52 protein-coding genes and 1 tRNA gene (2 of these 53 only partly in view) are annotated in these 56992 nt (G+C 62.7%); 27 read left to right on the top strand and 26 right to left on the bottom strand.

All coding sequences use genetic code 11. The annotated features are described in order from the left end of the window. Together ACIPY3_RS14925 and ACIPY3_RS14920 are read right to left on the bottom strand one after the other, a co-directional pair. Window positions 1-1093, bottom strand: partial view of an alpha-N-arabinofuranosidase gene (locus ACIPY3_RS14925; RefSeq protein ID WP_400335235.1) — the 5' portion only. Its footprint begins 431 nt before the window's first position; 1093 of the gene's 1524 nt are visible here — the first part of the coding sequence; it begins with the start codon at window positions 1091-1093; its stop codon lies off the left edge, out of view. Window positions 1094-1247: 154 nt separating this feature from the next. Further along, window positions 1248-1320 (bottom strand) — tRNA-Lys (locus tag ACIPY3_RS14920). A 359-nt stretch (window positions 1321-1679) separates the two neighbouring features. Between ACIPY3_RS14920 and ACIPY3_RS14915 the strand changes: the two genes are divergently transcribed. Beyond that, window positions 1680-2339, top strand: a complete 660-nt coding sequence (locus ACIPY3_RS14915; RefSeq protein WP_400269924.1) for a hypothetical protein — start codon at window positions 1680-1682, stop codon at window positions 2337-2339. Between the two features lie 189 nt (window positions 2340-2528). On the opposite strand, the gene ACIPY3_RS14910 is transcribed toward ACIPY3_RS14915, so the two are convergent. After that, entirely contained in the window at window positions 2529-3245 is a 717-nt protein-coding gene (locus ACIPY3_RS14910) for a hypothetical protein (RefSeq protein ID WP_400335233.1), read from the bottom strand. 209 nt (window positions 3246-3454) lie between these two features. Here ACIPY3_RS14910 and ACIPY3_RS14905 point away from each other — a divergent pair, with 209 nt between their 5' ends. Both ACIPY3_RS14905 and ACIPY3_RS14900 read left to right on the top strand, forming a co-directional pair. After that, entirely contained in the window at window positions 3455-4072 is a 618-nt protein-coding gene (locus ACIPY3_RS14905) for a DUF47 domain-containing protein (RefSeq protein ID WP_400335232.1), read from the top strand. A 1-nt stretch (window position 4073) separates the two neighbouring features. After that, window positions 4074-5090 carry an anion permease gene (locus ACIPY3_RS14900; RefSeq protein WP_400335230.1) on the top strand — a complete coding sequence of 339 codons (1017 nt, stop codon included), beginning with the start codon at window positions 4074-4076 and terminating at the stop codon, window positions 5088-5090. Window positions 5091-5257: 167 nt separating this feature from the next. Here the strand turns inward: ACIPY3_RS14900 and pstB are convergent, their stop codons facing one another. From pstB to pstS, 4 genes are all read right to left on the bottom strand, one after another. Then, a complete protein-coding gene (gene pstB / locus ACIPY3_RS14895) occupies window positions 5258-6037 on the bottom strand; it encodes a phosphate ABC transporter ATP-binding protein PstB (RefSeq protein WP_387438981.1) in 780 nt (259 codons plus the stop codon). 67 nt (window positions 6038-6104) lie between these two features. Then, window positions 6105-7208 carry a phosphate ABC transporter permease PstA gene (pstA, locus tag ACIPY3_RS14890; protein ID WP_400335228.1) on the bottom strand — a complete coding sequence of 368 codons (1104 nt, stop codon included), beginning with the start codon at window positions 7206-7208 and terminating at the stop codon, window positions 6105-6107. After that, a complete protein-coding gene (gene pstC / locus ACIPY3_RS14885; RefSeq protein WP_397325382.1) occupies window positions 7209-8141 on the bottom strand; it encodes a phosphate ABC transporter permease subunit PstC in 933 nt (310 codons plus the stop codon). A 139-nt stretch (window positions 8142-8280) separates the two neighbouring features. Further along, window positions 8281-9402 (bottom strand): phosphate ABC transporter substrate-binding protein PstS, encoded by a 1122-nt coding sequence (pstS, locus tag ACIPY3_RS14880; RefSeq protein WP_400335225.1) that lies wholly within the window; start codon window positions 9400-9402, stop codon window positions 8281-8283. Window positions 9403-9680: 278 nt separating this feature from the next. Here pstS and ACIPY3_RS14875 point away from each other — a divergent pair, with 278 nt between their 5' ends. The 7 genes from ACIPY3_RS14875 to disA all read left to right on the top strand — a co-directional run bounded on the left by ACIPY3_RS14875 (window position 9681) and on the right by disA (window position 17783). Continuing rightward, complete coding sequence (locus tag ACIPY3_RS14875) at window positions 9681-10808, top strand: aromatic acid exporter family protein (protein ID WP_400335223.1); 1128 nt, start codon at window positions 9681-9683, stop codon at window positions 10806-10808. A gap of 44 nt (window positions 10809-10852) precedes the next feature. Beyond that, the gene (locus ACIPY3_RS14870; protein WP_400335221.1) at window positions 10853-11560 is read left to right on the top strand and encodes a phosphatase PAP2 family protein; all 708 of its coding nucleotides are present in this window, start codon (window positions 10853-10855) and stop codon (window positions 11558-11560) included. Window positions 11561-11685: 125 nt separating this feature from the next. After that, window positions 11686-12948 carry a choice-of-anchor P family protein gene (locus ACIPY3_RS14865; RefSeq protein WP_400335218.1) on the top strand — a complete coding sequence of 421 codons (1263 nt, stop codon included), beginning with the start codon at window positions 11686-11688 and terminating at the stop codon, window positions 12946-12948. A 90-nt stretch (window positions 12949-13038) separates the two neighbouring features. Next, window positions 13039-14412, top strand: coding sequence for a DNA repair protein RadA (gene radA, locus ACIPY3_RS14860; protein ID WP_400269913.1), 1374 nt, complete (start codon window positions 13039-13041; stop codon window positions 14410-14412). A 69-nt stretch (window positions 14413-14481) separates the two neighbouring features. Further along, the gene (locus tag ACIPY3_RS14855; RefSeq protein ID WP_400335216.1) at window positions 14482-15738 is read left to right on the top strand and encodes a glycoside hydrolase family 26 protein; all 1257 of its coding nucleotides are present in this window, start codon (window positions 14482-14484) and stop codon (window positions 15736-15738) included. Between the two features lie 55 nt (window positions 15739-15793). Beyond that, complete coding sequence (locus tag ACIPY3_RS14850) at window positions 15794-16417, top strand: Pr6Pr family membrane protein (RefSeq protein WP_400335214.1); 624 nt, start codon at window positions 15794-15796, stop codon at window positions 16415-16417. Between the two features lie 289 nt (window positions 16418-16706). Continuing rightward, window positions 16707-17783: a DNA integrity scanning diadenylate cyclase DisA gene (disA, locus tag ACIPY3_RS14845; RefSeq protein ID WP_400335212.1), complete on the top strand. Its 1077-nt coding sequence runs from the start codon at window positions 16707-16709 to the stop codon at window positions 17781-17783. A gap of 37 nt (window positions 17784-17820) precedes the next feature. On the opposite strand, the gene ACIPY3_RS14840 is transcribed toward disA, so the two are convergent. Continuing rightward, the gene (locus tag ACIPY3_RS14840) at window positions 17821-18489 is read right to left on the bottom strand and encodes a hypothetical protein (protein WP_400335210.1); all 669 of its coding nucleotides are present in this window, start codon (window positions 18487-18489) and stop codon (window positions 17821-17823) included. 127 nt (window positions 18490-18616) lie between these two features. Between ACIPY3_RS14840 and ACIPY3_RS14835 the strand changes: the two genes are divergently transcribed. The 3 genes from ACIPY3_RS14835 to ACIPY3_RS14825 all read left to right on the top strand — a co-directional run bounded on the left by ACIPY3_RS14835 (window position 18617) and on the right by ACIPY3_RS14825 (window position 20675). Further along, window positions 18617-19567: an A/G-specific adenine glycosylase gene (locus ACIPY3_RS14835; protein WP_400335208.1), complete on the top strand. Its 951-nt coding sequence runs from the start codon at window positions 18617-18619 to the stop codon at window positions 19565-19567. Between the two features lie 129 nt (window positions 19568-19696). Then, complete coding sequence (locus ACIPY3_RS14830; RefSeq protein ID WP_400335206.1) at window positions 19697-20074, top strand: hypothetical protein; 378 nt, start codon at window positions 19697-19699, stop codon at window positions 20072-20074. A 76-nt stretch (window positions 20075-20150) separates the two neighbouring features. Beyond that, window positions 20151-20675: a hypothetical protein gene (locus tag ACIPY3_RS14825; protein ID WP_400335204.1), complete on the top strand. Its 525-nt coding sequence runs from the start codon at window positions 20151-20153 to the stop codon at window positions 20673-20675. 163 nt (window positions 20676-20838) lie between these two features. On the opposite strand, the gene ACIPY3_RS14820 is transcribed toward ACIPY3_RS14825, so the two are convergent. Together ACIPY3_RS14820 and ACIPY3_RS14815 are read right to left on the bottom strand one after the other, a co-directional pair. After that, window positions 20839-21270, bottom strand: a complete 432-nt coding sequence (locus ACIPY3_RS14820) for a ChaB family protein (protein ID WP_400335202.1) — start codon at window positions 21268-21270, stop codon at window positions 20839-20841. A gap of 173 nt (window positions 21271-21443) precedes the next feature. Continuing rightward, entirely contained in the window at window positions 21444-22112 is a 669-nt protein-coding gene (locus ACIPY3_RS14815) for a FadR/GntR family transcriptional regulator (protein WP_400335201.1), read from the bottom strand. Between the two features lie 173 nt (window positions 22113-22285). Here ACIPY3_RS14815 and ACIPY3_RS14810 point away from each other — a divergent pair, with 173 nt between their 5' ends. Continuing rightward, on the top strand, window positions 22286-24151 hold the full coding sequence (locus ACIPY3_RS14810) for a 2-isopropylmalate synthase (RefSeq protein WP_400335199.1): 1866 nt from the start codon (window positions 22286-22288) through the stop codon (window positions 24149-24151). Here the strand turns inward: ACIPY3_RS14810 and ACIPY3_RS14805 are convergent. The 6 genes from ACIPY3_RS14805 to ACIPY3_RS14780 all read right to left on the bottom strand — a co-directional run bounded on the left by ACIPY3_RS14805 (window position 24037) and on the right by ACIPY3_RS14780 (window position 29289). Continuing rightward, window positions 24037-25587, bottom strand: a complete 1551-nt coding sequence (locus tag ACIPY3_RS14805) for a molybdopterin-dependent oxidoreductase (RefSeq protein WP_400335197.1) — start codon at window positions 25585-25587, stop codon at window positions 24037-24039. The two genes, ACIPY3_RS14810 and ACIPY3_RS14805, sit on opposite strands and share 115 nt — an antisense overlap. Window positions 25588-25683: 96 nt before the next feature. Further along, window positions 25684-26637, bottom strand: coding sequence for a DUF808 domain-containing protein (locus ACIPY3_RS14800; protein ID WP_400335195.1), 954 nt, complete (start codon window positions 26635-26637; stop codon window positions 25684-25686). Between the two features lie 222 nt (window positions 26638-26859). Beyond that, window positions 26860-27336 carry a hypothetical protein gene (locus ACIPY3_RS14795; protein ID WP_400335193.1) on the bottom strand — a complete coding sequence of 159 codons (477 nt, stop codon included), beginning with the start codon at window positions 27334-27336 and terminating at the stop codon, window positions 26860-26862. A gap of 10 nt (window positions 27337-27346) precedes the next feature. After that, complete coding sequence (locus ACIPY3_RS14790) at window positions 27347-27769, bottom strand: hypothetical protein (protein WP_400335191.1); 423 nt, start codon at window positions 27767-27769, stop codon at window positions 27347-27349. A gap of 186 nt (window positions 27770-27955) precedes the next feature. Beyond that, window positions 27956-28696 (bottom strand): hypothetical protein, encoded by a 741-nt coding sequence (locus ACIPY3_RS14785; protein ID WP_400335189.1) that lies wholly within the window; start codon window positions 28694-28696, stop codon window positions 27956-27958. After that, the gene (locus ACIPY3_RS14780; RefSeq protein ID WP_400335187.1) at window positions 28693-29289 is read right to left on the bottom strand and encodes an RNA polymerase sigma factor; all 597 of its coding nucleotides are present in this window, start codon (window positions 29287-29289) and stop codon (window positions 28693-28695) included. The genes ACIPY3_RS14785 and ACIPY3_RS14780 overlap by 4 nt, the downstream gene beginning before the upstream one ends. 307 nt (window positions 29290-29596) lie before the next feature. Between ACIPY3_RS14780 and ACIPY3_RS14775 the strand changes: the two genes are divergently transcribed. The 4 genes from ACIPY3_RS14775 (at window position 29597) to ACIPY3_RS14760 (ending at window position 32033) form a co-directional block, all read left to right on the top strand. After that, window positions 29597-30202 (top strand): TasA family protein, encoded by a 606-nt coding sequence (locus ACIPY3_RS14775; protein WP_400335186.1) that lies wholly within the window; start codon window positions 29597-29599, stop codon window positions 30200-30202. Window positions 30203-30480: 278 nt separating this feature from the next. Continuing rightward, window positions 30481-30735 carry a hypothetical protein gene (locus ACIPY3_RS14770; protein ID WP_400335183.1) on the top strand — a complete coding sequence of 85 codons (255 nt, stop codon included), beginning with the start codon at window positions 30481-30483 and terminating at the stop codon, window positions 30733-30735. Window positions 30736-30924: 189 nt separating this feature from the next. Continuing rightward, complete coding sequence (locus ACIPY3_RS14765; RefSeq protein ID WP_400335182.1) at window positions 30925-31392, top strand: hypothetical protein; 468 nt, start codon at window positions 30925-30927, stop codon at window positions 31390-31392. 230 nt (window positions 31393-31622) lie between these two features. Then, window positions 31623-32033, top strand: coding sequence for a hypothetical protein (locus ACIPY3_RS14760; protein WP_400335180.1), 411 nt, complete (start codon window positions 31623-31625; stop codon window positions 32031-32033). A 302-nt stretch (window positions 32034-32335) separates the two neighbouring features. Here ACIPY3_RS14760 and ACIPY3_RS14755 read toward each other — a convergent pair whose 3' ends face one another. Beyond that, window positions 32336-33541 (bottom strand): MFS transporter, encoded by a 1206-nt coding sequence (locus tag ACIPY3_RS14755; RefSeq protein WP_400335179.1) that lies wholly within the window; start codon window positions 33539-33541, stop codon window positions 32336-32338. Between the two features lie 54 nt (window positions 33542-33595). On the opposite strand from ACIPY3_RS14755, the gene ACIPY3_RS14750 reads away from it, so the two are divergent. Then, window positions 33596-34348: an AraC family transcriptional regulator gene (locus tag ACIPY3_RS14750; protein ID WP_400335178.1), complete on the top strand. Its 753-nt coding sequence runs from the start codon at window positions 33596-33598 to the stop codon at window positions 34346-34348. 171 nt (window positions 34349-34519) lie between these two features. Here ACIPY3_RS14750 and ACIPY3_RS14745 read toward each other — a convergent pair whose 3' ends face one another. Beyond that, window positions 34520-35977 (bottom strand): GntR family transcriptional regulator, encoded by a 1458-nt coding sequence (locus tag ACIPY3_RS14745; protein WP_400335176.1) that lies wholly within the window; start codon window positions 35975-35977, stop codon window positions 34520-34522. Between the two features lie 158 nt (window positions 35978-36135). Here ACIPY3_RS14745 and ACIPY3_RS14740 point away from each other — a divergent pair, with 158 nt between their 5' ends. The 3 genes from ACIPY3_RS14740 (at window position 36136) to ACIPY3_RS14730 (ending at window position 39309) form a co-directional block, all read left to right on the top strand. Then, window positions 36136-36513, top strand: coding sequence for a hypothetical protein (locus ACIPY3_RS14740; protein WP_400335174.1), 378 nt, complete (start codon window positions 36136-36138; stop codon window positions 36511-36513). Between the two features lie 767 nt (window positions 36514-37280). Further along, entirely contained in the window at window positions 37281-38285 is a 1005-nt protein-coding gene (locus ACIPY3_RS14735; RefSeq protein ID WP_400335172.1) for an aldo/keto reductase, read from the top strand. A gap of 328 nt (window positions 38286-38613) precedes the next feature. Then, a complete protein-coding gene (locus ACIPY3_RS14730; protein WP_400335170.1) occupies window positions 38614-39309 on the top strand; it encodes an aspartate/glutamate racemase family protein in 696 nt (231 codons plus the stop codon). Window positions 39310-39731: 422 nt separating this feature from the next. On the opposite strand, the gene ACIPY3_RS14725 is transcribed toward ACIPY3_RS14730, so the two are convergent. Further along, window positions 39732-40487, bottom strand: a complete 756-nt coding sequence (locus tag ACIPY3_RS14725; RefSeq protein WP_400335169.1) for an SDR family NAD(P)-dependent oxidoreductase — start codon at window positions 40485-40487, stop codon at window positions 39732-39734. Window positions 40488-40808: 321 nt separating this feature from the next. Here ACIPY3_RS14725 and ACIPY3_RS14720 point away from each other — a divergent pair, with 321 nt between their 5' ends. Next, window positions 40809-41372 carry an Lrp/AsnC family transcriptional regulator gene (locus tag ACIPY3_RS14720; protein ID WP_400335168.1) on the top strand — a complete coding sequence of 188 codons (564 nt, stop codon included), beginning with the start codon at window positions 40809-40811 and terminating at the stop codon, window positions 41370-41372. Window positions 41373-41768: 396 nt separating this feature from the next. On the opposite strand, the gene acs is transcribed toward ACIPY3_RS14720, so the two are convergent. Further along, window positions 41769-43736 carry an acetate--CoA ligase gene (gene acs / locus ACIPY3_RS14715; protein WP_400335407.1) on the bottom strand — a complete coding sequence of 656 codons (1968 nt, stop codon included), beginning with the start codon at window positions 43734-43736 and terminating at the stop codon, window positions 41769-41771. Window positions 43737-44246: 510 nt separating this feature from the next. Between acs and ACIPY3_RS14710 the strand changes: the two genes are divergently transcribed. After that, entirely contained in the window at window positions 44247-45425 is a 1179-nt protein-coding gene (locus ACIPY3_RS14710; protein WP_400335166.1) for a M24 family metallopeptidase, read from the top strand. A 128-nt stretch (window positions 45426-45553) separates the two neighbouring features. Here the strand turns inward: ACIPY3_RS14710 and ACIPY3_RS14705 are convergent, their stop codons facing one another. From ACIPY3_RS14705 to ACIPY3_RS14695, 3 genes are all read right to left on the bottom strand, one after another. Beyond that, window positions 45554-46546, bottom strand: a complete 993-nt coding sequence (locus ACIPY3_RS14705; protein WP_400335165.1) for a D-2-hydroxyacid dehydrogenase — start codon at window positions 46544-46546, stop codon at window positions 45554-45556. 384 nt (window positions 46547-46930) lie between these two features. Next, entirely contained in the window at window positions 46931-48430 is a 1500-nt protein-coding gene (locus ACIPY3_RS14700; protein WP_400335163.1) for an MFS transporter, read from the bottom strand. A gap of 175 nt (window positions 48431-48605) precedes the next feature. After that, window positions 48606-49814 carry a M24 family metallopeptidase gene (locus ACIPY3_RS14695; protein ID WP_400335161.1) on the bottom strand — a complete coding sequence of 403 codons (1209 nt, stop codon included), beginning with the start codon at window positions 49812-49814 and terminating at the stop codon, window positions 48606-48608. A gap of 361 nt (window positions 49815-50175) precedes the next feature. Here ACIPY3_RS14695 and ectB point away from each other — a divergent pair, with 361 nt between their 5' ends. From ectB to ACIPY3_RS14680, 3 genes are read left to right on the top strand one after another with little or no spacing between them, the layout of a single operon-like run. Continuing rightward, window positions 50176-51438 carry a diaminobutyrate--2-oxoglutarate transaminase gene (gene ectB, locus ACIPY3_RS14690; RefSeq protein WP_400335160.1) on the top strand — a complete coding sequence of 421 codons (1263 nt, stop codon included), beginning with the start codon at window positions 50176-50178 and terminating at the stop codon, window positions 51436-51438. A gap of 11 nt (window positions 51439-51449) precedes the next feature. Then, window positions 51450-52727 (top strand): Glu/Leu/Phe/Val dehydrogenase, encoded by a 1278-nt coding sequence (locus tag ACIPY3_RS14685; RefSeq protein ID WP_400335405.1) that lies wholly within the window; start codon window positions 51450-51452, stop codon window positions 52725-52727. Window positions 52728-52760: 33 nt separating this feature from the next. Beyond that, window positions 52761-54086, top strand: a complete 1326-nt coding sequence (locus ACIPY3_RS14680) for a M20/M25/M40 family metallo-hydrolase (protein ID WP_400335158.1) — start codon at window positions 52761-52763, stop codon at window positions 54084-54086. A gap of 515 nt (window positions 54087-54601) precedes the next feature. Here ACIPY3_RS14680 and ACIPY3_RS14675 read toward each other — a convergent pair. The 3 genes in view from ACIPY3_RS14675 to ACIPY3_RS14665 are tightly spaced (at most 29 nt apart) and all read right to left on the bottom strand, a layout consistent with a single transcriptional unit that may run on beyond the window. After that, complete coding sequence (locus tag ACIPY3_RS14675) at window positions 54602-54904, bottom strand: hypothetical protein (RefSeq protein WP_400335157.1); 303 nt, start codon at window positions 54902-54904, stop codon at window positions 54602-54604. 29 nt (window positions 54905-54933) lie between these two features. After that, a complete protein-coding gene (locus ACIPY3_RS14670) occupies window positions 54934-55761 on the bottom strand; it encodes an HpcH/HpaI aldolase/citrate lyase family protein (protein WP_400335155.1) in 828 nt (275 codons plus the stop codon). After that, on the bottom strand, window positions 55758-56992 hold the 3' portion of the coding sequence (locus ACIPY3_RS14665; RefSeq protein WP_400335153.1) for a methylaspartate ammonia-lyase. 49 nt of this gene lie beyond the right edge of the window; 1235 of the gene's 1284 nt are visible here — the last part of the coding sequence; its start codon lies off the right edge, out of view — the gene reads right to left on this strand; the stop codon is at window positions 55758-55760. Before ACIPY3_RS14665 ends, ACIPY3_RS14670 begins: the two co-directional genes overlap by 4 nt.

Genomic DNA, 56992 nt, shown 5'->3' with positions numbered 1-56992 from the left:
TCATGATCGGGGCGATGACGTTGACCAACTGCGCGAGGCTGGCCGCGTGGACGCGGTCCGTGTTGCGCAGGAGGGTGATGAGGAGGTCGCCCACCACCACGGCATCGGCAACGGTGTAGCGGTCCTCCAGCAGCACGGGAGCCACGGGCCAGTCATCTCCGGTGGGCGCCTTCGATTCGTCACGGGACATGTGCCACACGTTCCACTCGTCGAACGAGATGTTGACCTGCTTTTCGGACTTCAGGACCGACTTCACGTGGTCGATGTGGGACGTGAGGTCCTTGATGAAGGCTTCCATCCGGTGGCCCGCCGAGAGGTGTTCCTGGAGGTCCCCGAAGTCCTCGAAATACTGGTGCGCGGAGATAAGGTCCACCAGCTCGTAGGTCTCATTGAGGACCACGCGCTCCCATTCACCGAAGGTGGGCATGCTCGGGGCAGAACTGCCGCAGGCCACGAGTTCCAGGTCCGGGTTGACCATGCGCATGGCCCGCGCCGTTTCGGCGGCCACCCGCGCGTACTCCCCCGCCTTCTTGTGGCCGATCTGCCAGAAGCCGTCCATCTCGTTGCCCAAGCACCACATGGTGATGTTGTGGGGCTCGACGGCGCCATTGGCCTTGCGCTGTTCGGAGAGGGCCGTTTCACCCTTGATGTTGGAGTACTCCAGGAGATCCAAGGCTTCCTGGGTTCCCCGCGTGCCGAGGTTGACGGCCATCATGGGCTCGACGCCGGCCTTCGCTGACCACTTTGCGAACTCATCCACGCCCACCAAGTTGGGGTCCGTGGAGTGCCAGGCGAGGTCCAACCGTGCGGGGCGCTGGTCCTTGGGGCCGACGCCGTCCTCCCAGCGGTAGCCGGAGACGAAGTTGCCACCCGGGTAGCGCACGGTTGAGACGCCGAGTTCCTTGGTGAGTTCCAGGACGTCCGTGCGGAATCCGTCTTCATCTGCGGTGGGATGCTCCGGCTCGAAGATTCCGGTGTACACGCAGCGGCCCAGGTGCTCAACGAAGGCCCCGAAGGTCTTCCTGCGAACGGGGCCTACGACGAACGCGGGGTCAACGGTGATTTTGGCAGTGGGGTTTTCTGGGGTTTCCAAGCGGGGTGTCCTTTTGAGTTCTGGTCTGCTGTTTGCTGGTTTACAACGTTGTAGAAACTATGCTGAGGGTGTTTTGGGGTTCGCGTCAAGGGTTTGGTCTCCTGCGAGGGAAAAGAAAACCCCGGGACCACGTGGTCCCGGGGTTTTCGGAGGGTGGGCCCTGTGGGGATCGAACCCACGACCCACGGATTAAAAGTCCGATGCTCTACCAACTGAGCTAAAGGCCCTCCAGCTGTCTAAACAGCCATGAATACTGTACATCACAGCCAGCGGCGCGACAGAACCGTGCCGCCGCCACCCACTTTGGTTAGCGCACGACGGCGGCGCGCGGCCAGGGCGGCGTGTCGGCCCACCATCGGCGGCAAAGCAGGTCGCAGCGGCACACCCCCTCGACTGCGGAACCTCGCGTGCCGCCGCCACCCACTTTGGGCAGCGCACGACGGCGGTGCGCGGCCAGGGCGGCGTGTCGGCCCACCGCCGGCGGCAAAGCAGATCGCAGCGGCACACCCAGGCAGCCCCACGCAGCCCAGGCAGCCCCACCCAACCGTTACTCGACCGCGTCAGGGCACAGGAGTACGGTGAACTCATGAGCGAACAGCCAGGACCACGCGCATACGGCGGAGCCAACAGGCACCACAAACCCAAGCCCTTCGCGCCCATAGATTTCGAACCGTTCGCCGGTGGCGCCGACCCCGCCCGCGTCTCGGAAGCCGCCCACCTCGCGGCCCAAGCGCTGGTCAGGCGTGGCCGCGACAGCGACGACCCCAAAGTCACGCGCAGGCTGGTCAAACTCGCCGACGAACAGGGCCTCGACGCCATCGCCGAGATGTGGGCCGAAAGCCCGGCACGCTCGCTGCCCGGCGCACTCTGGCGGCTCTACGCACTCCGGGCCGCGACCATCCAGAACCCCGAACGCATCTCCGTCTACTTCCGGGCCGGCCGGGACACGGCGCAGGTATCCAACGTTGTGGCAGGCGCAGCCGAACCACCAGGCGCCGATGAAATGAAGACCATGGCGGACGCCATTCTGTCCGGAGCGTTCGACGGCGATTTCGACGTCGCGCTGGAACGTTCCGCCGCGTTTTGCCGGGTGGTGGCACTCGGCCAGGCGACGCTTGCCGATGGTGCCGAGCACAGCAACGAGGGTCACGCCAGCAAGCTGACCCGCAATTCCCATCAACTCGTGAAGACCGCGGAAGACCTGGAACACGCAGCAAATGCATGGCGTTTGGGCGAACTCGATTAGCGATGGAACAGCCAACACAGGGGCCGGAAGTTACCCACTTCCGGCCCCTGCTGTCAATGTTGACTTAGCTCCGGCTACGTAGAAAACTGAAGTTGGTGTCGAACCGCGAAACCCCCGGGCTTCAACTTATAGCCGCTTCGAGCGGCCTACCGCCGAGAGGCGTATCCGGTTCGGCACCATTTTTATGCCCTACTTCAGGGTGATCTTCGTTTCCGCTTGTTCTTTCTTGTCGTGATCCAGCTTCCCGTCAGCACCCGCCGGCGTCATGGTTGCTGAGACCTCGGCTTCCTTGCCCGCCGTGTAGGCGAAGTTCTCGGCAATGTTGAAGGACTCCCCCGGGGCCAACTTGAATGGAGCCTCTTCCTTCAGCTTGATGCCCGAGCTGGTCAGCCCATGCTTCTTGAACTGGTCGCTGCTGGAATCCGAGGGCATGCCACCCAGGTACTTCCAGTCCGTGTACTTGGCGTTCGGCGTGATGAGCGAGTGGCTCAGGGGAATCTCCGCCGAGGAAGTGTTGGTCACTACGTAGTTCACGTAAACCACGGGAGCGCCCTTCTTGAGCAGGTTCTCCTTGGTGTCCTTGTCCACGAACATGCTGTCCTTGGAGGCAACGTCCGTGGCCACCTGGTAGATGTCCACGCTGAAGCTCTCGCCCTTAATGCTGCCGAGCTTGTCTCCCGCGTCCGAAATCGGGAGTGCCCAGGAAGCGGCTTTGTAGGCGCCCGAAGAGGCACCATCAGCGGAGGCAGAGGCAGACGGTGAGGCAGACGCAGAAGCCGACGACGAGGAGGACGACGACGGTTCGGAACCTGCCGCCGTCGTGCCTGTACCGCCGCCGCAGGCACTCAAGGCCAGCATTCCGGCAAAGGCGATGCCGGTGATCTTCACTACATTGTTGATACGCACAATTCCCCCATTGAGTTGATTAATTCGGTAACGTCACTAGATTTCCATAAAACGCAAGGGAGTTGCCATGGGGAGAAGTGCCCGCGTGTCGGCAATCCGGGAAAGCCACATAACACGGCGGCGCCCTGCGTACAGGTAAAGTTATGACCGAAACGGGAAGCGTCAAGTCAAGCTGCCCGCCGCCCATCCGACCCCCGACCGGAAGCGACATGAAGCTGCGCCTTTTCCCCCAGGAGCCTGCCGGGCTGGTACTTCTCGCGCAGATGGCCGGTGTCATTGTGACGGCAACGGGTACGCTCTCGGAGATCCTCGGCGCGCCCGCCAGCGAGCACGAGCGGCTCAGCGAGGAACTGCACGAGCACGAGTCCAAGTCGTTGGACCTGCACTTTGCGCTCCTGACGCACATGCGCACCAGCTTTGTGAACCCGCTCCCCCGCGAGGACATGTACACACTGTCCCGCCACCTCAACGAGGCCATGGAAAAGCTTGACGCTGTCGGTGAACTCGTGGCGCTGTACAAACTGGACCGCCTGCCCAAGCGGGCCGCCGACCAGCTGGAAATCATCAGCCGGCAGGCCGAGCTCACCGTTGATGCCATGCGCAAGCTCGAGGACCTGGACGAACTCGAGGACTACTGGATCGAAATCCTGCGGCTTGCCAAGCGGGCCGAGCGGACGCACCGGACCTGGGTAGCCGAGATGCTCAAGGACATGAAGTCCACCCAGTACGCCCGGCACCGGGACATCGCCAACGAACTGGTGGAAGTCACCAAGGACATGCGGAAGATCGCTACGCAGGTAGGCAGCATCATCGTCAAGGAATCATGACGTGACCACTGCCATCCTGGTCCTCGTGGTGGGCTTGGCCGCAGGATTCGCGTTCCTGAACGGCTTCCGTGACGTCTCGAACGCCGTAGCGCTTTCCACCAGGACGCGCGCCCTCACGCCGTCCATTGCCGTGCTCCTGGCGGTCATTTTCAACTTCGTAGGAGCCATGCTGAGCGGCAGCTTCGTGCTCTCGTTTACCCAGGACTGGATCACCCTGCCGTCCGGCACCAGTGGTTTGACCATGCTCGCTTCCGCCCTGGCCGCAGCAATCCTCTGGGGCGTCTATGCCTGGTGGCGGGGCATTCCCCTGTCTTCCACGAACTCGCTCATGGGCGGCTTGATTGGGGCCGGGGCCGCGAGTGTCCTGGTGGGCGGCAACTTCATCGACGGCGTGGACTCCGTACTCATCACACAGGTAGTGCTCCCGCTGCTGGTGTCCCCCGTGATCGCGTTCGTTGCCGCTTACCTGCTGGTGTGGCCGGTGACGTGGGCCGCCCGTTACGCCCAGCCCAATGTCATCAACCGGCGGTTCCGCCGGGCACAGGCTGTCTCCTCAGCGGCGGTTGCGTTCGGCCACGGCCTGCAGGACGGACAACGCACGACGGCGGTGCTCCTCCTGGCGCTGGTGGCGGCGGGACTCGAATCCGGCGCGGGAGTACCCTTCTGGATCCTCTTCGTCACGGCCCTCATGCTGACAGCCGGAACACTGTTCGGGGGCTGGCGGATCTCGCACAACCTCGGGTACAGGATGATCCGGATCGACCCGCTGCGGGGCTTCGTCGCGCAAACCCTGACGTCGGTGATGCTGTTTGTCGGCGCGATCGGCCTGCACTTCCCGTTGTCCACCACGCACACCCTTACGGCCTCGGCCCTGGGTGCGGGAACCAACCAGCGCTTCCACGTGACCAACCGCCGGCTGGTGCGCCGGATCCTGCTTTTCTGGCTGGTCACCCCGGTCATCACGGCGGCCGTGGCTTTCATCCTCGAGCTGGCCTTCTCACCCCTCGCGCACCTCTAAACCCCTCACCCAACTGGGTCGCATTTGTGCGCGTTTTGAGGGCTCAAAACGCGCACAAATGCGACCCAGTTGGGTACAAAAAAGCGACGGCGGCCGTACCCCCAAGGCGACGGCCGCCGTCGTAATTCGCCGGTTCCCCCCATGGAAGCCGGAGCCTGCGGAACCCCTTATCCGAAGCGGCCGGACACGTAGTCCTCAGTGGCCTTCTGGGACGGGTTGTTGAAGATGGACGTGGTGTCGGCGAACTCGATGAGCTTGCCCGGCTTGCCCGTGCCGGCGATGTTGAAGAACGCGGTCTTGTCAGAGACGCGGGCCGCCTGCTGCATGTTGTGGGTCACGATCACCACGGTGTACTGGTCCTTGAGCTCGTTGATGAGGTCTTCAACGGCCAGGGTGGAGATGGGGTCCAAGGCGGAGCACGGCTCGTCCATGAGGATCACCTGGGGCTCAACGGCGATGGCGCGGGCGATGCACAGACGCTGCTGCTGGCCACCGGAAAGGCCGGATCCGGGCTTGTCCAGCCGGTCCTTGACTTCGTTCCAAAGGTTGGCGCCCACCAGGGACTTCTCAACCAGAGCGTCGGCCGCACCCTTGGAGATCTTCTTGTTGTTCAGCTTCACGCCGGCCAGCACGTTGTCCCGGATGGACATGGTGGGGAACGGGTTGGGGCGCTGGAAGACCATGCCAACCTGTGTCCGGACGGTGACGGGATCCACGCCGGGACCGTAGAGGTTGTCGCCGTCGAGCAGGACTTCACCCTCAACACGGGCGCCCGGAAGGACCTCGTGCATGCGGTTCAGGGTGCGCAGGAAGGTGGACTTGCCACAGCCGGACGGGCCGATGAAGGCCGTGACGGACTTGGCCTCGATGTTGATGTTGACGCCTTCAACGGCAAGGAAGTTGCCGTAGTAGACATTCAAGTCTTTGACGTCGATGCGCTTGGACATGGTGTTCCTTTGTTCCTTGGGGGGTCTGGAAGTTTTTGACGTAGCAGCGTCGGAGCTGCCGGCCCGGCTAGCGTCCTGTTTTCGGAGCGAAGATGCGGGCGATGAGGCGTGCTCCGAGGTTCAGGAGCATCACCAGGATGATCAGCACCAGGGCGGCGCCCCAAGCACGCTGGTCCGAGGGGCCAGGGTTGGACGGCGACGTCGGGTTGAGGATCTGCGTGTAGATGAACGTGGGGAGGGAGGCCATCCAGCCGCCGAACACGTTGTTGTTGATGGTGGTGGCGAAGCCGGCGGTGACCAGGATCGGCGCGGTTTCACCGATCACGCGGGCGATTGCCAAGGTGACGCCGGACGCGATGCCGGAGATCGCCGTCGGAATGACCACCTTCACGATGGTGCGCCACTTGCGGACGCCCAGCGCGTAGGACGCTTCGCGGAGCTCGTTCGGGACGATCTTGAGCATTTCCTCGCTGGAGCGGACAACCACCGGGATCATGAGGACGGAAAGCGCGACGGCGGCTACCGCACCGGTCTTGGTTCCGGGCCCCACGATGGCGAAGAAGAACGCTGCCGCGAAGAGGCCTGCCACGATGGACGGGATGCCGGTCATGACGTCCACGAAGAACGTGATGGCGCGGGCCAGCGGGCGGTCGTTGCCGTACTCCACCAGGTAGATCGCGGTCAGCAGCCCAACGGGCACCGAGATGACGGTGGCCAGCAGGGTGATCTGGATGGTGCCGAGCAGCGCATGGTAGATACCGCCGAGGACCTTGCCGCCCTCTTCCACTGCCTTGTTGTCGAAGGCGCCGGTCACGCCATTCATGGAGGTGCCAAGGAAGCCGGGGGTGACCAGGCCGGGAATGCCGTTGACCAGCACCGTCCAGATGACGGAGACCAGTGGCAGGAGTGCGATCAGGAAGGCACCGACCACCAGGCAGGTGGCCAGCTTGTCCTTGGCCTTGCGGGCACCTTCAACTGCGCCGCTCCAGGCGACCAGGCCAACGGTGAACAGGATGGCCGAGACCAATCCCCAGCCGAAGGCGTTAAAGCCGATGAGTGCCAGGATGGCGGCACCAAGGATCAGGGCGACGGCCAGGACGATGTAGGGCGCGAACTTGGGCAGTTGGCCCTTGGTGAGCGCTGAGCGCTTGCGGACTACTGTGGCGGTCATTTAGTTGGCTCCCGAGAATTCTTTGTGCTTGCTGATGATCCAGCGGGCGATCATGTTCACGCCAAGGGTGATGACGAACAGCACCAGGCCGGCGGCGATCAGCGTGTTCACCTTGATGCCGCTGGCTTCGGGGAAGTTCAGGGCAATCTCGGCGGCGATGGTCTGGTTGCCGGACTGGATCAGGCTCGCGGTCAACACACCGGAGGAGAGCACCAGGGCTACGGCCATGGTTTCACCAAGCGCGCGGCCCAGTCCCAGCATGATCGCGCTGATGATGCCCGGACGGCCGAAGGGCAGCACGGCCATCTTGATCATTTCCCAGCGGGTGGCTCCCAGTGCCAGGGCGGCTTCCTCGTGCAGCTTGGGGGTCTGCAGGAAGATTTCGCGGGAGAGGGAGGTGATGATCGGCAAGACCATGACGGACAGGACGATGCCCGCGGTCAGGATGGTCTTGCCTGTAGCGGAGGCGGGACCCTGGAAGAGCGGGATCCAGCCCAGGTTGTTGGCCAGCCAGTCGTAGGCCGGGGAGATTTCCTTGGCCAGGAACGCCGCACCCCAGGCACCGTAGACAACCGACGGGATGGCAGCGAGGAGGTCCACCACGTAGCCCAGGCCCGAAGCGAGCCGGCGGGGTGCGTAGTGCGAGATGAACAGTGCCACGCCAATGGCCACGGGGGTGGCGATGACGAGGGCGATCACGGCGGCGATCAGCGTGCCCACCACGATCGGGGCGATGTAGGCAAAGAAGCCGTGCCCGCCTTGGATGTTCTCCGGCGGAGCCACGAGCGCCGGGATGGCCTGAACCACAAGGAACAACGCGACTCCGAAGAGAACCGCAAGAATCAGGCACCCTGCGGCCATGGCGGCCCCGGAGAAAACCTTGTCCCCGGCGCGGCCTGCGCCTTGGGAGGTTGTCAGGGAGTTGGTGGTCACTTCACGATCCTTCAGTCTGGAGTGAACTGGTCTTACATGGCTAAGTTCCCTGCCCCGGCCAGCGGCGCTTCGGCCACTGGCAAGCGGGACAGGGAACTTCGATGTTCAGCCGGGTTCGGTCAAAACCCGCCGGGAAACCTTAGGACTTGGCCTTGATGGTTTCGATGGCGGCCTTGGCCTTGTCCTGCAGCGTCTTGGAGAGCGGTGCGGACTTTGCGGCGTCAGCGGCGGTCTTCTGGCCCTCGTCGGAGACGACGTAGGTTTCGAAGGCCTTGACCAGGTCAGCAACAGCCTTGGTTTCGTAGGTGGTGCACACGACGTGGTAGGAAACGAGCACCACCGGGTAGGCGCCGGAAACAGTGGTCTTGCGGTCCAGCTTGATGGCAACGTCGTTGGTGGCACGGCCGTCAACGGGCTTGCCGGCTTCAACAGCCTTGGCGGCGGCGTCAGCGGAGATCTTCACGAACTCTTCGCCAACCTTGATGGAAGCGGTGCCCAGCTTGCCGGAGACAGCGGAGTCGTCGGCGTAGGTCACGGCACCGGCGGTGTCGGTAACGGTCTTGACCACACCGGAGGTGCCCTTGGCGTTCTCGCCCTTCAGGGATGCGGGCCAAACGCCTGCAGCCTTGTCGGTCCATACCTCGGGAGCAGCTGCTGCGAGGTAGTCGGTGAAGTTGGAGGTGGTGCCGGAGTCGTCAGAGCGGTTGACCGGGGTGACCTTGAGGTCCGGCAGGGTGACGCCGGCGTTCAGGGCTGCGATGGCGGGATCGTTCCAGTTGGTGATCTGGCCGCGGAAGATCTTGGCAACCGTGGTGGCGTCAAGCTTCAGGTCGGTGATGCCCGGGACGTTGAAGGCAACGGCGATCGGGGAGATGTAAACCGGGATGTTGATGGCACCCTCGGGGCCGCACTTGGCCTTGGAAGCCTCAAGCTCGTCGTCCTTGAGGTAGGCGTCGGAACCGGCGAACTGGGCCGAGCCGTCGATGATGGCCTTGCGGCCTGCGCCGGAACCATCCGGGGAGTACTGAACGGTGGCACCCTGGTTGGCGGTAGCGAAGCCGGCCTTCCAGGAATCCATTGCAGCGCCGGTGGAGGAAGCGCCGATGCCGGTCAGGGTGCCGGTAACCTTGGTGCCCGAAGCGGCCGACTGGGTGCCCGCGGTGGTACCGGTTGCGTTGTCCGAACCACAAGCGGTGAGCGCGAGAGCGCCAGCTGCGATGACCGCGATAGCCGCGTTGCGGCCGAAGTGAGTTGCCTTCACTTGAATGTGCCCCTTCCAGGGATTTTCAGATGCTGCCGAACGGAGATTCCGGCGTGAGTGATCTATGGACCTTTTATGTGCCTTTATTGAAGGTAAGGAGCGCAGGTAACGGGACCTGTGGGGAAAAGTGAACGGGAAGTGAACGACGGCGGACCATTGGGTTATGTGGCGCGCGCCACCTTGAGCGTGACGTGGGTCGCGGTTCGGTGGGCGCGGGACCGCGATGCCAACCCGCGGCCGGGCAGTCCGGAGGCAGTCCGGCAAATAGACTGGAGGACATGGCCGCCTCGAAGGGACTCTCCGTAAGCAAGAGGTTTGTCCGTACCCGCTTGCGGACGGGACTCGTCCGGAGCCGGACTTCCCTGGTGCCGGCAGTCCAGATGACGGTCTGCGCGGTGGGTGCCTACGCCTTCGCCGAATATGTGCTTGGCCACCAAGGTCCCCTGTTTGCCGCGACCTCTTCCTTGATAGCCCTGGGCTTCTCCCGCGATCCGCGCCTGCGCCGCGTGATCGAGGTGGGCCTGGGCTGCACCTTGGGCATAGTGGTTGGCGACCTCCTGCTCCACTGGCTGGGCGCCGGAATCTGGCAGGCCGCCGTCGTCCTTCTTTTCTCCATCCTGCTGGCCAGGTTCCTGGACAGCGGCACGATCTTCACCACGCAGCTGGGGTTGCAGTCGCTGCTGGTGGTGCTGCTGCCGGCACCTGCCGGCGGACCGTTCACGCGCAGCCTGGATGCCGTGGTGGGCGGCGTGGCCGCCCTGCTGGTGACCATCCTGGTCCCGAAGGACCCGCGCCAGGAGCCCAGGAAGGATATCCAGAAAATCCTGCACGAACTCGCCGAGATCCTGCGCGAGTGCGCCAAGGCGATGCTGGACAGTGACTCGACAACCGCCTGGCACGCCCTGATCCGGGGCCGCAATTGCCAGCCGCTGGTGGACCGGATGCGGCAGACCCTGCGGGCATCAGGCGAGGTGGCCACGCTCGCTCCTGCCCACCGCCGGCACCGGGACGAACTCGCCAGCCTGGAACATTCCCTGGAATACATCGACCTCGCGCTGCGTAACAGCCGGGTCTTCGCCCGCCGGCTGACCAGCGCCATCAACCACGCTGCGGTCTCCGACGAAGCCATCGACAGCATCTCGGAAGTCCTCATGGAGACTGCCGCTGCGGTGGACGAACTGACCATCGGGCTCTCGGAGCAGAGCGAAGGAACGCGTCGGGCCCATTTGCGCCGCGCCCGGTCCGACCTGACCATGATCGCTTCACGGCTCCACCCCAAGATGCTGGACGTGCACCGGCTGGAGGGCGAAACCGTGGTGATGCTGTTCCGGCCGCTCATGGTGGACCTGCTGGAAGCGAGCGGGCTGGAACCCGAGGAAGCCCGCGCGGTCCTCCCTCCGTTGTAGGGTCCTCCCAGCAAAGACACATTTCCGCCGAGGACAATGGAGCGATGCTTCCTGCTACCCCCGTGCGCCCATCCCTGCGCTTCAGGCCGGCACCAGCCTTGCGGCTGCGCCAGCGACTGCTGTTCCTGTGGGCCGGAGCGCTGTTCGTTGCCGGGGATGTGGTGTTCTGGCTGATGTTCGCCGCCGTCCTGTCCTCCAGTGGCCTGGCAACCCTCGACGGCGCCGTCCACACGTTCGTGGTGGACTCCCGCAACCCCTTTTCCACCGCCTTCCTCAGCGCGGTTACCGGGGTCACCTCGCCAACGGTGATGTCCGTGATTGGCGGCCTCGTCGCCATCGTGTGGGCCGTTTGGAAGCGCGAAGTCTGGCGACCCGCCGTCCTGCTGGGGTCCATGGTTCTCTCAGTGGTCCTGGCCACGGTCATCAAGCTGGAGGTCTCGCGTTCCCGCCCGCCGTCGTCGGACTTCCTCCTGGGTCCCGACGACGCCCTGTCCTTCCCCTCCGGCCACACGCTCGGTGCCGCGGTTTTCGCGTCGGTCCTCGCCTACTTGCTCGTCTCGCGTTCCGGTACACGTACGACGGCGGTGCTCGCCTATGCCGGTGCCGCTTTGCTCACGCTGGTGGTCGCCTACAGCCGGCTCTACCTGGGGTACCACTGGCTCACCGACGTGGTGGCATCGCTGGGGGTGGCCCTCGGTGTGCTGGGCCTGGCGGTGTTCGTTGACGCGGCACGGCACGGAAGGTCCGCCTAGCACTGCACGCCGGCCGGCCTAAATTCCTCCCCCATTCTTATTGTTGCGAAGGCAACTACTCGGTAGCCTATGCACCATCGTGAGCACATTCACGGGTTCGCATGTAATCATCTGGGGAGACATACATGAAACGTTCCTTGCTTGCTTTAACGGGTGCTTTGGCTGTTGCACTTGCCGGGCCCATGGCGCCGGCCACAGCCGCCACAACACCAGCACAAGTAGCCACCGGATTTTCCGGATCGGCTTACGGTTCCTACATTTTCAACGCAGACAAGACGCTGACTTCGGGTCCAACAGCGAATTCGGGCGTCAGCTGCACGGGTGCTACCGGAAGGACTGCCACCAACACAGCCGCAGGATTGAACGTTCCCGCCGTGGGAACTGTGGGCGCCGCGTCCACGAGCGTGAAGACCCTGTTGACCGCCACAGGAAAACGCATTGAAGCGCAATCGACCGTCGCCGGCACCAACCTGCTTGGCGGGCTCATCACCGCGGGGACCATCACCTCGGCCAGCTCCGCCGACAAGAACACCAGTGGTGCTTTCTCTGGCACCAACGCCACAACCATCGCCGACCTCAAGGTCCTGGGCCTTCCTGTCAACGCCAATCCGGCACCCAACACGGTCCTTGACCTGAACGTTCCGCTGGTGGGGTCGGTGGGCAAGGTGACCCTCAACGGCCAGGAGAAACGGGCCGTCACCGGCGGCTACATCGTCACGACTACGGCGCTGCGGGTGGAAATCCTCAAGACAGGGCTCGCCGGGCTCAAGGTGGGAACGGACATCCGCGTTGGCGTCAGCACCGCCGGCCTGGGTCCGGCACAGACCGGCTACCTGGCCGGAACCGGCTTCAGCACGCGGGCCGTACTGGCCAACGGTTTGCTGGGGTCCAACCCCACGGCCCTGGCCTACGCCAAATGCGGTGGCGGAACCAACAATGCCAACCTGGCTTCCACCAACATCCTGGGGCTTGCAACCGCCGGGGCTTCCTCAACGGCAACCACGGGAGTCCTGACACCACAGCCAAAGGTCACGGTCACCAATACGATTGCGGGGCTCAACCTCCTCAATGGGGCAATCCAGGTGGACGGCATCAAGGCGGAGACCAGCGCAACGAGGGCAGCGACCGGTACAACGGTGACGTTGACTGATACGTCCACGTTCACCAACCTGAGGGTTGCGGGCTTGCCGGCCATCAATGCATCGGTTGCACCGAACACGGTGGTCAATGTGGCGGGCCTGGGCACGGTCACCCTGCACAAGGTCAGCAAGTCATCCACCAGCATCATCGTCACCATGATTGATGTAGTCATCAGCCAGCCGATTGGGGCGCTGCCAACGGGCTCGAGGATCCAGATCGGTTACTCGAGTACGGGCGTCGTCCAGTAAGCAGTCCAAGCTGGAACAGGCCGGCCCGTCAGCCCTTCGGGGTTGGCGGGCCGTCCTTTTCTGTCAGTGGTCCGCACTAACCTTGGATCCATGGCTTCAAAGACCTCCCGTGCTTCCAAGACCCCTGCATACAAATGTGCCGAATGCGGCTGGACCGCCATCAAATGGGTGGGGCGTTGCGGCGAGTGCCAGGCGTGGGGAACCGTTGAGGAGTACGGCGCCACGGTTGCCCGCACCACGGCCGCTGCCACTGTTTTGGAGCCTGCCCGCCGCATCGCCGAGGTGGATGGGACGACGGCGGCCTTCCTCCCCACCGGGGTGGACGAACTCGACCGCGTCCTGGGTGGAGGGCTCGTCCCGGGTGCCGTGATCCTGCTTGCCGGGGAACCCGGCGTCGGGAAGTCCACGCTCCTGCTGGATGTAGCCGCGAAGTTCGCGCGCACCGGGCAGGACGTCCTGTACGTCACGGGCGAGGAATCGGCGGCGCAGGTGAAGCTGCGCGCCGAGCGCATCGATGCCGTCGCCCACACCCTGTATCTGTCGGCGGAAACAGACCTGGGGCAGGCACTGGGGCAGGTGGAGAAGCTCGAACCCAAGCTCCTCATCGTGGACTCCGTGCAGACCCTTAGCAGTGCGGACGTCGAGGGCAGCGCCGGCGGCGTCTCGCAGGTCCGCGAGGTGGCGGCATCCATCATCGCTGCTGCCAAGCGGCGCAACATGACCACGCTGCTGGTGGGCCACGTCACCAAGGAAGGGACCATCGCCGGTCCGCGCCTGCTGGAACACCTGGTTGATGTGGTGTGCCAGTTCGAAGGCGAGCGCCATTCCCGGTTGAGGCTGCTCCGAGCCGTCAAGAACCGCTACGGCGCCACGGACGACGTCGGATGCTTTGACCTGAACGAGGCCGGCATCGAAGGCCTGGCCGATCCCAGCGGGCTCTTCGTGTCACGGACGCGCGAGCCCGTCTCCGGTACCTGCATCACGGTGACCATGGAAGGCCGCCGGCCGCTGCTGGCCGAGGTGCAGTCCCTCCTGGCGGAAAGCGCGAATGCCCAGCCTCGGCGTGCCACCAGTGGTCTTGAGAGTTCCAGGGTGGCCATGCTCCTGGCCGTCCTGCAACAGCGGGCCGGCTGCATGCTGCACAAGGACGACTCCTACGTTGCCACTGTTGGCGGCGTGAAGCTTACCGAACCGGCCACGGACCTTGCCGTTGCGTTGGCCGTCGCGTCCGCCAAGTCCCGGAAGGCACTCCCCCAGCGGCTCATTGCTTTTGGCGAGGTTGGGTTGGCCGGCGAAGTGCGGCCTGTCCCGGGTATCAACCAACGGATCCAGGAGGCCCACCGCCTGGGCTTCACGCACGCAATTGTTCCGGCCAGCCCGGCGGGTGCCGGAGTGATCCCTGATGGCTTCTCGGTCCGCGAAGTGGGGCATCTGGCGGAAGCATTGGAACTGCTCATCACCTGAGCGTCACACGATTGAGCCCCGGCTCCGGCGTCTTTAGGATGGGACAAAACTGCAGTTCAGGAAGGCCTGGTGTTTGTAGTGGGGGAACAATCCGTGGACAGCCCTGAGTCACGCAAGGAAAACCGCGCCGAACTGTGGAGGGCCTTCACGCTTCCCGTCATTATTGGCTTGGTGGTGCTGGGCATCGCCGGCGTGAACTTCGCGAACGGGCTGGCGGAAAAGCAGTCCCAGTCCGCCTTGACGTTGCCCTCCTGCGAAGTGGTGCCCCGTACCGATCTGGTCCCCGACGGTGGAACTCTCTTTGGGGTGAACCTGGACTGGCACTCCAAGCCCCTGGCCACGTTCGCCAAGGACCTGGGCCACAAACCGGCTGTCAGCGTATCCTTCACCGGCTTCCCTCTGACAAGCAAGGACGAGGACGATCTTGAGCAGGCTGTCCAGCAGATCCGGGCTGACGGCCACATGATGCTGCTGACGCTGGAACCGGCTGCCGGCCTGTCCACTGTCACCGAGGAAACGGCCAACGCACTCGCCAAGGACCTGGACCGGTTCAATAAGGAGGGTGTCCCGGTCATTGTCCGTTTCGCCCACGAAATGAATGGCTCCTGGTATGCGTGGTCCCAGCAGCCCCAAAAGTACATCGCGTCGTTCCAGACGCTTGCCACCGCCGTCCACAGCCTGGCGCCCGGATCGGCCATGATGTGGGCACCCAACTATGGCGGTGGCTATCCATTCTCCGGTGGCGCCTTTGAGGCCAAACCGGGCACGGCCGAGTTTGCGGCGCTGGATACCAACGGTGACGGTGCCCTGACCATGCAGGACGACGCCTACGCCCCCTATTACCCGGGTGATGACGCCGTGGACTGGGTAGGGATGTCTTTGTACCACTGGGGCGCCAAGTACCCGTGGGGCGAGAATGAACTCCCCGAGGCCAACAAGTTCACGGACCAACTCACCGGAAAGTACGTGGGCGCCAACGGCGACGACAGCCTCCTCCCCGATTTCTACGACGTCTACGGCGTACAACACGGCAAACCTGTGGCGATCCCCGAAACGGCCGCCCTCTACGCGCCGGCCGCCGGAGGCGAACAGGAGATGGCCATCAAGCAGTCCTGGTGGAAGCAACTCTTTGATCCGTCCGTCCACCAACAATTCCCGCAGCTCAAGATGATCAACTGGTTCGAGTGGGACAAGAACGAGGTAGAGGTCAAGGGCCGGGTGGACTGGACCATCACCAACACTCCGATGGTGCGGGAAGAGTTCACCTCGGCGCTGCCGGACTGGTTGCGCTATGGCCCCAGCCAATCCTGCCAGCCGCAACCGTAAGGTCAGTCGGGGTGTCGAGCCCTGGTCAGCAGCGGCGTCGGCAAGGATAAGACGCATGACCAAAAGAACTGTGCTTATAGGGGGACGCTTTTTCTTTGGCCTTCTGACCCTGGTTGCCGTGGCGACGCAACTCGTGGTCCACATAGGGCTTGGGTACGACGTCGGAAACTTCTTCAGTTATTTCACCAACCTGTCCAACATCTTCGCCGCCGTCGTCCTGCTGATCAGCGGTTACCGGGTGCTCATCCGGAAACGTCCCAGCGAGGCGGACGACGTCACCCGCGGAACGGCGACGATCGCCATGGCCGTGGTGGGGATAGTCTTCGGTGCACTGCTGGCCGGCGAGGATCTGGGCTCCATGGTGCCGTGGGTCAACTTCGTGGTGCACTACCTGATGCCCGTGGTGATGGTGGCCGACTGGCTCTTCCAGCCGCCCCGGGCAAAGCTGGAGCTCCGGCATATCCCGTACTGGCTGATCTATCCCATTGCGTACCTGGTCTACAGCCTCATCCGGGGATCGATCGTGAACTGGTATCCGTATTGGTTCATCAATCCGGACCGTGCCGGAGGCTGGGTCGGCGTGGTGGTGTACGCCATCGCGATCGCCGTTGGCTTCCTCATAGTGAGCCTCGCGATGCTGTGGCTCGGCAACAAGCTGAAGCGCCAAGTGGATTACTGAGCTTCAGCACTAGTGCATTGGAACCGCAGGGTGTGGCGATGAATCTCCGCCCACTTGGTACCCCGCCAGTGAAGTCCAAAGTACACCTCCGCGTCGGGCACGCCTGAGCCCTTTCGAGGCATCCGCGAACATAACAAAATGGCCCACTTTGGGGCTTGCTGGTGCGGTTAACGGTGCCGGGAAGCCATATCATGGTGCTTGTCGTCATCAGGGCATTTTCACGGGTGCCTCCCGATGCCGGATTCAGCTTGTCTGTGAGCCGAGGCTTGCACCTTCGAAGGGAAACCCCATGGCCCGGAGCCCGGAAGAATCGCTCAAGGCGACTCTGGCCAGAGTCGCGCCCGGAACGCCGTTGCGTGACGGACTGGAACGGATCCTTCGCGGCCGCACCGGCGCACTGATCGTGCTGGGCTCGGACCGCACCATCGACTCCATCTGTTCGGGTGGATTCGAGATCGGCATCGAGTTCTCCCCCACGCGCCTTCGTGAGCTGGCCAAGATGGACGGTGCGATCGTGTGCGACAAGGACGCCAGCAACATCATCAAGGCCGCGGTCCAGCTGGTTCCGGATTCAAGCATCGAAACCCAGGAATCCGGCACCCGACACCGCACGGCTGAGCGAGTGGCAATCCAGACAGGTGTCCCGGTGATCTCGGTGAGCCAGTCCATGCAGATCATCGCCCTGTACGTGAACGGTCTCCGCCATGTGTTGGAGGGCTCCGAGAAAGTGCTGGCCCGCGCAAACCAGGCCCTCGCAACCTTGGAACGGTACAGTGCCAGGCTGGACCAAGTCACCAGCTCGCTCTCAGCCTTGGAAATCGAAGCGCTGGTCACCGTCAGGGATGTTGCCGTGACCTTGCAGCGGCAGGAGATGGTCCGCCGCATCTCGGAGGAAATCGCCCAGTACGTCCTGGAACTTGGCGAGGATGGCCGTCTGCTCTCCCTGCAGCTCGAGGAACTCACCACGGGCCGCGGTCCGGGCAGCGACGTCATCATCCGCGACTATTCAGACCCGGACGCCACACCTGAGGAGATCGAAGAGGCCGTCCAGGCCCTGCTGAACCTGGGTCCCACCGAGTTGATCGATCTCAGCAAGATTGCCCACATCATCGGCTTCGCCGGTGGCGTGGAACAGCTGGACGCAGTGGTCCAGCCCCGTGGCTACCGCCTGCTTTCCGGCCTCAAATCCGTACCGAAGGCGGTGGCCGACCGTTTGGTGGACTACTTCGGCGGACTCCAGAACCTCATGGCGGCAACCATCGACGATCTCATGACGGTGGACGGCATCGGCGATCAGCGCGCCCGTACGGTCCGCGAGGGGCTCAGCCGGATGGCAGAAGCAAGCCTCCTGGACCGGTTCCTCTAAGGCGACTGCCGCCGTCGTACGTCCCGCTCAAGCAGCGCTAGTTCAGCTGGAAGACGGCCTTCGGGCTCGCCTTGTTACCCAGCCGCGCCTCGAACGTGTAATACGCGCCGCCGGCACCCGGCTTGGCAGTGATGGCGCCGCAGCCTTCCAACGTGCGGTTGCGCTGCCACGGGAAGTTGGCGGTCTCGCTCTTTCCGGGCTGGATGGTCTTGATCAGGTCCACGCCACCGGTCTGGCAGTCCTTGGACGAGAAGATCCGGTCCGCGCCGCTCATGATCACGTACTCCATTTGCGAGGTGCCCACGTTAACCTCACACGGCGCCGATCCGCCATTGGTGATGGTCATGGTGAGCAGCGGAAGCTCCTCGGCGGCGTAAGCGGCTTTGTCCGTTTTCGCAGCTACGGTCATGAGATTGAAGTCGCACACCGGAGTGGGCGAGGCCGACGGCGTCGCTGCCCCTGCGGACGGTGTACTGACGGGAGTGGGGGCGGTGGTCGCGGGAGGCGTGCTCACGGCCTGGGGCTCACTGCCGCCGGCGATGGCACGGGTGATAGCCGAGATACCGGCAATCAGCAGGGCGATCACGACCAGCAGGCCGATGAGCACCACCAGACGACGACGGCGGTACACGGCAGGGCTGGGGCGTCGCCTTTGCGTCGGCGCGGCGGAGCGCGCGGACGACTGCTGCTTACCCTGGGTGGCCATGTTTCTAGGCTAGGCGGACGGCCCTCCATGCACCCCACCACCACGCCGCCAGCCGGCAATGTGACGTCCACCATGGACCACTGCGAAGCCTGACGACACCTCGGATTCCACTACAGTAGAGGGCAGCATGGCACTCCCAGACACCGATGAATTGACGCAGCTCCACGAGGCTTTGGACCAGTGGTTTGCCCGGACCGCCCGCGACCTTCCGTGGCGCGAACCGGACTGCAGTCCGTGGGGGATCCTGGTCAGCGAAGTCATGCTCCAACAAACGCCCGTGGTCCGGGTCCTCCCTGTGTGGCTTGACTGGATGGAGCGCTGGCCGACTCCTTCGCACCTGGCCAATGAGCCTTCGGGTGAAGCCGTCCGGCATTGGGGCAGGCTGGGATACCCGCGCCGGGCCCTCAGGCTGCACGCGGCCGCCGTCGCCATCCGGGATAACCACGGCGGCGAAGTGCCGGACAACTATCCCGAGCTGCTGGACCTGCCGGGCGTCGGCAGTTACACGGCTGCCGCCGTCGCCGCCTTTGCCTTTGGCCGTCGCGAGACCGTGGTGGACACCAACATCCGGCGCGTGCACGCCCGGCTCATTTCCGGCAGCGCCCTGCCGGCCCCCACACTTACGGCTGCCGAAATGCGCATGGCCGACGCCCTCCTCCCCGAGGACCACAGGCTGTCCGTCCGCTGGAATGCTTCCGTCATGGAACTCGGCGCCATGGTGTGCACGGCACGCAGCCCCAAGTGCGCCGACTGTCCCGTCCGCGAAAGCTGCGCCTGGCTCGCGGCGGGTGAGCCGCCGCCGTCGTACGTTCCCAAGGGCCAGGCATGGCACGGCACTGACCGCCAGGTCCGCGGCGCCGTGATGGCGGTCCTCCGCGAAGCTGCCACGCCGGTTCCGCGGGAGATGTTCGAGCAGGCGCCTGCCGACCTCGGGTTCGCGCCGTCCGGCGTCGGGATCCCTCTTGCCGCGCTGCACCGGCTGAACTCCGCACCGGAGCAGCTTGAGCGGGCACTGAACGGCTTGTTGGGCGACGGTTTGGCGGAAATGCACGACGGCGGGTTGCGGCTTCCGGTGTAGGCGCCGCCGACCTACCCTGAAGCCATGGGGAAAATTGGGGTGGTCTTAGCCTTCGCGGGGACAGCTGCCTTGCTTGGCGGCTGCTCTCTTGGGCCTGTTGCGTGTCCGGCGGTGGGGCAGGTCACGGGGTTGTCTGTAACGGTTGCCGCGAGCTATGCGGAGTCGGTGGGAACGCTGCATGTCAAAGCTTGCCAGGATGGCGTATGCACGGAGCGGGATCTGGAACTGCAACCGGGCGCGGTGGCCGTGGACCAAGGGTGCACCAAGGAAGGCGCCTGCTCGGCAACGCAGTCCTTCGATGGCACACGGCGGGGCCTGCTGGAATTGCCCGCCCTTGCTGAAACGCCCATGGATGCAACGGTGGGCGGGACCTCGCGTTCAGGTACTCCGTTGCCTGCGCGGGCACTGACGTTCACGCCGAAGGGCAGCTACCCCTTCGGCGAGCAGTGCCAGAGGTTCGTGACAGCGAGCCTCGTTTTGGACGCGGAAGGCTTGCGGCAGGAATAGTCGCATTCCCATGGCTAATTAAACTGCCGGCTAGTAGTCTCGCTTGTGCCCGGGTGATGAACGTTTGGGAGGCGTCGTGCACGGTTTGGAAAGTCACATCGACGCACAACCCGCACCTCCGGCTTCGGTGACGGGGTTGACCGCCAAGATCCAACGGACACACGGCCTTGAACTGCGGAGCTTTCTCGCAACCCTGACCTCGGAATCGGGCGGCCTCAATCCAGTTCGCAAGCAGTACCGCATGGACCCCACTCCGTCCATGGAAGACCACACCATCAAACTGACCATGGTGGCGGAGTCGGCTGAGTTGGGTTGGTTCACGATCGGTCCGGCGCCAGCGGGGACCTGCATAACGTTGTCCCTGGTTGCCCACCACGAAGAGAGCGGGCTCCCTGCCAGGCTTTCGGCCAATGAGTGCGAGGCCTGGATGCGGGCGTTGTTTGGCAATTCATGGATGCCGCATGTCTACTCGTGCGACTGCGCCACGGGCCCGGCGAGCTCGAACGTCGTGTCCTACCGCGTGTACCTGGATGGCTTGCAACGGCCTTCGCCCAAGCCCTTGGAGGTTCTGGCCGAAGGGTGCCGGCCCTTGGCCTCATAGGGTCTCCTCCGGCTGGGTAACTGGAGGTGTTGGCGGACCGCGCCGTCACGCTTTCACGGGCGATCCTGGCAGTGGATTTCCAGCGCGCAAGTAAGTAGGCATCGGGGCCACCGTAGGCGTCGGCGGGCCACCGTAGGCATCGGCGGGCCACCGCCGCGGGGACCTAGTTTTCTTCTTCCCGCGCCTTCCGGGTGGCCCGTTCGTTGGCCTTCTGCAGTGCTTGAACCAGTTGCTCTTTGTCCATGGTGGAGCGGCCTTTGATGTCCAACTCCTTGGCCCGCTGGTACAGATGCGCCTTGCTTGCATTCGCATCCACTCCACCGGCCGTCGGCGCCGGGGTGTCAGGTCCGCCCGCCGCCCGGGCATCCGAGGGGCCGCGCTCCTCCTTCGGTTCCCAGTGGTCCCCCACCTTCTCATAGCTGTGCTTCAACGACGAGAAGGCCGTCTGCGCCGCCCGGCGCTGGTCGCCGTCGTAAGTTTCCATCGCAGCGTCGTACGTCTTCGCGAAGGTGTCTTGGGCTTTCTGGTCCGAGCGACGGATCGTCGACGGCAACTCGCCCTTGAGCGCGTGCCCGGCCTTACCGGTCTTTGGCATCGGACTCCCCTCCTTGTATCGGGTATGTGCGCCAGTCTAGGCGCGCCCTCCGATGCGCACGAGCCTCCGGCCGTGCGGTCGGAAAGACCACGACGGCGGCAGGCGCGTCCGCGGGTTTCGCCAGGTCGGGCGCTTGGCGCCGTAGTGACCGAGGGCGCGTTCGCGCGAGGCCGTCAGGTGAGCGCGGCCTTGATTTTCAGCAAGTGGGCCCGGCTCTCGTGAACTGCATCAGGGGCGTTGCGCTCGGTTATTGCTTGCAACAGGTCTGCGTGCACCTTGTGGTCTGCGTCGTCAGCGTGATTCTTTCTGATGTGGAGCAGTTCAATCATCGCGTGCCGGAGCCGCGGAGTGAACCCGTCGAACAATTCGGTGAGGATCGGGTTGTGGGCAGCTGCGACGATCGCGCGGTGAAATGCGGTGTCCGCATCAACAAGCTGCACCGGGTCATCGCGTTGCTGATCACGGAGAGCAAGGGCGCGACGGATCGCGGATAGATCGGCCGGGGTACGGCGTTCTGCTGCCAGCGCTGCAGCTTCCGTCTCGATGGCAATGCGGGCTTCGACCACTGCGACGATATCGGCACGGCGAAGCACCTCATCCCACTCGTCCGAGACATCCAGCGCGATGACGAAAACGCCCGCGCCCTGCCGAGAGTCGAGCACGCCACGCCCCGCCAGTTGACGGATGGCCTCACGGACCGTGGAACGCCCGACGCCGAGTTGCGGGGCCAGGGTCGTTTCTCCGGGCAGCCTCTCGCCGAGCTTCCACTCCCCCGATTTCACCCGCCCAAGGAGAATTTCTGCGGCCTGATCTGCCAGCGAGACGCGCTTGACCTGCGCCATAAAAGTTTCCTTACTACTCAGCTTGTCTGAGGTGTTGTGTTACAGTCTACCCATGTTCTCCATCGAGTTCCTTCTTCTTCGCTGCCACGGCGGGGCCTGACCAAGACCGGCTCCCCTCCGTGGAGCTGAAGCATGCGCCGGTCCCTTGACTTGAACACGAAGGAAACCGACCGATGACAGCTTCAGCTTTCCCCCGCATCTCTACTCCCGCAGGCGCAGTGCCCGGTTCTTCCCCAACGTGGAACCGGCAGCGTCACTCCCAGATGCCTTCCCACCGCTATTCCGATGTGTATTCACGGGTCGACGTGCCGCTCACCGAACGGGACTGGCCGACTAAACGATTGACGGCCGCACCGCTGTGGGTTCCGGTCGATCTGCGGGATGGCAACCAAGCCCTTGCGGAGCCGATGAACCCTGCACGCAAACGTCGCTTCTTCGAGCTGATGGTCGCCATGGGTTACAAGGAAGTCGAGGTGGGCTACCCCTCGGCTTCCCAGACCGATTATGACTTCGTGCGCCTGATTGCTGACACGGACATCGCCCCGGAAGATGTCACCATCGTGGTCTTCACGCCTGCCCGGCGCGACCTCATCAAACGAACCGTTGAATCGATCAGGGGCATCCGCAACGACATCGTTATCCATATGTACACCGCGACCGCACCGGCCTGGCGGAACATGGTGCTCGGATACAACCCCGCTGACTTGAAAGAACTCATCCTCAGCGGTGGACGGGACCTCCTCGAAGCCGCCGGCGATATGCCGAATGTCAGGTTTGAGTTCTCACCCGAGGTCTTCAACCTCACCGAGCCCCACTACGTGCTGGATGTCTGCAACGCGATGACCGAGCTTTGGGACGCCCGACCTGAGCGTCCCGTGATCCTCAACCTGCCCGCGACGGTCGAAATCGCGACGCCCAACGTGTATGCGGACCAGATCGAGTACATGCACAAGAACCTCGCCCGGCGCGACAGCGTCATCCTTTCAGTGCACCCCCACAACGACCGTGGCACGGGGATCGCGTGCGCAGAGCTGGCAGTGCTTGCCGGCGCCCAGCGCGTCGAAGGCTGCATCTTCGGAAACGGAGAGCGCACCGGCAATGTTGACATCGCTACATTGGCTTTGAACATGCACGCACAAGGCATCGACCCCATGATCGACTTCTCAGACATCGACGAGATCCGTCGCACGGTGGAATACTGCAACCGAATCGACGTGCACCCCAGGCATCCATACGTCGGCGACCTGGTGCACACGGCTTTCAGCGGTACCCACCAGGACGCCATCAAAAAGGGCTTCGCCGAACACCGTGCACGAGCCAAGGCCGAAGGGCAGGCTGAATCGGACATCGCATGGCAGGTTCCCTACCTGCCAATCGACCCGGCCGATCTTGGCCGCAGTTACGACGCCGTGATCCGCGTGAACTCCCAGTCCGGCAAGGGCGGCATCGCCTACCTGCTCGAAACCGAATACGGGATTGAACTGCCCAGGCGCCTGCAAATCGACTTCGCCCGACTCGTCCAGCAGCACACCGACGATTCCGGCGCCGAGATGACCGCCCCCGAAATCTGGGAGATCTTCCAGCGCAGCTACCTCAGCACCTCCGCCGTCGAGCTCTGCGGCTACGACACCTCCGAGACCGCCGGCGAGGGCACCACCCGCCTCAGCCTCCGTATCCGAGGTGATGAGCACACAAGCACCCACACTGGAGTTGGCCCCGTCGAAGCCCTGACTGCGGCGCTGGCGGCGGAAGACATCCACATCGAAATCCTCAACCTGCACCAGACGAGCCTCGGACATGGCAACGACAGCGAAGCGCTCACGATCATCGAATACCGCCTCGACGGAGACGTCTCATGGGCGGCCGGTCGCGCAGGATCAGTCTTGGCGGCGAGCATGGCAGCAGTGATAAACGCTGCCGGCAGCTACTCGACGGTGACCATGACTGAAGGCCAGCCGGAGGCTCCATCGGGTACGGGATCGGCGCGTTTGTCGGTCTGCACCTCGCCGGTGCCGTCCGTCGCGCGGGCCTTGACGTAATGGATGCCTGGTGTGGCGTCCCATTCGTAGGACCATTGCCGCCAGGTGATGGTGGATGCTTCGGCGGACAGCGTCGCTTCCACCCAGTCGCCGTCGTCGATCTGTACTTCGACCTTGGTGATGCCCCGGGTCTGGGCCCAGGCGGAACCGCCAACAGCGACCTTTCCTGCCGGTAGCTTCGCGAAGGATGCCGGGACGTCCACCCTTGCCATGGTCTTGATGGGTCCACGCTCGGACCATCCCCGCTCGGTCCAGTACGCTTTGCTGTCCGCGAAGCGCGTCACCTCCAGGTCAACCACCCACTTGGTAGCCGAGACAAAACCGTACAGTCCGGGGACCACCATGCGTACCGGATAGCCGTGCTCCACCGGCAGGGGTTCGCCGTTCATGCCGATGGCCAACATGGCGTCGCGGTCATCCTCCTGGAGGACGTCCAAGGGAGTGGAGGCGCTGAAACCGTCGATGGAGCGGGAGAGGACCATGTCTGCGCCGTCCTTTGGCCGGGCTTTGGCCAAGACGTCGCGCAGGGGCATGCCCAGCCACTTCGCGTTGCCTACCAGCTTTCCGCCCACAGGGTTGGAGACACAGGTGAGGGTCACATGCGATTCGATCAGATCGGCGTCGAGCAGGTCCTGGAAAGTCAGCGTGATTTCTTCTTCGACCATTCCGTGGACCCGTAGTGCCCAGTCTTCGATGTTGACCTCGGGAACACTCAACGCCGTGTCAATCCGGTAAAAATCCTTGTTCGGCGTCAACCACGGATAGACGCCCTTCACCGGAGACTGCACGTCCGCGGGTACCGCGGCCGCAGACCTGCGAGGGGCCGGAAGCTTGAGTGCGTCCCGGGCCTGGGCAATGTTGTTCCGGGCCGCGCTCAGCAACCGGCCACCGGTGGCGGCGATACCAGCCGCGACGGCAGCCATTCCGGCGGCGGCAAAGAAACGACGGCGGCTGGTGACGGCCGACTCAGCCGTCCCGTCGGCGTCGGCTGCCATGTCCGCAGGGATCTCCGGCCAGGCCTTCAACCGCCACAACGGCCGGAGAAGCAGGCGCAGCACCACCAGCCCGGCCACTGTTCCCGCCACCGACGGGATGGCGTCCAGGGGTTGCACGCCGGCCCGGGTCAGGACACAAGCAACAATCACCGCGCCCATGAACAGCACGCCCAGGACGCCGAGAGCCCACTTCCGGTAAGCGACGACGCCGAGCACGCAGGCAAGGACCGCGATGGTCAAGCCCATCCCGACGAAGAGGGCAGCCTTGTCATTCGTACCGAACGTCGCGATCGCGAAGTCCTTCAACCACGGCGGCGTGAAATCAATGAACGTAGACCCCAGGGCAAAGAAAGGCGTTGCCCTGGCGGTGAAGAACGCACCCACCAACTCCGCGACGGCGAGTACGACGGCGGCCGAGACCACCCCTGCCAACGCTGCCATACCCCTGGCGCCCCTGATACTGCGGCTGTGCTTCATCATGTAGATGATTCGGAGCCACCCGGTGGAGGGATCGGTCAGACTTGGCTCAAGCCCTCTTTAGTGCGCTGCTTTCTTCTTTCCGAACGGCAGCACGCGCGACACCGCTTGGACGACAACCATGACGACCGAACCCCAGATGATGCCGAGTACGGCCGAGCACAGCGTATTGACCAACCACGCCAGCGCGCCGCCCACGGCCGGGATTCCCGCAATGGGTGATTCCAGCGCATGGACAAGGTCATAAGGCAGGTGCCAGCCAAGGTCGTGGGCGGCCTGCAGCAGGATATGGCCACCTACCCAGAGCATCGCGATCGTCCCGACGACGGTGATCACGGAGAGCACTTTCGGCATGGCGGCGACCAGCAGTCGCCCGGTCCTCTGCGTTGCCGGAGAGTCTTTGGTGGTCAGGTGAAGCCCTATATCGTCCATCTTGACGATGAGTGCCACGGCCCCGTACACGGCCGCGGTGATGATGATGGCGACGACAACCAGGATGAACGCCCGGACCCACAAGGACTCGGTGGCTACTTCATTCAACGCGATGACCATGATCTCGCAGGAGAGGATGAAGTCGGTGGTGATTGCGCCTCGCGTGACCTTGGCTTCCGCTTCGGGTCCTCGGTCCACGGCCGGGCCGTGACCCTCCTCGGAGTGTCCCCGAAGCTTGTGCCAGACCTTCTCGGCGCCCTCATAGCAAAGGTAGGTGCCACCCAGCAGAAGGATCACCGGAATGATCCCTGGGACGAAAGTGCTCACCAACAGCAGCGCCGGCAGGATGACCAGCAGCTTGTTCCTCAGCGACCCCCAAAAGATCTTCCGGATCATGGGCAGTTCCCGGGACGGGTCCGCTCCGGACACATACTGCGGGGTCACCGCGGCGTCATCGATGACGACGCCGGCAGCCTTGGCACCCGCTTTCGCGGCACCGGCCGCCACATCATCGACAGACGCTGCCGCCAGTCGAGCCAGGGCAGCGACATCATCCAACAGCGCTACGAGGCCTCCGCTCACAGTTCACCTCCATCCCGCACGGGTAGGTGCAGGCAGGCGTGATTGTCCGGGGCGGGGAGCACGATTGGCATGCTGAAAGTCTACGGTCTCCTGGTCGGGAGCAGGCAGATGCCGCTCGCTGGTGGGTTGTTCAGGTGCCCGGCTGGCACGGACACGTGCCTCAATAGATCAATGGCGGGTGTGGAGAAGATCCACACCCGCCACCCCCCAATGGCTTTCCGGTCAACGGGAGTTGATGAGTTCCCGGGTGGCCCTCTGTGTATCGAGGCCCACCACGGTGAACTCGCCAATCACCGTCGTCCCGTCTGCTTCGTAGACGGGGATTGACCGGTCAGCGCGTCCCTCGGTTTCCATCCATGTGATGGCGTCCTCGGGAGTCCTGAAATGTCGTGAAGCTGATGTGCCGTTGGCGATGTCGAGTTCGGCTTTGGACACGTAGCCTTTCGTGCCGTCCGCTGTGACAGCGGCGATGAGGTCCGGCTCCGTTTCCGGCGAGACGGAATCAACGACGGAACCGTAGGTGTTGCCCGCTGCGTTCTTCGGATACTCCGGTGCGGGCTTCGTCGGGGATGCCGCACTGGAGGGGACCCAACCGCCTGCCGCGGCGGCCGCCATGGAAGCACCGGCCCCCAGCCCGAGCACTGCGCATAGACCCACGGCCACGACGAAGGCCCGGGTGGACATTGTTTGGAATTTCATGATCCCCCCTTTAGTAATTTCCTTGAAGAATGGTCGCGGACGTGTAGAAATCGTTGTAGCCGGAGCCGTTCCAACCCCGGGATACACCCCAGCTGTACCAGTTATAGGGCTGGTACCTGTAGCACGAATAGGATTCAGCCAGGCTCCCCTGCGAGGGGTTGTAGGAATTCACGCCTTCGCAGCTCAGATAGTTATCCGAGGTAAAAAGACGCCCCCTGGCTCCAGCCCACCCAGCGTACGTACCCCCACCGGTGAAGGAACTCCGGGTACTGGCCAACGCATATGAGGCGGGCTGCGTGTAGACCGTGGGATACGTGTCGTACCAGTGACCTGCCACGTAGTACTGGGCCATGGAGCCGTTCACGGCACCGTAGGCGAAGGCCGCCTGGGCTCCGAACATCACAGAAAATGCGGCAACAAAAGTCGCGATCATTATCGCTATGCGCTTGCATAATTGCGCAGAAAAGCGACGATTGCCAACCCTCTTGGAGTTATTCATTTCCCCCGCCTGATAGATACTAAAAATGACGACGCCAGCCTATAGTCAAGACTGTTGATTGGCTATCACTAAATATCCAGGACGGGTAATTTTCTGAATGTTACACATTGCTCGTCCGTATCATCCGGGGGCCATGAATACACCTACCTGGGTGGTGCCATCGCTGAGGTACACGGGGATTTCCCGTTGGGGTTTGGGCAGGTTCTTGGCTGCTTCCTCCGGGCTTGCCGGATCGGTCCCTTTCATCTGGTTCGTGTAGGCGTACCCGGCGGCTCCGTTGGTGGCGATGACGGCGATCAGGTCAGGTGCTCCACGCCCTGGCACCTCAACGCCGTAGGTCTCGCCCTTCGCGTTGACCTTCCACTCCGTGGGCACCTGGGAGATGTAGGTCCCGGTGATCTGCCACATGTTTCCCGGATCGGTGGTGATGGTCACCCCGCGCGTGGACGGGTCGACGGGTACCACGTACTTGGACCAGGCGCCGTGCGTTCCCAGGTCGGCTGCCGTGCAGGAAACGTTGGCGCCATCAGGGAAAATGAATGTACCGGCGGTGAGGCAGGTCAGTTCCACCTCAATACCCGTCGCTCCTTCGGGCGCCGGTCCCAGGTCAGCCGTTGCCGTACCGCTGTAAACAGCGGTCGAAGGGGAAGCCAGGACCGTGGTGGCGGGCACGCCAGGCAGGCTGAAGAATCCAGCGGCGGCCGCGCCCACACCCCCGAGCATTCCTGCTCCGGCCAAGGCGCCGGCGAGCAACAGAGCCCAGCGTTTGCGGGGTTTCTGTTGGGAGCTGTTGCGAACCTGTTCAAGGAGTACTTCCCGGAGCGCCCGGTCGAACTGCGGATCAATGCGCACATCGTTCATGACGGATCTCCTTTCAGTGCTGATGCATAAGCAGTGTGAAGTGAGCCCGGCAGGGCAGCCTTCAGCTTCTGGCGGGCACGGTGCATCCGGACCCTGGCCGCCCCATGGGAAAGACCAAGCGCCTCAGCTGCCGCCGGCAGCGACAATTCTTCGAAGACGACAAGACTGACCAGCTTCAGGTCCAGTGGCTTCAAGACCGCCAACGCCTGGGCGACTTCCTCGTTCATGGAAGAGGCGAGGCTCGAATGCGCCGGGTCCAGATGGGCGTCGGCTTCACTGCGGCGGGGAATCGCGGCCAGCAGCTTTCGATGGCGGGCCTTGGCCCGCTGAAGGTTCCTCGCCGTGTTCGTCGTGGTCACCAACAACCACGGCAGGATCGAGCCGTCAACGAGTTTCACGCTCTCCCGGCGCCGCCATAACTCGAGGAAAGCGGACGCCGTCGTGTCCTCGGCGTCCTGAGACCCGCCCGCCAGGCGATAGGCATGACGATAGACGCGGTCACGGTGCCGGTCATACAACAGACCGAACGCCTCCGCGTCACCCTTCAGGCTCTTCGCCCAAAGTATGCCATCCCCCGGCTGAACGTCCTCCATGCCCTGTATTGTCCGGGACACCCCGGATAGTTACAGATCGGAAGAACTTTTCTCGAAACTCTTCTGCACCACGAACGTAGAACCAGTCGCGGGTCTTGCGACGCCTGGATATCTGTGCGTTGTGTGGCGACTGTGACTGATGGGGCTTGAGGAAGTCTTGAGGTTTTCCTGACGCGGTGCTGTGGGTTTGCAGCGTTCTGTCTTGAGGTGGGGCCGTCAGAGTATTTCTTGTCAGCCAGTAAGGCTGGAAACAAGGAAACGGCCGTCCGGGGAAACGGTGGCCACTTTGAAAAGGACACTGATTCACATGGCCATCAGCCTCAAGACCACCTCCGGCAAGATCCTCGCCTCCGTCGCCCTGGTCGGCACCGCGGCCGCCGTCGCCGGGATGGGCACCTACGGTGCCTTCACTTCCTCCACCTCCGCTTCCCAGGCCGTGACCGCCGGGACCGTGACCATCGCCCTGGGCACCGGGGCATCGAACACCCTGAACGTCCCGGTCGCGGGCCTGCTGCCCGGTGACAAGGTCGAAAAGCTCGTCACCCTGGCCAACACCGGCAACTCGGACCTGAACAACGTCACCCTCACCACCTCCGCCGGCGCCACTTCTTCCTTGCTGACCACCGACACCACCAATGGTTTGCAGCTGACCATCGAAAACTGCTCCGTGCCCTGGACCGGGTCCGCCGCCCCGTACACCTGCGCAGGGACCAAAACCACCGTGCTGGCCTCAGCCCCGGTGATCGGCGCGAACAAGGTCCTGAACAACCTGACCTCCCTGACCTCGGCCAAGACCGACAACCTCAAGGTCACCACCGCGTTCCCCACCACTGCCGACAACACCTTCCAAGGCGCCACCTCCACCATCGCCTTCTCCTTCACCGGCACCCAACGCACCGAAACCGTCAAGTAACCACCCCGCATCCAGCTCGGTTACCTGCAGGGAGTAGTCATGAACAGCGCTTCAGAACTTAGCCACCGCATCCGGGTCGCCCATGGCCAGGTCGTGGACGACGTTATGCGGGACTTAGGTTCTGCACACCCGGGCCGACTGGGATCCACGCAGCCCGACGGCTGGGCCGGATCGGCCCGGTGCCCTCGGTGACAGGTGCGGGAACCAACCTCACCGTTGTGGCAGATCTTGAGGACGTGCGGCGGTTCAGTCCTTCCCCGGAAGTGAGTGGCTGTTGCGTGACCATCGGCATGGCCGGGCACCGCCGCCAAACCGGCACCTTGGCAACACTGGTCCCCACGGAATGCGAGGCGTGGGTGGAGGCAATCCTCGGTCATCACTGGATGCCCCACGTCTACCGGGTGGAACCCCACCGGAAGGGCATGTACTACCGAGTGTTCCTTGATCACACCCAAACCCCGGTGAGCAAACCCGTCCAGGTCCCTGACGACTCCGTCGAGCTGCTGCACAGCCAACAACTCCGAAGTCTCTGAACCGCGACCACAGCCAAGGTACTCCTGCCGCGTTGTCTTCATCCTGTTTCTTGTTATCTCTCCGACCATTCCCTGAACGCCTCGACTGTTCTTGAGCGGACCTTGAGTGTTCACCCCGGTCTTTCCTGAGCCTGGCCGGACACACTGGAAACGAAGCAAAAGAGCAGCACCCCGGGGGACGGAAAACGCATGCACGGCAAGAGCATCATCTGGCAGATACCAGTCATCATCCTCGCCGCAGTGTTTCTGATCATGGGTGTGCAGCTGTCACCGGCCCACGCGAAGTTCAACGACACCGAAACCGGAGCCACGGCTGTCACCGCGGCCCGCATCCCGGCCCCCGCAGCGAACACGGTCACCGTCACGAAGTCCTGCGACTCATTCCTCTGGTTCGGCCAGGTGAAGATCAGCGTCGGTGCCTTCACTAACGTTGCCTACGCGAACTACCACGAGCTGAAAATCATCGACCCGGATGGCGTTGTCCAATTCACCGGCGACCTGAGCAAAACAGCCGGGAAGTCCTACAACTCCGGGGTCCAGAACGCCAGCAACCTCACCGGCACCTGGACCTACCAAATCCGCGGCTATTACAAAGTCCCCAACTCCACGAACACCTGGATCGGCCAACCCCTCACCGGAACCCTGAACTGCCCCTGACCCCAAACACCACCCCACCCTGGGACGGCCAAATGGACTGCCGTGATTGACTCGCCGGACGATTCCCGCCAGCTTGACGGAATATCCGTTATCGGCGTTCCGAATTGGTCGGGGGAGCGGCCCGATAATGGCGACTTTTCAGCGTCGGACGGGGGTCTGCCGGCGGTTGGCCTGCGTCCGTAGACTGGAGGTCACAGCTACGACGGGGAGCAAGGAACAAAAGGTACAACATGAGGGCAAAAGACGTTATAGAGGCAAGCGCTAACCTCCGGCAGGCCGCCGCTGAGCTCGCCGAACTCAGTGAACGGCTTGGCAGCCCCTCCAGCAGTGGCCAGGTCATCGGCGCCCTACTGGACGCGCAGGGATCCATCGAAGAGACCCTGCGCGAACTTGCCCAATGGCATAAGGGGACAATTCCCGGGGTCCACTTCGCTGAACACCATCCTGAAAGCGCCGAGGGCGTCTCCGCGGTCATTAAGCAGCTGGATCGTGCAGCCCAGCAGGCGGGCGGGTTGCGCGAGACGCTCAGCCAGGCATATGAAGGCAGCGGCGTTGTGTGCTGGTTCGACGACGTGCAGGAATTGCCGGCCCATCCGTTCCTTCCCGTGCCTGTTCCCGAGAACGTGCGCGGGAGCAATTGACCCGCGCCCCGGTGAGCGCCACGTTTACACCGTGGATACCGTGTGTCGGTGCGCAGGTGTGACCGGCGCTGACATGACCAACAAGTAGTTGCCCATTTGAAGAATTGAAATACGCACGCCTTTGTCGATTCGCGGCCTCGATGCTCTCCTGCGGGTCGTGGCAGTTTCCTTTCAGCATGCTGGTGTCCCGCGGCTAACTGGGCTCCTCATTTCATCTCTGGTGGCTAGCGGTTTTGTGTATCTAATGCACGTTTCCGCGTGCTGAAAGGAGCTGCTGGAGTTCTACTCCAGCTGGACTTTGGTCAGGCCGGGCGGGCTGGTGCTTCCCGTGTTGGCTCACCGTCGGGCGTTTTCGCGGGTGTGGGCTCACGCAATGTGTTGACGAGGATCCATCCGATGGCGGGCAGCAGGATGAGCGGGATCAGGGCAACTTGCATGGTGAAGTGGTCGGCGAGAGCGCCGATCACGGGGGTTGCCAAACCGCCGATGCTGACGGTGAGGCCGAGGGTGACTCCGCTGGCGGTGCCGACCCTTCGTGGGAGGTAGTCCTGTCCGAGGGTGACATGCAGGGAGAATGGGACGTAGAGCCCGGCCGAGGTCAGGGCGATGAAGAGGTAAATAATCGGGCCGGGAACGAACACGACGCCGGCGACGGCGAGGATCGTCAGGGCGTAGGACCAGCGGATGATGCGGATGCGGCCGAACCTATTGGCCAGTCCGGCGCCCAGGATGGTGCCGATGGCTCCGCCGACGTAGAGGATGAACAGGGCAGCGGTGGCTGCGACGGGGCCGCCGGAGGTGCGTTCCTGGGCGTACAGGGACACGAAAGCGCTCAATCCGACGAACACGATGGACCGGCAAATAATCGCTCCCGAAAGCCTGACGAACGAACCCCAGTCGTCCTTTCCTTCTGTGTCGTTGGTTTGGGTTGTGGCGCCAGCGGCGGGTTTGGCTGAGCGCACGGCGGCGATGCACAGCACCGTCCCGGCCAGGGCGGGGACCACGAGCAGCGGGGAAGCGTGCAGGCCTCCTGTCGCGATCACGGCCGAGACCATGATCGGTGCCACGGCGAACCCCAGGTTCCCGCCGAGGGAGAACCAGCCCATCCCCGAGTGGTTGCCGCGGCTGGCGTTCCGCGCTGCCCGGGCCGCTTCCGGGTGGTACGCGGCGACGCCGATCCCGGAGACGGCGATCACGATGAGGGTGAACAGGTAGGAGTCACTGATACCGCTCAAGGCCACACCGACCCCGCCCAGCAATGTGCTGACCGGCAATAACCAGGGCATGGGCCATCGGTCCGTGAGCGCCCCGAACAGGGGCTGGACCACGGAGGACAGCAGCGACGCGGCCAGGACGATACCCGATGCGGCGGCGTAGGTGTATTCGCGTTCGAGGACGAAGAACGGCACCAGCGCGGCGACCGATCCTTGGTAGACATCGACGCAGGCGTGACCAAGCGAGAGCCACGTGATCGTGCGGGGGCGGGAAGCAACGGAAGTCTTACTCACCCAACAAGTCTCACCAACACAAGCAATGTCGCGCTTCCGATAAAATGCCTGAATATGTCAGTTATCCGCCACGAGCACAAACCGAAGGCGCCGACCCGGAACCAGGTCCTCGCCGCGGGCGGGATCATTGACGCCCACAGCCACGACGAACACCAGATCATCTACGCCGGGACCGGGGTCCTGGCGATCACGACCACGGCAGGGACTTGGTTCACGCCCGGGACCAGCGCCATCTGGGTTCCCGCCGGCACCGTCCACGCCCACCGCGCCCACGGACACCTTGAGCTGCACATGCTCGGAGTACCCGCCGGGCTGAACCCACTGGGCACCGACGAACCGACGCTGATCGGCGTCAGTCCCCTGCTACGCGAACTCATCATCGCCTACACCCACGACCCGCAGGACACCAGCGAGGAAAGGGAACGGCTGCTCCATGTCCTCCTTGACCAGCTCCGGGCCTCACCGCGGGAACCGATCCACCTACCCACCGCCACAGACCTCAGGCTCGCCGAAGTCTGCCAAATGCTCGAACAGGACCCCGCGGATGGCAGGACCCTCGCCCAACTCGGTGCCGTGGTCGCCGTCGGTGAACGCACGCTCAGCCGACTGTTCAAAGCAGAATTCGGAATGACCTTTCCGCAATGGCGAACCCAGCTGCGGCTCTACAACGCGCTCAGAATGCTCGCCGAGGGCACGGCGGTCACCACCGTCGCCCACCAATGCGGCTGGTCCTCGACCAGCGCCTTCATCGACGTCTTCCGACGCGCCTACGGATACACCCCTGGCACCTATCACCGACCAACCTAAAAGCTGGACCTGATTGAGCCTCAAATCGTCACCGCTCCCCCAGCTTTACGGAATCACGGTTATCGGCGTCCGGTCAGCTACCGCTGCTACACGTACAGGGGGTATTGGCTTTCACCCTGAACACCGGGCAGAACGCGGCTGACCGACGGGTGCGACGGACCCGATGGTGAATCAGTGGGCCGAGCCAGCGGCATTTTCTTGGGTGCTTACACGAAGGCATAGGCTCCACGGGACCCGTGGGAGTGCGATTCTCCGTTCAGTCTGGTGGGATCGGGAGAGTGTTGCGCCGACGAGGCTGGCGGTGTTGGTGGCGATGACGACTTCGTTCTGGTCGACGATGCACGTGTTGGGCGGCAAGGGCTGCAGGAGCGGTGCGAATTCAGTCTGGAGTCGGCTGACGAGGACGTCCACGGCAGCGACGCCTGCCATCTTGCCCGCCCTGGTTACACGTTTGGTGAAGGTGATGACGTGCTCGTTGGTTCCGAGGGCGTCGATGTAGGCGTAGCTGGTGTGGACCTTGTCATCAGCATCGGGTGCGGGCCACCACGGTGCTGTCGAGTAGTCGTAGGACTCCGGGCCCATTTCGAATTCGAACCGTTGCGGCGATTCAGAGCCCGACGGGAGGTAGCACCAGATGGATCCGGGTCCGCCGAAATAAGATTGTTCGGCGATGAATCCCGTCCCGTACAGCGCCGGCATGGCCCGTAGATTCTCGCGTGCTACGTCGTAGACGTTCTCCAGCTCATCCAGCCTGCCGCTCTTGGCGTGGTCCAGGCCATCCTGTGCGGCTTCTTCGACGATCCGGATCGATGTGGCCACGGACCCCTGGAGGCCCGCCGTGAACGATTCCACGGCGGAAACTGCGGTGTCGCCGCGTTTGCTTCCTGACGGCGGGGCGGACGGTGGTGACTCCATGGACATCCGCAGGTCGATAAGGCGGTTCATGTCCCGGCGAACGTGCTCTTCGGCGAGGTACCGGGCATCAGTGGCGTTCCCTGCTCGTATTGCGTCCACGATCATGGCGTGCTCATTGGCCGCCGCGCTGCGGCGGTCAGAAGCGCCGGCCCAGACCAATGCCCCGACCTCGGCCTGCATTGCTATCTCCTGACGGGTGAATAGGACTGACCCTGATGTGGCCGCAAGCTCTATGTGGAACTGACTATCCGCCCGCGTCATTTCAGCGGGCGTCTGCGCCGTCCCGATGAGCGCCGCCATCGAAGCGAGGCGCCCGATAGGGACCTGCTGCGATCGGCCAGCAGCCACTGCCGCGGCTGAGCCTGACAGGAAGGCGCGGTATTCCCGAACGTCGCGTAGATGCTCTAGGGAGTATGTCGCAAGCGTGTCCCGCTGGGCTTTGGCGATGTCTCCGGTGTTCGCCTTCACGAAGCTTCCGCCACCTTTGCCGCGCCGTGTTTCCAGAAGTCCCAAGTGGCGAAGCTCGGCGAGGGCGGTTCGGAGGGTCATGGTGGAGACCCGCATCTTTGCGGCGAGCTCGCTTTCACTGGGAAGCTGGGTACCGTCTTCGAGCACGCCCAGTTCGATCGAATGACGGAGCCGAAGGGCGATCTCCTCGCCCCGCTCGGCGGTCTCCAACGGCGCAAATGCGAGCCGCTCTCTCCAACTGGACATGGCCACCCTCCTGAATCGTCGCAATCGTCAACCATCAAAAACTCTGACATCTCGTTTTAGATGTCTATTGACATCTAACATTGGAGGTCTAAAGTTAAGAGTATCAGAAGAAGGGGGAAGGCCCCAGTCACTTCGATCATCAGCGAGGAGTCACGGTCATGTTGGATAGCACCGATGTCGTCCGCATCTGGCAACAAGCCGGGAATCCTACGCCGGTCGCCCGCCTCAGTTTCTACGCCGAGGCGCTGACCGCACACTGCCCGATCGGCGCGTGTAGGACACTGAACGATGCGCAAGAGGACAGGGCACTCCTCGCAATGTTCCGCGTTGACCGTCCCCACGCCACCATTCCTTCCCTCCACCAGATGCCTCCCCTGGCGCTGTCCGGCTACCACCAGCTGCTCCATGAGCTCGCCCGCCAAGGACTTGGCCCCAGCGATGGACTCCACGCCCAGATCTCGGGGTTCGGGCATTTACCCGAAATCGCACCACGCCAAGGTGTGGCCATCCAGGCTTTGAATGGAGACGAACCGTGAAACGCCGCAGCCCCCGAACGGCCACCGCCCCGCAATCCATCGGGGTTGCACCCCTCCCCCTGTTGCCGGAGCCGGCGCAAGTCCGGACCAGTACGCCGGAAGCGTGGGATGTGCTCATGTTAGAACTCGACGCCGACTGCGCCTGAAGCCGAACGAACACTAGAGAAGAACAACGAAGGATCCGCGAAGAACCTTTTGCTCGTTACGTTCCAGGATCGTGAGTGGAGTATTACGGCAACGAATGGCTGATAATTTCTATTGCGCCTGTCACATGGCCCGACATTCTTCTCCTGCATGCCCAAGCACGTAGAAAGGAGCTCCGGCCAAATCTGGCGCTGAGGTCATGCGTGAACTGCGGGCAAAGCCGGGCCCATAGCCATCGAAGATCGCCGACGTTTCATGGCCAAACGCCGTGAGGTGCAGTTGGCACGGTCTCAAACGGTTCTAACGTCGCATGCTTTCGGTTGATGGTTCACTGATCCCGAAAGAAGGCAGCAAGCCTCATAGGGGAGCGTCTAGGCTACCGGGCATGGGCAGACCAGGCCGCGAGGGCCCAAAAGTTCCGCGCCGCGCGGCTTACGGCACAAGTATCCGCCTAAGCCTTTGGCGACCGTCTTACTTGCTACGATGTCATCGACGCCCTCCACCTGCCCTTTTAGGTGACAGCAAACAGATGCGGAGCTGGTCGTCGCGGCCATCGAATCATTCGGCTCGGCCTGTGTCCTGATTTCGCTGGACATCGCCAAATCAACGGAAAGAATCTCTGAGTGCAACACAGAAAACTTCGTGACCTCACAGTCTCTGCCATCGGTCTTGGGTGTATGGGCATGTCGCACATTTATACCGGTCACAAACAACCCGAGCAGGACTCCATTCGCACAATTCATCGTGCGCTGGAGCTAGGCGTGACTCACTTCGACAGCGCTGAAATCTACGGTCCCTTCGAGAATGAGGTTCTCCTGGGCAAAGCCTTAAAAGGCCGCCGAGACGGCCTTGTCATCACTTCAAAGTTTGGTCTGATGTCACATGTGGGCAATACCGGACCCCTGGATAGCTCAGCCGCAAATATTCGTGCCTCCGTGGAAGGCTCGCTTAAACGTCTGAATACCGACTACATAGACCTGTACTACCAGCACCGGGTGGACAAAACGGTACCACTGGAGGAGGTTATCGGGACGCTGGCCGAGCTCATAGCTGAGGGCAAAATACGCCACATCGGTTTGTCCGAGGCCGGCCCCGACACAATCCGTCGAGCCAACGAAATCCACCCGATAACTGCGCTGCAGTCCGAGTACTCCCTTTGGACACGGGACGGTGATGATGGCACGCTCGAGCTCCTGCAAGAGCTCGGGATAGGTTTCGTCCCCTACTCGCCCCTCGCCCGTGGATTGCTCACCGGAAAGATCCGGTCCAGAGAGCAATTTGAGGCAGACGACTGGCGACTCACCAACCCCCGCTTCCTCAACGGTGCACTGGAGATGAACTTACGCGCGCTCCAAGAAGTCGAAGCTGTGGCAGAGGAAGTCGGAGCGACTCCCGCGCAGGTCGCCTTAGCCTGGTTGTTGGCAAAGGCGGATGACTGGTCCCCGATACCCGGAACGATCCGCATCACCCATCTTGAAGAAAACGTGCAGGCGTTGGACGTCAGACTCACGCGGGAACAGCTCACGGCTCTCGAAAACGTGACCCAGCCGCAGGGAGATCACCATACCCTTTCCCAGATGGCGCTCCTCGATCGAACGAACTCACTTACCGCCTCACAGCACCTGTAGGAGTACTGCGTCCAGAGCAGAGGACACCTCCGCTTGGAGGAGATGCCGACGACTGCCAATCGAATCTATTCTGGTAGCTGGCGGGCCGGTGGTGACCGCCGGCCAAGCCTCCTAGGTCGTAACCACCGAGAATGTCAGTGTTGCCTTTCCGGCAGCCAATCAAAGTCGACGAGCGTGACCGCTGCTGGAGAGCCCGGATTGATGGGCCTGCAGCGGCACTAATGATGTCCTCAGGGGACGTATCCGCGGTGGCTCAGCACACACCAGCGTGAACAGGGCTCTATGCCAGCGAAACACCGACCGTTCCGCAAGAGAGACGAGGGAACACATGAAAAAACTAGGTCTTGTGGGCGGCACCGGCCCCGAGTCCACCGTCCTGTACTACCGGAATATCATCAGGGGTGTCGGTGACGTGCTAGGCCGGGAGACGCTTCCAAAGGTGTCCATAGACAGCCTGAGCGCCTTCGAGGTCTTCTCTTACTGTCGGGCCGGACGGTATGACGAGCTTGCCGGATACTTGCTGGAATCCTTCAAGAATCTTGCAGCAAGCGGTGCAGAGGTCGCCGCTCTCACGGGAAGCACACCCCACATCGTATTCGACAGGCTCAGATCCTCGTCCCCGGTTCCGCTCGTCAGCGCCATTGACGTAACCCGCGATGAAGCCCAAACCAGAGGACTCAGCAAAGTAGGCCTCCTCGGCACCGAATTTACGATGAGAAGTGGTTTCTTCACCAAAGCTTTGATCGATGCCGGTATCCATGCAGTGGTTCCCCTTCCGTCAGAAATAGCTTTCGTTCACGAGAAAATCTCAAGCGAGCTGGAGCACGGAGTCGTGACATCCGAGACCCGCGAAGCCTTCATTTCAATAATCGAAACCATGCGGAAAAGGGACGGAATCGAACAGGTCATTCTGGGCTGCACTGAGTTGCCGCTCATACTGAACAATGCGGTGAGCCCGCTTCCCTGCCTGGACACAGCTGAACTGCACATACATGCGCTCATCAAGGAAATCATCGGGGACTGACAGTCAAGAGACACGCCACCGACCTGGCCCTAGGATGTCCGTCCTGGGCACGCAAGAGCATTGAACTGAAGGGTGGGCTGAGAGCACCGCGTGCTGAGCATGGTCAAACGTTTGATCGGTTACCCATGCTTCGATCGAACTCCTGGTGGGAAGTTCCCTTGGACGTGGCTTGCTTGTTCTCGCTTTACTTCCGGATCTGGACGGTGCAGGTGATTCCCCAGCGAACGTCGGCATGGGTTTTGGCGGCTCCAGAGATGGCGGCGGCGGCTTCTGGAACCGTCCGGAGCTTGTCAAAGCCAGCCATCGAGACCGCTCTGACGGTGGATCCGCGTCCGGGAGGGACGTTGCGCGCTGCCTGCTTGCCCGGGGTTCTTTGCTCCGCCGATGAACAGGGCGGTGACGTTCATGTTCGGATCGTGGGTCTAGCGGACATAGCTTGCTCCGTTGATGTCGATGGTTGTTCCTGTTGCGTGCTTCGCGAGACCGGTGGCCAGGAACGCGATGACGTTGGCGATGTCCTGGGGCTGGGCTACCTCACCCAGACCCGTCATCGCGGCTGCGGCGGAAATACCAACCGTGTCACGGAAGACGTGGTTAAGAGAGGTGTCGACATAACCGGGAGCGATGGCGAAGGCGGTGACCCCGTGGCGGCCGTTCTGGCGTGCGATGGTGCGCGTCATGGCCACGACACCGGCTTTGGCCGCGGCGTAGTGCCAATAGTCAGGGTCCTCGCCGCGGAACGCCGCACGGGACGCAAGATTGATGATGATGCCGCCCTTGTCCTGCTCCGAATAGGTCGTCACCGCTTCCTTGCAGAGAACGGCAGGGGCCTTCAGATTCACGGCCAGAGACAAGTCCCACACGGCCACCCAGTCCTCAAGATGGGCATCGATCGGCGCAGGTGGGTAGATTCCGGCGTTGTTCACCAGGACATCGATGCGGCCGTGTATGGCCAACGCGTCGGCCCACAGGCGTTCGGTTTCCTTGGCGTCTGCAAGATTGGCGGTCAGCGTCGTCGCTGCGCGGCCCAATTCGTTCGCGAGGGCCTCCACGGCCTCGGCGTTGACGTCATGGAGGATGACATCGCCGCCACCGGCGACGATGGTCCGGGCGACGGCGGAACCGATACCGCCCGCAGCGCCGGTAACGAGAACAATCTGACCATCAAGACTCGTCATAGAACAACCTTTCGCTGAAACTCATACATAAAGTATAACTGGCATGATTATTATCATTTGATAACATCGTAGAGATATTTCTTGCCATACGTCAATCCTTTGAGATTTATTCTTTGCAGGAGAGTCTTCGAATCGGGAAGTCGTTGGGGGACTTAATGATGGATCTCAAGACAGAGGGAGATCTAGAGTGGCGCCAGCTTCCGGCCCGGTCGGGCGCATTTCGTTTGTAAGAATCGATGGGCTGATATCTTGCAATCGCGTCTGGGTGGGCTAGATTCGTTGAAGACCGTAAATTCAGAGTCCTATGGCCAGGAGGCACCAATGACTCCCCCATCCCCCAGCACCATGGGCGCCGCTCTATCCCGCGTGCGCCAGGTTGCCGCACCTGCTGTGGACCCCATACCCCTCGACGATCTGGATCTGGCGATCCTGAAGGAGTTGATTGCAGACGGTCGGGCCTCGCAGCGTACGCTGGCGACGACGCTGCGGGTCTCGGCGCCGACAATCGGGGAAAGAATGGCCCGGCTGGAGAGAAGCGGTGTCGTCACTGGTTATTCAGCGCAGATCGACTGGGCCGCTGTGGGCTTTACTGAAACTGTGTACCTGTCCATCACCGCCTCAGAAGGCAGCGACGTTGCCGACATGATGGCTCAACTCTGGGAGATCCCCGAGGTGCAGGACGTCAACATGGTCACTGGAGACCTGGACCTGCTTGTTCGCATACGGGTCCGCGACAACAACCATATGCGGGCCCTCTTGCTGGACAAGATCTGGCAAATCCCTGGAACTCAGGGGACGTCCACAATGACAACCGTGGCAGAGATGCCGGCCAAGGCCTTTGCCCATGATCTGATTGCCCAGTTGCAGGGCATAAACGTCGGATAGCCCTAGACCGCCTGCTTGGTGCTCAGTGTCTTCCGGTCGATGAGCGCATTCCGCGGTGGCACGATACACCGCACAACGCTGCAGCGTTGTGACTGGCGGGAGGGGGCCCACCCAGAAGCTTCGTCTGGCCGACGCAGCAGGAACGGCGCAGTGGACGGCATGACGGATGAAGAGTCTGCAGTTTGGAGCCGGGGTGGTGCACCGGCGGAATGTGAGTGTTTGCAGAGAACGCCAGCCGCCTCGCGTCGGATGCACCGCACACGTCTGTGGCAGTCAGGCTGGGTTCCAAAAGTTAGCGGCGTGCCTGGGTCCGGGAAGAGGGGCCGGCGACTTCCATCCAGAACCCGACGGGTTGGGTGGGCCAATGGAGGCGCCACCCAACCGCTGGTCACCCCATCATGGCGTGTTTACCGATTCTCGGATGGCGTAAAGGACCCTGGCGTCAACGATCGTGGACGTGTCTCCCAGGTCGCGGCGCTCTGCGACGTCGCGAAGAAGACGTCGCATGATCTTTCCAGAGCGGGTTTTCGGCAGTTCGGGAACTACGGCAAGCTGCTTGGGCCTGGCAATGGGACTGATTTCTTTTGCCACCTGATCCTTGAGTTCCGCGACCAGTTGCGGTCCGGCATTTTCGAAGCCCTCACGGAGAATGACGAAAGCGTGAATCCCTTGCCCAGTCGTAGCATCTGCTGCTCCCACAACGGCGGCCTCCGCTACTGCCGGATGGTTTACGAGCGCCGATTCGACCTCGGCGGTCGAGATGCGGTGCCCGGAGACGTTCATGACGTCGTCAACCCGCCCGAGGACCCAAAGCGCCCCGTCTGAGTCGTATTTGGCACCGTCTCCGGCGAAGTACCAACCCTGATCGGAATAGGTGGACCAGTAGGTCTCCCGGAATCGTTCCATATCGCCCCATATGCCGCGGAGCATGGAAGGCCAAGGCTCGTCGAGCACCAGATAGCCGGGCTCATTAACACCCACTGGTTCCCCGTTGTCGTCGACGATTTTCGCCGAGATGCCAGGGATCGGGGCCATGGCGGACCCCGGTTTTGCCGCCGTGATTCCCGGCAACGGTGAGATCATGATCGTGCCCGTTTCCGTTTGCCACCAGGTGTCCACGATGGGCGCCTTGCCTCGCCCAATGACTTCGTAGAACCAGCGCCAGGCTTCCGGGTTGATGGGTTCCCCGACGGACCCCAACAACCTGATGCTGGACAGATCGTGAGCGTCTGGTAGCTCGCGTCCCCACTTCATGAACGTCCGCACCAGCGTGGGTGCGGTGTAGTAGATAGTTACCCCGTATTTGGCGATGATTTCGAAGTGGCGGTGGCCATCCGGGAAATTGGGTGTGCCTTCATAGAGAACCTGGGTGGCGCCGTTGGACAGGGGGCCATAAACGATATATGTGTGTCCGGTGATCCAACCGATGTCCGCGGTGCACCAATACACGTCCGTGTCTGGTTTGTGGTCGAAGACGTTGTGGTGTGTGTACGACGCTTGGGTGAGGTAGCCACCTGATGTGTGGACGATGCCCTTGGGCGTTCCGGTCGTCCCTGAGGTGTAAAGGATGAACAACGGGTGCTCGGCATCGAAGGCTTGCGCGCGGTGTTTGGCAGGAGCCTTGGCGACGGTATCGTGCCACCAAAGGTCGCGACTGGAGTCGAACTGGATGTCGGCCCCGGTACGGCGGACCACGAGCACGTGTTCAACGGATAGGGCACCGGAAACAGCTTCGTCCACGGCTGGCTTGAGGGGCGCTGCCTTGCCCCTCCGCCACTGCCCGTCAGCGGTAACGACGAGCTTTGCTTGTGCGTCCTCAATGCGTGAACGTAACGCGCCGGCCGAAAAGCCCGCGAATACAACAGAATGTGTCAGGCCGAGTCTTGCGCAGGCCAGCATGGTCACGATTGCTTCCGGAATCATGGGCATGTAGATAGCAACCCTGTCGCCAGCCTTCAGTCCAAGTGCCGTGAAGGTATTCGCGGCCTTGCAGACCTCAGAGAGCAGATCGTTGTAGGTCAGATCCCGAGTGTCACCGGGCTCCCCCTCAAAATGAATAGCGACGCGGTGGCCGTTCCCTTTCAGGACGTGCCGGTCGAGGCAGTTGTATGCGACGTTCAGCCGGCCGCCGACGAACCAGTTAGCCACGGGCGCATCTGACCAGTCCAGAACCTCGGAGTACGGAGTTTCCCATTGGAGTCGCTCCGCCTGTGCGCCCCAGAATGCAAGGCGGTCAGCGGCCGCCGCTGCCTGAAGTTCCGTGCCTGCATTGGCAGATGCCGAAAAAACAGGGCTGGGCGCGTAGGAATCAGGAAATTCCTCCGGAATCACCGACTTCGATCCGTTCGATTGCGCTTCGGTCATGATGGACTCTTCCTCCGAATGAGAATGCTGGGGAGCGCCTGGCAACTGTCCGGAAGCACAATCCGGTCCAGAGTGGCGCCAATCACGTTCATCAATATCATAATACATACTATGTATCTTGGTGAGGTTGGGCTTGAACGAAAAAAGTGCCCTGAGAGCGGCGTCAATCGCGGCACCTGCCGGAAAGTCCACTCCCGGGCCGCCGCCCCAACCTAGTTGGATGAGGCGCGTGGGCTGGGGGTCGCCGCACCGAAGAATGCGCCCACCGTTACGGGCGGCTGAATGGCGCCAGGCCCTGCCTGGGTGGAATGCCAAGCGTGCGGGACCGGCCTCCCATGGCGCAGGAACCGCCGGAGCGTCAGGCGGAAATTCATGGTATGTATTATGATCAAAGAGGCGTGATCAGCGCCACTCTTCATCCGGCCGATCCTGCTGATCAGTATCCGTCGGGAAGGACGCGCGCCCGCGGAAAGGATCCGGGCGCGAGATTGGTCATGAAGGAGATCAACAATGACAAAGGGACTCTTCTCCAGGGAAGAATACAAACAGCGGATTGAACGGACGCAAAAGAAGATCGCCGAGCTCGGTGCCGACTATCTGGTGGTTCCAGATCCGGCAAACATCTTCTATCTCACCGGTTTTGACGCATATTCCTTCTACAACCCGCAGTTGTTGCTGGTGCCACGCGATGGAGCCCTTGCCTTCTTTTGCCGCGGTAGTGACGCCTCCAGCGCCTGGCTTGCGGCCGAGTTGGATGAGGACCAGGTCTTTGGCTACTCGGACACCTACGTCCAGAAGCCGGATGTGCACCCCATGGATTGGGTTGCACAGACTATACGTCCGTGGCTGCCTCCGAAGGCTGTTGTCGCCGTCGAATCTGAAGCTGCGTTCTACACTCTGCGCGCCCACCGGGCGCTCGTCGAGGGGCTGGGCGGAAGCGCCAAAGTGGTTGAGGTGCCGAACGTCATTAACCGGTTGCGGGCGGTTAAGAGCCCTGCTGAAATCAGCTTGATGCGGGATGCCGGAAAGATTACCGGCAGTATGTTTGAGGCGGCCTTCGGATCCATCCGTCCAGGCGTCCGCGAATGCGACGCTGCTGCGGAGATCTACGCGGCGCAGCTGCGTGGCGTCGAGGGGGCGGGCGGAACGTACTCGGCCATTCCTCCACTCCTGATGGCGGGGGAAAACACCTCCTTCCCCCACGTACCTTGGTCTGACAGGCCCTTCGCGGACAATGACCCCATTGCGCTGGAGATCGCCGGGAGCCGTTACCGCTACCACGTTCCTCTGACCCGCACGCTGCACACCGGAAAACCCCCGGCCGAACTGCAGAAGCTTTCAGAAATCGTCGGTGAGGGGCTTGAGGCGGCGCTGGCTGCTATCCGGCCAGGCGCAGAGTGCCAGGATCCAGCCCTCGCCTGGACGGCGGTCATCGAACGGTATGGCCTGTCGAAGAGCACCCGGGTGGGCTACCCCATCGGTCTGGGCTTCCCGCCGGACTGGGGCGAGCAGACCATGAGCTTCCTCGCGGGGGATCACACGCCCCTTGAAGTCGGGATGACGTGGCATGTGATGATCGGTATGTGGTTGGACACAGGTGGCTACAGCATCTCCGAAACGGTGCTGGTCACGGAGAACGGCGCCGAATGCCTTGCCAACGTTCCTCGCGGACTCCTCACCGTCGGCTAAGGGCCATCTTCCTGTCCCGTGAAGTGTCTGGCCCTTGAGGATCCACCCCCGCGGTGGCCCCTGGCGCCCCGACGCTTTCGGCGAACGGCCGCTCCGGGGTTCCCCGGGGCGGCCGTCGCGTGTTGGGATCAGCGGTCTCCCCGATGAACCGTTGTTTGCCGCACGTAACCCAGCACCTTGTCGACTTCGTGAGGGAACTCTTGTCCAGCGAGGAAACGACGCACATTCAACAGGAACTGATCAGCCAAGGCCTGTCGCCAGCCATGGACGTCTCCGGACATATGGGCCGAGACGCTGACGTTATCAAGAGACCAGAAACGATGTCCGGAGGGCAACGGCTCTTCGGAGAAAACGTCCAGCGACGCGTGGCCAATAGCTCCCACGCTCATCGTTTCGATCAGGGCCTTTTCGTCGACCAGGCGGCCCCTCCCAACGTTGATGAGATGCGCAGTGGGCTTCATGGCCGCGAGGACGTCCCTGGCGATGAGATTGGTGGTTTCCGCCGTCAGAGGTGCGGCGAGGACAATGGTGTCTGCCCAGGGGGCATGGGCGGCAAGCTCCGAACTGGCAAACACGCTACCGAAGTCCGGGTCCTGCTCTCGTGCCCGCCTGCCGACGCCCCTGACATCGATGCCCACCGCCTTGAGCAGTTGGGCGGTTACCCGACCGATCCCACCAGTTCCCACGATCAACGCACTCGATCCCTCAGTGCGGGTCAGCTCACGGTGTTCCCACTTCCCTTGACGCTGCAGGCTCTTGCTGGCGTGCAGTTGTTTGTCGTGCGCCAGGATGGACGCCAGCACGAACTCAGCGATAGGACGGTCGAAGACGCCATGGGCGTTGGTGACCGTTACGTTCGAGTTGCGCAGTCCATCAAACAAGACGGCATCGACGCCTGCGGCGGCGACGTGGATCCATTTAAGGTCCCCGCGGTCAGGCCAGGCTTTCTCAAGGGCTGTAGAGAAAAAATCCCAGACCAGCAGAATGTCGGCTTCCTTGAGTGCTTGGCTCAGGTTGGTTTTGTCGGTCAGAGTGACCTCGGAGACCTGCGAGAGAGCATCCAGATTGTGCGGTGGGGGTACGTGCTCTGCAGTTAGGACGGCGATACGCGGACTAGTCACGGTGCCTCTGTTCTGCTCAAGTTGCGGCTATAGGCATCGGTTGGTAGGGATGTGGTGGCGAGCTGGGCGAGGTCGGCGATGACTGCCGTGATGCGGTCCTCCCGCGCGGACGGGCTCATTGATCGGCCTCGTCGTGGATTCCGGCGGGCGGGCCGGGGCGTTGAGGCTGATGCCGACGATGCTGGTCTTCGACTGTCTTGCAGGGGGTCAAAAAACAGTGGTGGCCCTGAGAACTCGGGCAGAGTTACCCCTTCGCTCATGATGTTGCCTCCAATGCAGGCGTTGTGGAGATTGGGTTTGGTGAGAGTCAGCCCGCGCAGGAGAACCAACGACGGGACCCCCTGTTCCCAGGGGGTCCCGTCGTTCACTGCGCTGAGGATAAGGTCACGATCCCTGATTCTCGGACACGCTTTGGTGGCGTCGCGCTTCCTGCAGGACCGGAATCGGGCCGGTTCGGTTGATGCGGCCGATGAGCTCTTCGCCCGCCGCGATGCGCGCCTCGTCGTCGGAACCTGGAATTTGCGTTCCCCGAAGGGATCGGCCGGCGGTTTCGTTGAAGGTAAGGACGGCGACGAGGCCGATCAGGCCCGCGACGGCGAGGTAGATACCCGGCATGATGGTGATGCCGGTCTGCTGGATCAGCCACTGCACAGCCAAGCCTGCAGTTGCACCGAAGATTGCGGTGGCAACGTTGTAGCCGAAACCGAATCCGGTGTACCGGACGTTGGTGGGGAACAGGGCCGGCAGTGTGGCAGAGATATTGGAGCACAGGGTCACAAGGAGCAGGCCCAGAATGCCGATGCCAAGACCTTCCAGCAGCGCGTTTCCCACTCCCATCAGCATGATGGCTGGGATCGAAAGGACGGTGAACCCGACGGCTGCACCGATGAGGACGGGCCGTCGTCCGATGCGGTCACTCAATGCGCCCAAAGGAACGATGACGACCATCATCAGTACCTGGATCCCAACGAGCATAAGGCCTGCGCCCGCTTCGTCCTGGCCCAAGGAGCCGGAAAGATACGTCGGCATGTACGTCAGTACAAGGTAGAAAGCCACGTTGAGCATGATCACGAAGCCGGTGAGCTTCAGCACTTGGGCCGGGTAGTGGCGAATAAGGTCAGCGAGAGCCTTGACAGGCGTTTCGGTCTTGCCGGCCTTTTTGATTTCGGTGAACACCTCCGGTTCGCTGAGAGAACGGCGCATCCAGAGCCCGAGCACACCCAGGGGAAGACAAATGAGGAAAGGCACGCGCCACCAGAAATCGATCATGCCCTGCTCTCCAACAACCAGCGTGAGACTGGTGCATAGGATTGCGGCGGCGCAATAGCCGGCGAGGGTACCGAATTCCAGGAACGAACCGTAGAAGCCGCGCCGGTTGTCCGGGGCGTGTTCGGACATGAAGACCGCAGCGCCTGCATATTCGCCGCCCGCGGAGAACCCTTGAATGATCCGCAGGCCGAACAGGAGGAACGGGGCAAGGAGTCCGATGTCTTGCGCGGTGGGAAGGACACCAATGGTGGCGGTGGAGATCGAGATGATGAGGATGGTGATCAGCAGGACCTTCTTCCGTCCAATCTTGTCACCGAGTGATCCGAGGACTATGCCGCCCAGAGGGCGGAGCAGGAAAGAGATGGCAAAGCCTGCCAGAGCGAACAGTCGTTGGGACGTGGGGTCTTCGGAGAAGGGTTCGAAGAAGTGGAACCCGATGTAGAGCGTCAGGTATCCGTAGACACCGTAATCGAACCACTCGAGGGCGTTGCCGAGTGCTGAGCCCGCGACTGCCTTGCGCGCGCTGCGTCGTTGTTCGGGGGACAGTTCGGATTCGCGGGTGCGAGCGGGCAACTCGGCAAGTGCTGCCTTGTTTGGGTCTGGGGTTGTGTTCATCGGAGCTTTCCTTCCGGCCGGGCCGCGGGGTGCGGTTCGGCATTGAACTTGGAGCTGGCAGGTCTCGGCTGCCGTTTCCGTCGTCGTTGACGGCCTTTGGGTGCAGCCTCCGGTACCGCTCCAGGAGGGTGGTCTATGGCGGGCTGCCGGGCGCCCAAGCGCCCGGCAGCTCGTATCAGGACTGCGTCAGCAGTTCCCTGCTGGCAGGGCGGTGGATCATTTCGCGCGGAGCGTGGGTCAGGAGTTCGACGCCGTTTTCAGCTACCCGGAGGGACTCGCTGAATTCGACGCCCATGCCGTCAAACCACATGCCTGCGATGAAGTGGAACGTCATGTTCGTCTGGAGGACGGTCGTGTCCTCGCGGCGGATGCTGACGGTTCCTTCGCCCCAGTCCGGCGGGTAGCCGATACCGATCGAGTAGCCAAGACGTGAGTTCTTTGCGAGGTCGTGCTTGGCGAGGAAGGACCAGTAGACACTGGCTACTTCACCAGCGGTGGCGCCGGGGCGGACCGCGTCAATGGCAAGCGTGAGGCCCTCGGTGGTCAGTTTGGAAAGACGCTCGAGCTCAGCCGGGACCGAGCCAACGGCAACCGACCTGGCCAGTGGTGCGTGGTAACGCTGGTGCGCGCCTGCGATCTCAATGGTCACGGTCTCGCCGGCCACGAACGGCCTCGGAGTCCATGTCAGGTGTGGAGTATCGGCTCCTTCACCTGTTGGCAGCATGGGAACGATAGACGTGTAGTCACCGTCGATTCCATCAACACCGGAGATCTGGGCATGGGAGATAGCGGCGGCAACCTCGTGCTGCGGTACGCCGGCCGCGATGGCTTCGGTTGCAACAGCCATGGTGTGGGTCGCGAGTCGTCCGGCTTTGCGCATCAAAGCGATTTCGGCGTCGGACTTGACGAGACGGAGCCAGTTGACAAGCCCGTGACCGTCGACCAGCTCCCACTCGGGGAGGCCCTGCTGAAGCGCAAGGTATGAGCGCACCGAGAAGAAGTGCGCATCGCCCTCGATCGCCACCCGGCCTCCCGCCAGCCGCTGGACCCATCCGCTGTCCCGCAGGTACTGAGCGGCCCACTGGTTCGGATGGATGTCCTTCCGGTGAACGGTGTGCTCGGGGTAGCCGACAATCTCCTCGCGGGAGAGGTGCGCCGTACGGTGCGCGCCGTGGGCGTCCGACTCCCGGCTGATGAATACGGTCCTGGCGTCGTCCGCAGCAATCAGCAGGAACTGCGGCATGTAGAACGACCAGGCGTTGTAGCCGGTGAGGTAGTAGAGATTGGCAGGATCGGCCACGATCAGGGCGGCGAAGCCCTGCTCCCTGGCAGTGGCGGCGGCGCGTTCGCGACGCAGGCGATACTCGTTGGTATCGAACGGCATGGTGCTTCCTTACTCAAATAGAAAACAATCGTCGAGACCCTAAGGCCCTGCTAAAACCCTCCCCAAAACGGGTTTGATAGGTAATAGATGTGATGAATATTACTGCTGTAGAAGCTTCGCGCATAGACCCTTGAGTGATTTTTCTTACATCCACTTGGCGTGAGTGGTGGTTTGTCTGGGAGAGGGGTCGACAAGCGAAAGATCTTATGTATTATGAAAGATGTGTGGTGGTGATCATAGAAGCTCCGCCCAGTGCGCCGGCACGAACCGGCATTTGGCGGGCAGGGAAACTGCACCACCGACATCAACAAACCGCCGCGCAGAACTAATCGTCAGCGCCCACAAACTTGGGAGATAACCAGTGACTCTAGAGATCTTCGACCGTCTCGAATCCGAAGTTCGCGGATACATCCGTTCCTTCCCCATCGAGCTCACGTCCGCTACGGGCACGACGCTGGTCGCCGCCGACGGCACCGAGTACCTCGACTTCTTCGCGGGCGCAGGTGTGCTGAACTACGGACACAACCACCCCGAACTGAAGAAGGTGCTGCTTGACTACATCGCAGCAGACAAGATCACCCATGGTCTTGACCTCGCCACGACAGCAAAGCGCGAGTTCATGGAAGCCTTTGAGCAGTACATCCTCAAGCCCCGCGGCCTGAAGCATAAGATCCAGTTCACGGGCCCGACCGGCACGAACGCCGTTGAGGCAGCCCTGAAGCTCGCCCGCCAGGCCAAAGGCCGCGCCAATATTGTCGCTTTCACCAACGCTTTCCACGGTGTTTCGGTGGGATCGCTTGCCGCTACGGGCAACATCAAGTTCCGCGACGCCGCAGGCGCCCCGCTGCCGAACATCACCCGTCTGCCCTACGACGGCTACATCGACGGTCTGGACTCGCTGGACCTCTTTGAAAAGATGCTCAACGACCCCTCCAGCGGTCTGGACAAGCCGGCAGCCGTCATCCTCGAGCCCGTTCAGGGCGAAGGCGGAATCATTGCCGCCAGCATCCCGTTCCTGCAGCGGCTGCGTGAAATCACCGAACAGCACGACATCCTCCTGATCCTGGACGAAATCCAGGCGGGCGTGGGCCGGACCGGCACGTTCTTCGCTTTTGAGGCCGCCGAGATCATCCCTGACCTCATCACCGTCTCCAAGTCGATTTCCGGTTACGGTCTTCCGATGGCCATCCTGCTGCTGAAGCCTGAGATCGATGTGTGGACTCCGGCAGCCCACAGCGGCACGTTCCGCGGAAACAACCTCGCCTTCGCTACCGGTAAGCGTGCGCTGGAACTCTTCTGGGCAGATGACTCCTTCCAGAAAGAGATTGCCCGCAAGTCGGAGAACCTCCAGGCAGGACTTGAAGGATTCATCGCGGATTATCCCGAACTGAACCTCACGACCCGTGGTCGCGGCTTCATGCGCGGCATTGTCCCGGCAAACGATCTCACGTGGGCCGGCCGTGTCGCCGCCGAAGCGTTCAAGCGTGGACTGATCATCGAGACCTCCGGCGCCCACGGTGAGGTGCTGAAGTTCCTCATCGCCCTCAACATCGAGGACGCCGAGCTCGAACGCGGTCTTGCGATCCTGCGCGAGTGCATGGCCGCAGTCAGCGCCGCGGCGTAGTGATCAACAGCATGGCCAGCGGACCCGAAACCGCTGGCGGCGTCGAGGCGGTCTCCCCTCTCGACGCCGCGCAGGATCAGCTGCGCGTGGCCAGTGACTTCCTGGGCCTGGACAGCGGCGTCCGGGCCCTGCTCGCCCAACCGCGCCGAGAGGTCACGGTGAGCGTACCGTTGAGGCATGACGATGGCCATGTCTCCGTCTTCGTCGGCCACCGCGTCCAGCACAACCTGGACCGGGGGCCGGCGAAGGGCGGGGTGCGATTCTCACCGCACGTCAACCTTGACGAGGTGCGGGCCCTGGCCATGTGGATGACCTGGAAATGTGCGCTGCTGAACATTCCGTACGGCGGCGCCAAGGGCGGTGTGGCCGTAGACCCACGACAGCTGAGCCTGGCGGAACTCGAACGCGTCACTCGCCGCTACACCAGCGAACTCGTTGGCGTCATAGGCCCGGAGCGGGACATTCCTGCCCCCGACATCGGCACCGACGAGCAAACGATGGCCTGGATGGTTGACACCATCTCCGTCGACCGCGGCTACACCGTCCCGGGAGCTGTCACCGGCAAACCGATCGCGATCGGCGGCTCGCCGGGCCGGTCCATTGCCACCTCGCTCGGCGTCGTCCAGATCGCCTTGGCCGCGCTATGGGACCGCGGAATCGAACCCCGGCATGCCTCTGCCGCCGTCCAAGGCTTCGGAAAGGTGGGCCGCGGCGTGGCCCTACAGCTCCATGAAGCAGGAGTGAAGGTCGTGGCCGTTTCCGACCAATATGGAGCCATCCACAACGCGGCCGGCCTCGACATTGAAGCGGTTGCCACCCATGTGGACCTGACCGGCAGCGTCGTTGACTACCCCGGCGGTGACCCCGTGGAAGGGCACGAGCTCCTAGAACTGGATGTCGACCTGCTGGCGCCCTGCGCCATCGAAGGTGTGCTCACCGGCGCGAACGCACACCAGGTCTCAGCCAAAATCATCGTGGAAGGCGCCAACGGCCCCACAACCCCTGAGGCCGACACAATTCTCCAGGATCGCGGAATCACCGTAGTCCCAGACATCCTGGCAAACGCCGGCGGAGTCGTGGTCAGCTACTTCGAATGGGTCCAAGGCAACCAGGCCTACTGGTGGACAGAACGGGAAGTTGAAACCAGGCTCCGCAGCCACATGATCGGCGGGTGGGAGCTGGTTCGCGCCGAGGCCCAACGAACCTCCCGCACGTTCCGTGAAACGGCCACCTCCATCGCTGTCGCACGGGTTGCCGAAGCGCACCGCGTCCGAGGCTTGTACCCGTGAGTCCCCAACCTCCATGCCTTGAAAGGAAATGACATGACACTGACCCAGCAACCCCCGGTGCTTCGCGCCACGGGTGAAGAAGAGGTCTGCAGGCTGACCTCCGAGCTGATCAAGATCGATACGACCAACCATGGGTCAGGGAAGTCCGTCGGCGAACGTGCGGCGGCCGAGTACGTAGCCGCACTGCTTGCAGAGGTCGGTATCGAATCGAAGTTCTATGAGCTGGAGCCCGGACGAACCAACGTGATTGCCCGCTGGAAGGGCCTGGATTCGGACCTTCCCGCGCTCCTGCTTCACGGACACCTGGACGTCGTGCCCGCGGACCCCACGGAATGGAGCGTGGATCCGTTCGGTGGCGTCATTAAGGACGGCATGATCTGGGGGCGCGGCGCCGTCGACATGAAGAACATGGTTGCGATGATCCTGGCGTCTGTGCGGGAACTCGTGGCTGAAGGATTCACTCCGAACCGCGACATCATCCTCGCCTTCCTCGCTGACGAGGAAGACAACTCGAATTTCGGATCCCGGTGGCTTGTCAAAGAACACCCGGAGGTCTTCGCCGGCGCCGACGTGGCGATCAGTGAGGTCGGCGGCTACTCCGTGGACATCAACGGGCGACCGGTCTTCATGGTCCAAACCGGAGAAAAGGGTATCTTGTGGCTGCGGCTCCACAGCCGCGGACGCGCCGGACATGCTTCGCAGCTCAACGACGAGAACGCAATCCTCAAACTGGCCGAGGCATTGGTCCGAATCGGCGGCGAACCTTGGCCTGTCACGCTAACAGCCACCACGTCCCGGCTGCTGGAAGAACTGAAGGACATTGCCGGATTCGACCCGGACACAGATCCTGTAGAGGTCTTCAATTCCACCGGTACATGCGCCCCGTTCGTTGTGCCGGGCCTGATGAATGTTGCCAACTCGACCATGATCGAGGGTGGTTACAAACAGAATGTCATCCCCAGTGACGCTACCGCGCTGATCGACGTCCGTGTGCTCCCAGGTCAGCGTGACGAAGTTCTGGAACGCGTCCGAACGCTGGCCGGCCCGCATGTGGAAGTCGTGGTCGAAGACGACGTGGCTGCCATCGAGACGACTTTCGATGGACAAATCATCGAAGCGATCAAATCCAGCATCGCCCGGTTCAGGCCTGATGCCAGGGTGGTGCCGTACCTGATGCCGGCAGGTACGGATAACGCCATGCTCGCGGAGATCGGTATCCGCGGTTTCGGGTTCGTTCCCCTGCTGCTCCCCGATGGATACGACTTCCCTGCCATGTTCCACGGTGCCGACGAGCGTGTACCACTGGATGCTCTCGTCTTCGGCCAGGCAGTTCTTACCGACTTGATCCGCACCTACTAGAAACTCCCAAAGAGGGGGTGGGGGCTTCTTAGTGAAGGCCCCACCCCCTCTTGGCGTTTAGACCTCAGGCTTTTGATTCGAAGCAAATAAGACCTTGGCGGCATGCCTGATGGCCTCCACGCTGTAGATGGGCGGGGACCTCTCAGCACGGGCCCGGCTGCGTACCCCGGTGACGGACAAAGCCCACAAAGACACACTTCGATGCTTGAAGCGACGGCTGGACTCAGCCACAGATACAAAGCCGCGAAGATCCCAGCGCCAGCTGACGGACACAAGGACCCGGCCGTCATGTGCCCAGCCCGTGTAGGACCCGCTTGAGTCCGGAGATGACGCGCCGCCACGGCTGGTGGGATTATTTGCAGAAGGCCGGTGCCCTGCTGCTGCAGACGTGCAGCGGTGATAAACCAGTCAAACCCGAGCCCCGGGGTCCGCCTGGTCATTCGACGAGCCGGCTGAGGATTCCCCCGGGGCGGTCCAGTAGACTGCCTGGCGGCAGAAACCCGATTACTGGGAGATCAGTCGTAGGAAGCACCCGGAGTCGACTCCACCCAGATGACAAAGCCGTCCGCTTTCCCGAGATACTTACGGGTCCTCTCAACGTCCCCCGCAAGCCATACAGCACTACCATCGGGCATTGCGTCGTCCACAATCCCGCTGCGGTAATGGCCGCCGTCCCTTCGGACCTCAACAAATGCCCCCCGAAGGGATTCCCATTCGGGGGCGACATGCATCCCTACGCCGGCACTCGGGAGCATCTCGTGGCGCCCCAAGTCGCTCTCCTGGATAACGGGATTCACGGTGTTGTTGACTGAGTTCATGCCAAGGCCGCCTTTGTAGTAGATGCTGCTTAAAGCTGCCGGGTGGCGGTAATGGAGCGTGCGCGGCGGAGGATGGCTTCATCGACCATGTTGCCGGCCGCGTCGCGGTAGGCGCCGTGGTTTTCTGTGGCAGCCGCGAGAACGCTGGAGGCCCAGTGGATTTCGTCCGGAGTCGGCGTGAAAACGTCGCTGGTGATGGTGACCTGTGCCGGATGGATACAGTCCCGGCCGGTGAAGCCCAACCGTTTGAGGTGATGGGTGGAGGCACGGAAGGCATCGTGGTTGGTGATCTCGGCGCTAACGGGCGCGGCGGGCTGGACCAGGCCTGCGTGCCTGCTGGCGATGACCAATAGGGACCGGGCGTAGAGGAGTTCGGTTTCCTCGGATCCCGGGCTGAGTCCGAGGTCGGCGGCGAGGTCCATTTCCCCGATGTGGAGTTGGAAAACGCCCGGCGCGGCGGCGATCTGATGGATATTTACCAGGGCTGTGGCGGACTCGATCATGGGCGCCAGCGATGTGGGGTGCCCCAGAGCGTGGAGCAGATCGTGGACTCCGGTGACGTCCGCGGGCGTGTCTGCCTTGGGCAGGAAGAAGCCAGTGAGGTGGCGGTGGCCGGCAAGGGTGCGCAATTCGTGTTCGCGGCGTGGTCCCGTATTTACCCGCACCCAGACGGGGGCCGGTGTTCCGGGGAGGGAATCCAGCCAGTTACTGACGGTTTCCAGCGCCTGGTCCTTGTTGTCCTCGGTCACGGCGTCTTCAAGGTCGGCGATGATCGCGCCGGCGCCCCGGTTGAAGGCTTTGGCGAGCCGGTCTGGCCGGTCGCCGGGAACATAGAGGTAACTGGTTGGTGGGATCACTGTGGCTGCTCCCCCGCGGCCTTTCGATAGGCGTCCAATCGCAAGGCGCGGTTCATTTCGTTGGTGACGATCATCAGGCCTTCGTCGAAGCCCATACCGGGCTTGGCGAGCATCTGGGTCACGCCGGTGGCGATGCCGATGTGGGTGGTGGTACGGGCAGAGCGGTCGGTTTCGGCGCAGGTGCCTCCCAGTATGGGCCCGACGCCGTGTGCGTGGCAGTCGAGGATGGCATCTACGGTGTGATGGATGGAGCCCAGGTCCGGGGTTTTGATCTGGATCAGATCGGTGGCGCCGGCCGTTGCGAAGCGGTGGACGTCATCGGCGGTGTTGGCCCACTCGTCGGCGATGAGCTGGACCCGGGAACCACGGGAGCGGAGCTCGCTGCGCAGCGCTGACATCATGCAGATTTGTTCATCACGGTTCGCAGCGTGGATGGGGTGTTCGATGCGCAGCTGGTGCGGTGCAGCGGCCATCTCCAGACGCTGAAGAATGTCAGCTGTCCCGAAGATGGTCCCGCCAGCTTCCAGACCGACCATGCCGTACACATCCAAATGCATGACCGGAAGATATGAATGGTCCGGGGTGATTTCCCGGACGCGATCCTTGATCCAGGTCACGTAGGTTGTCAGTGCCCGGCCGTTGGGACCAACGAGGTCGGGAGTGTTGATCAGGCCGTGGGGTATAACGGGCACTTGTTTGAGGATCATCTTGTCGACGTTGTCGTACCGGTCTTCGCCGGTTTGGCCGTAGACCGGCACAGCTGCCAGGTCTCCGGGCAGGTCCCATTCGTCTTTGATGACGCGGGCCATCAGGTGGTGGCCCGCGGTGTGGGCGGCGGCGTCGAGCAGGGCCTGGGAAACGCCGTAAGCTGCTGCCCGGCCGAGGCCTTCGATGCTGTTGATCGCGGCTTCGGTCTTTTCGGCGGCCGTGCGGAATGACGCGACTTCGAGCCCGTGCAGCAGCGGGCCGAGGCGGGTTTCGATGGCTTCGGCGAGCTCGGCGGCGTGGAAGCGCGGTTCGCGGCCGCCGACGCCGGAGTACTGGACGCTGGCGCAGTCTCCGGTAGCGACGTAACCGTCGTCGAGGACGAGCTGGATGGAGACGGACTCTGCCGGTTCGCGGACTGCGTTGTAGCCGGGCGTGAGGGTGGTTCCGTGATAGGCGGCGCCGTCGCGGCGGGCGCCGGCTTTGATGGCGGCTTGGTCATCGAAGAAGAATCCGCCGAATCCTG

It is taken from the genome of Paenarthrobacter sp. NPDC089714 (assembly GCF_044748905.1).
Lineage (GTDB): Bacteria > Actinomycetota > Actinomycetes > Actinomycetales > Micrococcaceae > Arthrobacter.
The sequence above is the reverse complement of the archived record's forward strand: the minus strand, read 5'-3'. Positions and strand labels throughout refer to the sequence as shown.

What these genes read in the sequence shown, in the direction of transcription:
- ACIPY3_RS14915 (WP_400269924.1), top strand. Translation starts at nt 1,680, where the DNA reads ATGAGCGAACAGCCAGGACCACGCGCATACGGCGGAGCCAACAGGCAC.
- ACIPY3_RS14905 (WP_400335232.1), top strand. Translation starts at nt 3,455, where the DNA reads ATGAAGCTGCGCCTTTTCCCCCAGGAGCCTGCCGGGCTGGTACTTCTC.
- pstB (WP_387438981.1), bottom strand. Translation starts at nt 6,037, where the DNA reads ATGTCCAAGCGCATCGACGTCAAAGACTTGAATGTCTACTACGGCAAC.
- pstA (WP_400335228.1), bottom strand. Translation starts at nt 7,208, where the DNA reads ATGACCGCCACAGTAGTCCGCAAGCGCTCAGCGCTCACCAAGGGCCAA.
- ACIPY3_RS14875 (WP_400335223.1), top strand. Translation starts at nt 9,681, where the DNA reads ATGGCCGCCTCGAAGGGACTCTCCGTAAGCAAGAGGTTTGTCCGTACC.
- ACIPY3_RS14870 (WP_400335221.1), top strand. Translation starts at nt 10,853, where the DNA reads ATGCTTCCTGCTACCCCCGTGCGCCCATCCCTGCGCTTCAGGCCGGCA.
- ACIPY3_RS14865 (WP_400335218.1), top strand. Translation starts at nt 11,686, where the DNA reads ATGAAACGTTCCTTGCTTGCTTTAACGGGTGCTTTGGCTGTTGCACTT.
- radA (WP_400269913.1), top strand. Translation starts at nt 13,039, where the DNA reads ATGGCTTCAAAGACCTCCCGTGCTTCCAAGACCCCTGCATACAAATGT.
- ACIPY3_RS14850 (WP_400335214.1), top strand. Translation starts at nt 15,794, where the DNA reads ATGACCAAAAGAACTGTGCTTATAGGGGGACGCTTTTTCTTTGGCCTT.
- disA (WP_400335212.1), top strand. Translation starts at nt 16,707, where the DNA reads ATGGCCCGGAGCCCGGAAGAATCGCTCAAGGCGACTCTGGCCAGAGTC.
- ACIPY3_RS14840 (WP_400335210.1), bottom strand. Translation starts at nt 18,489, where the DNA reads ATGGCCACCCAGGGTAAGCAGCAGTCGTCCGCGCGCTCCGCCGCGCCG.
- ACIPY3_RS14835 (WP_400335208.1), top strand. Translation starts at nt 18,617, where the DNA reads ATGGCACTCCCAGACACCGATGAATTGACGCAGCTCCACGAGGCTTTG.
- ACIPY3_RS14820 (WP_400335202.1), bottom strand. Translation starts at nt 21,270, where the DNA reads ATGCCAAAGACCGGTAAGGCCGGGCACGCGCTCAAGGGCGAGTTGCCG.
- ACIPY3_RS14815 (WP_400335201.1), bottom strand. Translation starts at nt 22,112, where the DNA reads ATGGCGCAGGTCAAGCGCGTCTCGCTGGCAGATCAGGCCGCAGAAATT.
- ACIPY3_RS14810 (WP_400335199.1), top strand. Translation starts at nt 22,286, where the DNA reads ATGACAGCTTCAGCTTTCCCCCGCATCTCTACTCCCGCAGGCGCAGTG.
- ACIPY3_RS14805 (WP_400335197.1), bottom strand. Translation starts at nt 25,587, where the DNA reads ATGGCAGCGTTGGCAGGGGTGGTCTCGGCCGCCGTCGTACTCGCCGTC.
- ACIPY3_RS14795 (WP_400335193.1), bottom strand. Translation starts at nt 27,336, where the DNA reads ATGAAATTCCAAACAATGTCCACCCGGGCCTTCGTCGTGGCCGTGGGT.
- ACIPY3_RS14790 (WP_400335191.1), bottom strand. Translation starts at nt 27,769, where the DNA reads ATGATCGCGACTTTTGTTGCCGCATTTTCTGTGATGTTCGGAGCCCAG.
- ACIPY3_RS14785 (WP_400335189.1), bottom strand. Translation starts at nt 28,696, where the DNA reads ATGAACGATGTGCGCATTGATCCGCAGTTCGACCGGGCGCTCCGGGAA.
- ACIPY3_RS14780 (WP_400335187.1), bottom strand. Translation starts at nt 29,289, where the DNA reads ATGGAGGACGTTCAGCCGGGGGATGGCATACTTTGGGCGAAGAGCCTG.
- ACIPY3_RS14775 (WP_400335186.1), top strand. Translation starts at nt 29,597, where the DNA reads ATGGCCATCAGCCTCAAGACCACCTCCGGCAAGATCCTCGCCTCCGTC.
- ACIPY3_RS14765 (WP_400335182.1), top strand. Translation starts at nt 30,925, where the DNA reads ATGCACGGCAAGAGCATCATCTGGCAGATACCAGTCATCATCCTCGCC.
- ACIPY3_RS14760 (WP_400335180.1), top strand. Translation starts at nt 31,623, where the DNA reads ATGAGGGCAAAAGACGTTATAGAGGCAAGCGCTAACCTCCGGCAGGCC.
- ACIPY3_RS14750 (WP_400335178.1), top strand. Translation starts at nt 33,596, where the DNA reads ATGTCAGTTATCCGCCACGAGCACAAACCGAAGGCGCCGACCCGGAAC.
- ACIPY3_RS14745 (WP_400335176.1), bottom strand. Translation starts at nt 35,977, where the DNA reads ATGTCCAGTTGGAGAGAGCGGCTCGCATTTGCGCCGTTGGAGACCGCC.
- ACIPY3_RS14740 (WP_400335174.1), top strand. Translation starts at nt 36,136, where the DNA reads ATGTTGGATAGCACCGATGTCGTCCGCATCTGGCAACAAGCCGGGAAT.
- ACIPY3_RS14730 (WP_400335170.1), top strand. Translation starts at nt 38,614, where the DNA reads ATGAAAAAACTAGGTCTTGTGGGCGGCACCGGCCCCGAGTCCACCGTC.
- ACIPY3_RS14725 (WP_400335169.1), bottom strand. Translation starts at nt 40,487, where the DNA reads ATGACGAGTCTTGATGGTCAGATTGTTCTCGTTACCGGCGCTGCGGGC.
- ACIPY3_RS14720 (WP_400335168.1), top strand. Translation starts at nt 40,809, where the DNA reads ATGACTCCCCCATCCCCCAGCACCATGGGCGCCGCTCTATCCCGCGTG.
- acs (WP_400335407.1), bottom strand. Translation starts at nt 43,736, where the DNA reads ATGACCGAAGCGCAATCGAACGGATCGAAGTCGGTGATTCCGGAGGAA.
- ACIPY3_RS14710 (WP_400335166.1), top strand. Translation starts at nt 44,247, where the DNA reads ATGACAAAGGGACTCTTCTCCAGGGAAGAATACAAACAGCGGATTGAA.
- ACIPY3_RS14700 (WP_400335163.1), bottom strand. Translation starts at nt 48,430, where the DNA reads ATGAACACAACCCCAGACCCAAACAAGGCAGCACTTGCCGAGTTGCCC.
- ACIPY3_RS14695 (WP_400335161.1), bottom strand. Translation starts at nt 49,814, where the DNA reads ATGCCGTTCGATACCAACGAGTATCGCCTGCGTCGCGAACGCGCCGCC.
- ACIPY3_RS14685 (WP_400335405.1), top strand. Translation starts at nt 51,450, where the DNA reads ATGGCCAGCGGACCCGAAACCGCTGGCGGCGTCGAGGCGGTCTCCCCT.
- ACIPY3_RS14680 (WP_400335158.1), top strand. Translation starts at nt 52,761, where the DNA reads ATGACACTGACCCAGCAACCCCCGGTGCTTCGCGCCACGGGTGAAGAA.
- ACIPY3_RS14675 (WP_400335157.1), bottom strand. Translation starts at nt 54,904, where the DNA reads ATGAACTCAGTCAACAACACCGTGAATCCCGTTATCCAGGAGAGCGAC.